This is a genomic window from Neisseria montereyensis (genome assembly GCF_024834045.1).
In the GTDB taxonomy this organism is placed as follows: Bacteria; Pseudomonadota; Gammaproteobacteria; order Burkholderiales; family Neisseriaceae; genus Neisseria; species Neisseria montereyensis.
Genome location: NZ_JANUXW010000010.1, coordinates 1 through 57,671, shown reverse-complemented (window position 1 = coordinate 57,671; position 57,671 = coordinate 1). Strand labels below are relative to the sequence as shown.

General features: G+C 43.4%; 52 protein-coding genes, 4 tRNA genes, 3 pseudogenes and 1 riboswitch (1 of these 60 running past the window's edge). Of the genes and pseudogenes, 36 read left to right on the top strand and 23 right to left on the bottom strand.

Annotation, left to right across the window (positions count from 1 at the left end; all coding sequences use genetic code 11):
* Positions 1-440, top strand: the end of a protein-coding gene (locus NXS09_RS09575; RefSeq protein ID WP_259292297.1) for an ArnT family glycosyltransferase. Its footprint begins 1,237 nt before the window's first position; the window shows 440 of its 1,677 coding nt (coding positions 1,238-1,677); the start codon falls outside the window, past its left edge; the stop codon is at positions 438-440.
* 153 nt (positions 441-593) lie between these two features.
* Complete coding sequence (locus NXS09_RS09570) at positions 594-1,934, top strand: NCS2 family permease (protein ID WP_259292296.1); 1,341 nt, start codon at positions 594-596, stop codon at positions 1,932-1,934.
* A gap of 77 nt (positions 1,935-2,011) precedes the next feature.
* Here the strand turns inward: NXS09_RS09570 and pheA are convergent, their stop codons facing one another.
* Both pheA and NXS09_RS09560 read right to left on the bottom strand, forming a co-directional pair.
* Positions 2,012-3,094 carry a prephenate dehydratase gene (gene pheA, locus NXS09_RS09565; RefSeq protein ID WP_259292295.1) on the bottom strand — a complete coding sequence of 361 codons (1,083 nt, stop codon included), beginning with the start codon at positions 3,092-3,094 and terminating at the stop codon, positions 2,012-2,014.
* 411 nt (positions 3,095-3,505) lie between these two features.
* Positions 3,506-4,735 carry a YihY family inner membrane protein gene (locus NXS09_RS09560; protein ID WP_434803020.1) on the bottom strand — a complete coding sequence of 410 codons (1,230 nt, stop codon included), beginning with the start codon at positions 4,733-4,735 and terminating at the stop codon, positions 3,506-3,508.
* A gap of 77 nt (positions 4,736-4,812) precedes the next feature.
* Here NXS09_RS09560 and wrbA point away from each other — a divergent pair, with 77 nt between their 5' ends.
* Positions 4,813-5,421: an NAD(P)H:quinone oxidoreductase gene (gene wrbA, locus NXS09_RS09555; protein ID WP_259292293.1), complete on the top strand. Its 609-nt coding sequence runs from the start codon at positions 4,813-4,815 to the stop codon at positions 5,419-5,421.
* A gap of 178 nt (positions 5,422-5,599) precedes the next feature.
* Here the strand turns inward: wrbA and NXS09_RS09550 are convergent, their stop codons facing one another.
* The 5 genes from NXS09_RS09550 to NXS09_RS09530 all read right to left on the bottom strand — a co-directional run bounded on the left by NXS09_RS09550 (position 5,600) and on the right by NXS09_RS09530 (position 13,001).
* Complete coding sequence (locus NXS09_RS09550) at positions 5,600-7,000, bottom strand: capsule polysaccharide biogenesis protein (protein WP_259292292.1); 1,401 nt, start codon at positions 6,998-7,000, stop codon at positions 5,600-5,602.
* 55 nt (positions 7,001-7,055) lie between these two features.
* Positions 7,056-9,122 (bottom strand): capsule polysaccharide biogenesis protein, encoded by a 2,067-nt coding sequence (locus tag NXS09_RS09545; RefSeq protein ID WP_259292291.1) that lies wholly within the window; start codon positions 9,120-9,122, stop codon positions 7,056-7,058.
* A 114-nt stretch (positions 9,123-9,236) separates the two neighbouring features.
* A complete protein-coding gene (locus NXS09_RS09540) occupies positions 9,237-10,370 on the bottom strand; it encodes a glycosyltransferase family 61 protein (protein ID WP_259292290.1) in 1,134 nt (377 codons plus the stop codon).
* Positions 10,371-10,372: 2 nt separating this feature from the next.
* A complete protein-coding gene (locus NXS09_RS09535) occupies positions 10,373-12,025 on the bottom strand; it encodes a capsular biosynthesis protein (protein ID WP_259292289.1) in 1,653 nt (550 codons plus the stop codon).
* Between the two features lie 13 nt (positions 12,026-12,038).
* Positions 12,039-13,001, bottom strand: a complete 963-nt coding sequence (locus tag NXS09_RS09530; RefSeq protein ID WP_259292288.1) for a glycosyltransferase family 4 protein — start codon at positions 12,999-13,001, stop codon at positions 12,039-12,041.
* Between the two features lie 260 nt (positions 13,002-13,261).
* Here NXS09_RS09530 and NXS09_RS09525 point away from each other — a divergent pair, with 260 nt between their 5' ends.
* From NXS09_RS09525 to NXS09_RS09510, 4 genes are all read left to right on the top strand, one after another.
* Positions 13,262-14,431, top strand: coding sequence for a polysaccharide biosynthesis/export family protein (locus NXS09_RS09525; protein WP_259292287.1), 1,170 nt, complete (start codon positions 13,262-13,264; stop codon positions 14,429-14,431).
* Between the two features lie 586 nt (positions 14,432-15,017).
* Positions 15,018-16,142 carry a capsule biosynthesis protein gene (locus tag NXS09_RS09520; RefSeq protein ID WP_259292303.1) on the top strand — a complete coding sequence of 375 codons (1,125 nt, stop codon included), beginning with the start codon at positions 15,018-15,020 and terminating at the stop codon, positions 16,140-16,142.
* Positions 16,142-16,939, top strand: coding sequence for an ABC transporter permease (locus NXS09_RS09515; protein ID WP_259292286.1), 798 nt, complete (start codon positions 16,142-16,144; stop codon positions 16,937-16,939). The genes NXS09_RS09520 and NXS09_RS09515 overlap by 1 nt, the downstream gene beginning before the upstream one ends.
* On the top strand, positions 16,936-17,586 hold the full coding sequence (locus NXS09_RS09510; protein ID WP_259292285.1) for an ABC transporter ATP-binding protein: 651 nt from the start codon (positions 16,936-16,938) through the stop codon (positions 17,584-17,586). The genes NXS09_RS09515 and NXS09_RS09510 overlap by 4 nt, the downstream gene beginning before the upstream one ends.
* Before the next feature lie 137 nt (positions 17,587-17,723).
* On the opposite strand, the gene NXS09_RS09505 is transcribed toward NXS09_RS09510, so the two are convergent.
* Complete coding sequence (locus NXS09_RS09505) at positions 17,724-17,912, bottom strand: zinc-finger domain-containing protein (protein WP_259292284.1); 189 nt, start codon at positions 17,910-17,912, stop codon at positions 17,724-17,726.
* Positions 17,913-18,191: 279 nt separating this feature from the next.
* Here NXS09_RS09505 and NXS09_RS09500 point away from each other — a divergent pair, with 279 nt between their 5' ends.
* Positions 18,192-18,686 (top strand): MJ0042-type zinc finger domain-containing protein, encoded by a 495-nt coding sequence (locus NXS09_RS09500; protein WP_259292283.1) that lies wholly within the window; start codon positions 18,192-18,194, stop codon positions 18,684-18,686.
* Between the two features lies 1 nt (position 18,687).
* The gene (gene argA, locus NXS09_RS09495) at positions 18,688-20,010 is read left to right on the top strand and encodes an amino-acid N-acetyltransferase (protein WP_259292282.1); all 1,323 of its coding nucleotides are present in this window, start codon (positions 18,688-18,690) and stop codon (positions 20,008-20,010) included.
* A 128-nt stretch (positions 20,011-20,138) separates the two neighbouring features.
* On the opposite strand, the pseudogene recQ reads toward argA, so the two are convergent.
* The 3 genes and pseudogenes from recQ to gltS all read right to left on the bottom strand — a co-directional run.
* A pseudogene (gene recQ, locus NXS09_RS09490) lies at positions 20,139-21,929 on the bottom strand (DNA helicase RecQ); the annotation flags it as partial.
* 165 nt (positions 21,930-22,094) lie between these two features.
* Positions 22,095-23,129, bottom strand: a complete 1,035-nt coding sequence (locus NXS09_RS09485) for a lysozyme inhibitor LprI family protein (RefSeq protein WP_259292281.1) — start codon at positions 23,127-23,129, stop codon at positions 22,095-22,097.
* A gap of 98 nt (positions 23,130-23,227) precedes the next feature.
* Positions 23,228-24,469, bottom strand: a complete 1,242-nt coding sequence (gene gltS / locus NXS09_RS09480; protein ID WP_259292280.1) for a sodium/glutamate symporter — start codon at positions 24,467-24,469, stop codon at positions 23,228-23,230.
* 315 nt (positions 24,470-24,784) lie between these two features.
* Between gltS and truA the strand changes: the two genes are divergently transcribed.
* On the top strand, positions 24,785-25,603 hold the full coding sequence (gene truA, locus NXS09_RS09475; protein WP_259292279.1) for a tRNA pseudouridine(38-40) synthase TruA: 819 nt from the start codon (positions 24,785-24,787) through the stop codon (positions 25,601-25,603).
* 66 nt (positions 25,604-25,669) lie between these two features.
* Here the strand turns inward: truA and NXS09_RS09470 are convergent, their stop codons facing one another.
* From NXS09_RS09470 to gcvT, 7 genes are all read right to left on the bottom strand, one after another.
* Positions 25,670-27,088 carry a sodium:proton antiporter gene (locus NXS09_RS09470; protein ID WP_259292278.1) on the bottom strand — a complete coding sequence of 473 codons (1,419 nt, stop codon included), beginning with the start codon at positions 27,086-27,088 and terminating at the stop codon, positions 25,670-25,672.
* A gap of 304 nt (positions 27,089-27,392) precedes the next feature.
* Positions 27,393-27,776: a glycine cleavage system protein GcvH gene (gcvH, locus tag NXS09_RS09465; RefSeq protein ID WP_259292302.1), complete on the bottom strand. Its 384-nt coding sequence runs from the start codon at positions 27,774-27,776 to the stop codon at positions 27,393-27,395.
* Positions 27,777-27,810: 34 nt separating this feature from the next.
* Entirely contained in the window at positions 27,811-27,936 is a 126-nt protein-coding gene (locus NXS09_RS09460; RefSeq protein WP_259292277.1) for a lipoprotein, read from the bottom strand.
* 35 nt (positions 27,937-27,971) lie between these two features.
* Positions 27,972-28,550 carry a DJ-1/PfpI family protein gene (locus NXS09_RS09455; protein ID WP_259292276.1) on the bottom strand — a complete coding sequence of 193 codons (579 nt, stop codon included), beginning with the start codon at positions 28,548-28,550 and terminating at the stop codon, positions 27,972-27,974.
* A gap of 115 nt (positions 28,551-28,665) precedes the next feature.
* Complete coding sequence (locus tag NXS09_RS09450) at positions 28,666-29,148, bottom strand: Ivy family c-type lysozyme inhibitor (RefSeq protein ID WP_259292275.1); 483 nt, start codon at positions 29,146-29,148, stop codon at positions 28,666-28,668.
* Between the two features lie 70 nt (positions 29,149-29,218).
* Positions 29,219-29,701 carry an Ivy family c-type lysozyme inhibitor gene (locus NXS09_RS09445; RefSeq protein ID WP_259292274.1) on the bottom strand — a complete coding sequence of 161 codons (483 nt, stop codon included), beginning with the start codon at positions 29,699-29,701 and terminating at the stop codon, positions 29,219-29,221.
* Between the two features lie 515 nt (positions 29,702-30,216).
* The gene (gcvT, locus tag NXS09_RS09440; protein WP_259292273.1) at positions 30,217-31,317 is read right to left on the bottom strand and encodes a glycine cleavage system aminomethyltransferase GcvT; all 1,101 of its coding nucleotides are present in this window, start codon (positions 31,315-31,317) and stop codon (positions 30,217-30,219) included.
* 146 nt (positions 31,318-31,463) lie between these two features.
* A riboswitch (glycine riboswitch) is annotated at positions 31,464-31,561 on the bottom strand.
* 449 nt (positions 31,562-32,010) lie between these two features.
* Here gcvT and NXS09_RS09435 point away from each other — a divergent pair.
* The 13 genes from NXS09_RS09435 to prfA all read left to right on the top strand — a co-directional run bounded on the left by NXS09_RS09435 (position 32,011) and on the right by prfA (position 42,324).
* The gene (locus NXS09_RS09435) at positions 32,011-32,493 is read left to right on the top strand and encodes an Lrp/AsnC family transcriptional regulator (protein WP_259292272.1); all 483 of its coding nucleotides are present in this window, start codon (positions 32,011-32,013) and stop codon (positions 32,491-32,493) included.
* 136 nt (positions 32,494-32,629) lie between these two features.
* Positions 32,630-33,232 (top strand): DUF1415 domain-containing protein, encoded by a 603-nt coding sequence (locus NXS09_RS09430; RefSeq protein ID WP_259292271.1) that lies wholly within the window; start codon positions 32,630-32,632, stop codon positions 33,230-33,232.
* A gap of 41 nt (positions 33,233-33,273) precedes the next feature.
* Positions 33,274-33,636 (top strand): YbaN family protein, encoded by a 363-nt coding sequence (locus NXS09_RS09425; RefSeq protein ID WP_259292270.1) that lies wholly within the window; start codon positions 33,274-33,276, stop codon positions 33,634-33,636.
* 295 nt (positions 33,637-33,931) lie between these two features.
* Positions 33,932-34,771, top strand: a complete 840-nt coding sequence (metF, locus tag NXS09_RS09420) for a methylenetetrahydrofolate reductase [NAD(P)H] (RefSeq protein ID WP_259292269.1) — start codon at positions 33,932-33,934, stop codon at positions 34,769-34,771.
* 350 nt (positions 34,772-35,121) lie between these two features.
* Positions 35,122-36,111: a phenylalanine--tRNA ligase subunit alpha gene (pheS, locus tag NXS09_RS09415; protein ID WP_259292268.1), complete on the top strand. Its 990-nt coding sequence runs from the start codon at positions 35,122-35,124 to the stop codon at positions 36,109-36,111.
* Positions 36,112-36,122: 11 nt separating this feature from the next.
* Positions 36,123-36,647, top strand: coding sequence for a hypothetical protein (locus NXS09_RS09410; RefSeq protein WP_259292267.1), 525 nt, complete (start codon positions 36,123-36,125; stop codon positions 36,645-36,647).
* Complete coding sequence (locus tag NXS09_RS09405; protein ID WP_259292266.1) at positions 36,631-37,092, top strand: hypothetical protein; 462 nt, start codon at positions 36,631-36,633, stop codon at positions 37,090-37,092. The genes NXS09_RS09410 and NXS09_RS09405 overlap by 17 nt, the downstream gene beginning before the upstream one ends.
* The gene (locus NXS09_RS09400) at positions 37,092-37,865 is read left to right on the top strand and encodes a hypothetical protein (protein ID WP_259292265.1); all 774 of its coding nucleotides are present in this window, start codon (positions 37,092-37,094) and stop codon (positions 37,863-37,865) included. Before NXS09_RS09405 ends, NXS09_RS09400 begins: the two co-directional genes overlap by 1 nt.
* A gap of 10 nt (positions 37,866-37,875) precedes the next feature.
* Positions 37,876-40,236 (top strand): phenylalanine--tRNA ligase subunit beta, encoded by a 2,361-nt coding sequence (pheT, locus tag NXS09_RS09395; RefSeq protein WP_259292264.1) that lies wholly within the window; start codon positions 37,876-37,878, stop codon positions 40,234-40,236.
* Positions 40,237-40,311: 75 nt separating this feature from the next.
* Positions 40,312-40,614 (top strand): integration host factor subunit alpha, encoded by a 303-nt coding sequence (locus NXS09_RS09390; RefSeq protein ID WP_054598949.1) that lies wholly within the window; start codon positions 40,312-40,314, stop codon positions 40,612-40,614.
* Positions 40,598-40,924, top strand: coding sequence for a hypothetical protein (locus NXS09_RS09385; RefSeq protein WP_151050212.1), 327 nt, complete (start codon positions 40,598-40,600; stop codon positions 40,922-40,924). Before NXS09_RS09390 ends, NXS09_RS09385 begins: the two co-directional genes overlap by 17 nt.
* Before the next feature lie 35 nt (positions 40,925-40,959).
* A tRNA-Pro gene (locus NXS09_RS09380) sits at positions 40,960-41,036 on the top strand.
* A 211-nt stretch (positions 41,037-41,247) separates the two neighbouring features.
* Positions 41,248-42,324, top strand: a complete 1,077-nt coding sequence (prfA, locus tag NXS09_RS09375; RefSeq protein WP_259292263.1) for a peptide chain release factor 1 — start codon at positions 41,248-41,250, stop codon at positions 42,322-42,324.
* A 257-nt stretch (positions 42,325-42,581) separates the two neighbouring features.
* On the opposite strand, the gene NXS09_RS09370 is transcribed toward prfA, so the two are convergent.
* The gene (locus NXS09_RS09370; protein WP_259292262.1) at positions 42,582-42,728 is read right to left on the bottom strand and encodes a hypothetical protein; all 147 of its coding nucleotides are present in this window, start codon (positions 42,726-42,728) and stop codon (positions 42,582-42,584) included.
* Positions 42,729-42,898: 170 nt separating this feature from the next.
* On the opposite strand from NXS09_RS09370, the gene NXS09_RS09365 reads away from it, so the two are divergent.
* A complete protein-coding gene (locus NXS09_RS09365) occupies positions 42,899-44,419 on the top strand; it encodes a DUF853 domain-containing protein (protein ID WP_259292261.1) in 1,521 nt (506 codons plus the stop codon).
* A 291-nt stretch (positions 44,420-44,710) separates the two neighbouring features.
* Here the strand turns inward: NXS09_RS09365 and NXS09_RS09360 are convergent, their stop codons facing one another.
* The 4 genes and pseudogenes from NXS09_RS09360 to NXS09_RS09350 all read right to left on the bottom strand — a co-directional run bounded on the left by NXS09_RS09360 (position 44,711) and on the right by NXS09_RS09350 (position 47,978).
* Positions 44,711-45,166 (bottom strand): DUF494 family protein, encoded by a 456-nt coding sequence (locus tag NXS09_RS09360; RefSeq protein ID WP_259292260.1) that lies wholly within the window; start codon positions 45,164-45,166, stop codon positions 44,711-44,713.
* Positions 45,167-45,181: 15 nt separating this feature from the next.
* Positions 45,182-45,358 (bottom strand): annotated as a pseudogene (locus NXS09_RS10855) (DprA-like winged helix domain-containing protein); the annotation flags it as partial.
* Between the two features lie 84 nt (positions 45,359-45,442).
* Positions 45,443-46,315 (bottom strand): annotated as a pseudogene (gene dprA / locus NXS09_RS09355) (DNA-processing protein DprA); the annotation flags it as partial.
* Between the two features lie 385 nt (positions 46,316-46,700).
* Positions 46,701-47,978 carry a LysM peptidoglycan-binding domain-containing protein gene (locus tag NXS09_RS09350; RefSeq protein ID WP_259292258.1) on the bottom strand — a complete coding sequence of 426 codons (1,278 nt, stop codon included), beginning with the start codon at positions 47,976-47,978 and terminating at the stop codon, positions 46,701-46,703.
* A gap of 169 nt (positions 47,979-48,147) precedes the next feature.
* Here NXS09_RS09350 and def point away from each other — a divergent pair, with 169 nt between their 5' ends.
* From def to NXS09_RS09290, 12 genes are all read left to right on the top strand, one after another.
* Positions 48,148-48,651: a peptide deformylase gene (gene def / locus NXS09_RS09345; RefSeq protein ID WP_259292257.1), complete on the top strand. Its 504-nt coding sequence runs from the start codon at positions 48,148-48,150 to the stop codon at positions 48,649-48,651.
* A gap of 23 nt (positions 48,652-48,674) precedes the next feature.
* Entirely contained in the window at positions 48,675-49,598 is a 924-nt protein-coding gene (fmt, locus tag NXS09_RS09340; protein ID WP_259292256.1) for a methionyl-tRNA formyltransferase, read from the top strand.
* Positions 49,595-50,854 (top strand): 16S rRNA (cytosine(967)-C(5))-methyltransferase RsmB, encoded by a 1,260-nt coding sequence (gene rsmB, locus NXS09_RS09335; RefSeq protein WP_259292255.1) that lies wholly within the window; start codon positions 49,595-49,597, stop codon positions 50,852-50,854. The genes fmt and rsmB overlap by 4 nt, the downstream gene beginning before the upstream one ends.
* On the top strand, positions 50,820-51,416 hold the full coding sequence (locus tag NXS09_RS09330; protein WP_259292254.1) for a DUF4390 domain-containing protein: 597 nt from the start codon (positions 50,820-50,822) through the stop codon (positions 51,414-51,416). The genes rsmB and NXS09_RS09330 overlap by 35 nt, the downstream gene beginning before the upstream one ends.
* Positions 51,417-51,419: 3 nt before the next feature.
* Positions 51,420-53,549, top strand: a complete 2,130-nt coding sequence (locus tag NXS09_RS09325) for a sensor histidine kinase (RefSeq protein ID WP_259292253.1) — start codon at positions 51,420-51,422, stop codon at positions 53,547-53,549.
* The gene (locus tag NXS09_RS09320) at positions 53,539-54,810 is read left to right on the top strand and encodes a sigma-54-dependent transcriptional regulator (protein WP_259292252.1); all 1,272 of its coding nucleotides are present in this window, start codon (positions 53,539-53,541) and stop codon (positions 54,808-54,810) included. The genes NXS09_RS09325 and NXS09_RS09320 overlap by 11 nt, the downstream gene beginning before the upstream one ends.
* 461 nt (positions 54,811-55,271) lie before the next feature.
* A complete protein-coding gene (locus NXS09_RS09315; RefSeq protein ID WP_434803019.1) occupies positions 55,272-56,675 on the top strand; it encodes an OmpP1/FadL family transporter in 1,404 nt (467 codons plus the stop codon).
* 190 nt (positions 56,676-56,865) lie between these two features.
* The gene (locus tag NXS09_RS09310; protein WP_151050237.1) at positions 56,866-57,117 is read left to right on the top strand and encodes a YfhL family 4Fe-4S dicluster ferredoxin; all 252 of its coding nucleotides are present in this window, start codon (positions 56,866-56,868) and stop codon (positions 57,115-57,117) included.
* A 98-nt stretch (positions 57,118-57,215) separates the two neighbouring features.
* Positions 57,216-57,299, top strand: a tRNA-Tyr gene (locus tag NXS09_RS09305).
* A gap of 46 nt (positions 57,300-57,345) precedes the next feature.
* Positions 57,346-57,419, top strand: a tRNA-Gly gene (locus tag NXS09_RS09300).
* An 8-nt stretch (positions 57,420-57,427) separates the two neighbouring features.
* Positions 57,428-57,502, top strand: a tRNA-Thr gene (locus NXS09_RS09295).
* Between the two features lie 43 nt (positions 57,503-57,545).
* Positions 57,546-57,671, top strand: a 126-nt coding sequence (locus tag NXS09_RS09290) for a GTP-binding protein (RefSeq protein ID WP_259292089.1), incomplete at its 3' end; no start/stop codon positions are given.

Here is a 57,671-nt window from a genome sequence, read left to right as displayed (position 1 = left end):
GGTTGTGGGCGATTACCCGCAAGCATATCCGCGGCAGACAGGCGGTGACCAACTGGGCGGCCGGGGTAACTTTAGTATGGGCGCTGATGATGACCTTGTTTCTGCCGTGGCTCGATGCAGCGAAGAGCCATGCGCCGGTGGTGAAAGAAATGGAAGCGGCGTTAAGCCCTGAGTTAAAAACCGCTTTAACGAATAAACAGGCGTGTATCAGTGTCGACCGCAATGCGAGAACCGCCCGCATTGCTTGGGCGCAATACGGCACGATAGATTTGGCAACGGGTAACGGCGAATGCCGATACCGTTTAGTGCAACAGCCCAAGGGCAGTGCCGTTCCGCAAGGATGGGATTTGATCTGGGAAGGTGCGCGCCCCCGCAATAAAGTAGAAGGTTTTGCTTTATTGGCCAAGCATGAAGCGGAAAATCATGCTCAGGCACAATAAAGTAGGTTTTGTAGTTTTATTTAGGCCGTCTGAATGGTTTCAGACGGCCTAAAAAATAGCCGGAACAGATTAAATATGAAGTTTCTTCGCCCGTTGGGCGCCTTCGCTATATAATACCCACTTGTTTACTTTTATTAATAACTTTTAACCATTATGAATACTTCACAAAACGGTTTATTGGAACGCCTGTTTAAGCTCAACGAACACGGCACCAATGTACGCACCGAGCTTCTGGCAGGGTTCACCACGTTTTTAACCATGTGTTATATCGTGATTATTAATCCGAGCATTCTATCAATCACCGGTATGGATTTCGGCGCGGTGTTTGTCGCCACCTGTATTTCTGCCGCCATCGGCTGTTTTATTATGGGAGCGCTGGCCAATTATCCGATTGCATTGGCGCCCGGTATGGGGTTGAATGTTTACTTCACCTTTTCGGTGGTAAGCGGCATGAAAGTGCCTTGGCAGGTGGCTTTGGCGGCGGTGTTTGTATCGGGCATTATTTTTCTGTTGTTCAGCTTTTTCAAAATCCGTGAAATGTTGGTCAACGCGCTGCCGATGAGCTTGAAAATGGCGATTGCGGCGGGTATCGGCTTGTTTTTAGCGCTGATTGCCTTGAAAAATGCCGGTCTGATTGTCGGCAGCCCGGATACCTTAGTGAAGATGGGTGAATTTTTTGTGCTTGAAGAGGGCGTTAAGCTGCCCAATTGGCCGGTTTTGTTGGCCTTATTGGGTTTCTTCCTGATTGTGGTATTGGATTATTTCCGCATTCGTGGCGCCATTATTATCAGTATTTTCGCCATTACCCTGCTTGCAATTGGCATGGGGTTAACCGAGTTTCAAGGCGTTATCGACCCGATTCCGAGCGTGGCACCGACCTTTATGCAAATGGATTTTAACGGCCTGTTTAACGGCAGCATGATTGCGGTGATTTTTGTTTTCTTCTTGGTGGACTTGTTTGACAGTACCGGTACTTTGGTCGGCGTATCGCATCGCGCAGGTTTATTGGTGGACGGCAAACTGCCGCGCCTGAAAAAAGCCCTGTTTGCCGATTCGACCGCGATTGTAGCCGGTGCCGTTTTGGGTACTTCTTCAACTACACCTTATATTGAGAGTGCTTCGGGTGTATCGGCTGGCGGGCGTACCGGATTAACGGCGGTAACGGTGGGTATTTTGATGCTGGCGTGTTTGTGGTTTTCGCCTTTGGCCAAAACCGTACCCGCTTTTGCGACCGCGCCGGCCTTGCTGTATATCGGCGTTCAGATGTTGCGCAGTGTGATTGAAATCGACTGGAAAGACATTACCGAAGCCGCGCCCGCTTTCCTAACTATTGTGTTTATGCCGTTTACTTATTCGGTTGCCGACGGTATCGCTATGGGCTTTATCAGCTATGCCGTTATCAAACTGCTATGCGGCCGTACCAAAGAAGTGCCGCCGATGGTATGGATTGTGGCGATTGCATGGATAAGCAAATTCTGGTTCTTAGGGGCTTGATATTTAGGTTTTGATAATGGTATAGGCCGTCTGAAAAGGGTTTCAGACGGCCTTTTATTTCACTAAAAAGTTGCGGTTTATAGCACGGCAGTAGGGTAGGAACCGATGACTTTCACAAAAGAAGCACGCTCGGCCAATTCGGCTAATGCTTCCTGTATTTTCGGTTCGTCTTTATGCCCTTCGATATCGATAAAAAATAGATAATCCCATAAACCCGAACGGCTGGGGCGGCTTTCGAATTTGGTCATCGAAATGCCTTTTTCGGTAAACGGCTTCAACAACATACTGACTGCGCCGGCTTTATTGGGTGTGGAAACCACCAGCGATGTTTTATCATGGGCAGACGGAGTGGTGGTTTGATGGCCGAGCACTAAAAAGCGGGTGGTATTGTTGGGTTCGTCTTCAATGCTGTCGGCAATTTTGGTGAGTTGGTAGATTTCGGCGGCAATTTGTCCGGCAATCGCGGCCACGGTGGGGTCGTTTGACTCTGCGGCCAAGCGGGCGGCTTCGGCATTGCTGGATACCGAAATCCGCATGGCACCGGGGAGGTTGCGGCTCAACCATTCATGGCATTGCGCCAGTGCTTGCGCGTGGGCATATACTTTGGTGATAGTGCGGGGTTCGGTATGGTTTTTACTTAATAAATGATGGTGGATGCGCAAAACCACTTCGCCGCAGGCATAAAGCGGGGTCACGGAAAGCAGATCAAGAGCGCGGCCGACGCTGCCTTCGGTTGAGTTTTCAACCGGTGTCACCACATAATCGGCCTGGCGTGCTTCAACCAAACGGAAACCCTCGTCAATGGTGGCGCAGGCTTGGGTGGCAGCAGCGTGGCCGAAATGTTTGATGGCGGCCTGTTGGGTAAACGTACCTTCCGGGCCTAAATAGCTGATGGTGAGCGGCCGTTCTACCGCCAAACATTCGCTCATGATTTCGCGAAACAGGCGGGCAACGGCTTCGTTTGGCAGCGGGCCGGGGTTTAATTCTTGAATACGGCGCAATACCGCCGCTTCGCGCTCAGGACGGTAAACCGTGCCGGTGCCTTTTAATTCGCCGATAGCGCGGGCATGGCCGGCACGTTTGTTTAATAGGCTGAGAATGGTGGCATCGATTTCATCAATTGCGTTGCGGTGTGGTAGTAATTTATCATCGGCAGACATGGCGTATGATTCCGTGTTGGCTGAATTATAGAAGCGGTTATTTTAACATTAATTTTTGTTTTCACCCCTGCCGAGCGCATATCGTGCCGCATTCGGGCATTTTTATATCAGATGCGTGTGTGTTGGCAGTAGATCGTGTTTGAATTGCTTAGAACTTTAATGCAGTGTGGCAAATACAATTTTAAAAACGCTATATCTAACCAGAATAAACATAGAAGGCCGTCTGAAAAGGGTTTCAGACGGCCTTTGGCAAGAGTAGGTCGGATACTTGTATCCGACAAAATAGTTGGCAAGATGGAAATATTTCATTCTTGTGGTAATGTGCCAGTGTCGGATTCGAGAATCCGACCTACATGGGTTTTTGCAAAGGTATCGGCTTTTTAGCGTTACCGAAATTGCAGGCAGGAAACATTATGTCGATACCGGCAGGTTGGATTGTTGGGGCGAATCGGGCAGTTTTTGTGTTTTGATATCAAATTCGGCCAAGCTCATGCCCAAAGTTTCCAAGCAGGGTTGCATAATATTGCCCACCACAACATTCACATGATCTTTATTCATGGCATTGGGCTTATAAACAAACAATTTAAATAAATCGGCCAATTCGATAGATTCGGCATTGGTTTTTAAAACCCAGCCTTGTTTGCCTAAATAAACATAGCCGTACCGCGCCAGTTTTTCCAATAGTTCGCCCAGTTCGTCGTAGCCCATATTGATGGTCGGGCGGATATCCTGTACTTTTAATGCCTTGCCTTCTACTTGGGCTTCATGGAGCATCAGTAAGATTTTTAATACATCGTCAAAACGCCCGCGGGCATCCAGATTGCGGCGGAACGCTTCACCCTGCCAGTATGACAGTGAAGACGTTAATACCGCGCCCGAAAGCACCAACATCCATAGCAGGTTTAACCACAATAGAAATAAAGGCACGGCCGCAAAAGCACCGTAGATTAGCGCATAGCCTTGGAATGTGCTGATATACCAAGCAAAGCCGTAGCGGGCGGCTTCAAGCAATACTGCGGTAATCGCTGCACCAATCAATGCATGCTTCGCAGGAACGAAGCGTTTGGGAATCAAACGATACAATAGCCACAATAGAATCGTGCTGAATAACAGCGACATCACCAACCGCACAATAGAAGACAAGAAAGAATATTCGGCACCGAAAAGATTATATTGCAGCATAGACGACCACAACGACGCCCCGATAGCCAATGCCAGCGGCCCCAAGGTTAACAAAGCCCAATACACTAAAAACTGCATCAGTAGAGGGCGTTGCGAATTCATTCGCCAAATGCGGTTAAAGGTTTGATCAATGGTTTGAATCAGCATTAGAGAAGTAACGCCCAGCATAATGACACCGATGGCCGTTAACTGGCTGGCTTTGTCTTTAAATTCGCCGATATATTCAAAAACCGTATCCGCACCTTGCGGCACAATGGTTCTGTTTACAAAGTGAATAAAAGAAGCGGAAAGACCGTCGAACATTGGGAATGCCGACACGACCGCCAAGGTTACCGTTAATACCGGCACCAGAGCCAACAGCGTGGTAAAAGTGAGGCTGGCAGCTACCTGCGGCACCCGTATTTCGTTAAACCGTTTCAACACAAACAACAGAAACCCGACCAACCGGGAATCACGCATGGCTTGCACCTTGGATAAATTCGGCATAATCTTCTCTACTTATTTTTAAACAACTCTGCATTGTAACGGAAATCATTATGAATCAAAAACCACTTAAAATACTTGTTGTCTATTATTCGCTACATGGCAGCACCCTTAACCTTGCCCGCCAAATTGTACGCGGTATCGAAAGCGTTGAGGGTTGCGAAGCCGTTTTGCGTACGGTGCCGAAAGTATCGGCCGTATGCGAAGCTGTTGAAAACGATATCCCAGAACAAGGCGCGCCTTACGTTAGCGCTGAAGACTTAAAAAATTGTGCCGGCTTGGCATTGGGCAGTCCCACCCGTTTCGGTAATATGGCCGCTCCGGTTAAATATTTCCTAGATGGAACCGCATCCGAATGGCTTGGCGGCGAATTAATCGGCAAACCTGCTACCGTGTTTACCAGCACATCCGGCCTACACAGCGGACAGGAATCAACCCTATTAACCATGATGCTGCCGCTGCTTCATCACGGTATGGTTATCAGTGGTGTGCCGTTTAGCGAAGCCGCTTTAATGCAAACGCAGGCAGGTGGCACGCCATACGGTGCATCGCATGTGGCTGGGCATGACGGTAAAATACCTTTAAGCCATGAAGAACAACAGATTGCATTTGCCCAAGGCAAACGGTTGGCAGAGTTGGCGCTTAAACTGGCTAAAGATTAGTAGTATTGTGCAGATACAGGGTTATCTGCTTTATTCAAGTATAAACCGATAAAATATGATGAAGAGGCCGTCTGAAAACTTTTCAGACGGCCTCTTGGTTACAAAGTGTCCCTGCATGTGTTTTTACATGTTTGATTCATTTGCTTATCCGCTTTGGTCTAGCATTGTATTCAATACTTTACTGGTGCTTGTGATTGCATAACGAATAGTAGGCCGAAACCGGCAGATGGTTTGAATTCTGAAAAGACTGGCCGGAACTAAGCGGGCTGTACACATCCGAACGGGTATGGGCAGACATATAGCTATGACCAGTTTCAATAGGGTGTATTGCAATATATCTGTTGTTTGCAATTTCGGGTAGATTAACTTTACTGTAAAAATTACCGTGGATTTGCGTCGTATTCAGGTGATACATCCGATAAGCATGAAATAGCTCGGGATTAGGCGGTGTCGGCTGTTTCCAAAACTGAGCCAAGCTATTTTGGCATGTTATGCCGGCAATATCATAACTGCAACGCCCGATTACTTTAACCGGCATATTGTGAATCAGTGCGGAAAGCCCGCTGGTGCTATTGAGGGTAACCATACCTATACCATGCCGCAACAGGGTGGGCAGGGAGGTATCATGAACATAAAAAATACGTTTTTTAAGCTTGGGGTGTTGCTTGATAAACTGTTGAATATCTTTACGGTAATCGGTAAACCCCCTATCCATCGGATGATGTTTGATAATCAGATTGGTGTCTTCGGGTGCATGAGTGGCAAAAGAGGCCAAAACATGCAATAGAAAATTCCGCACCGATGAAAAATCGCTGTGAACGCGCACTTGACTGTCATTAAACACCTGCAACGGTAAAATATAAAATTTGCCATAGCGTCCGTTTTTAACGGCGCGTGCAAATTGATAATCTTTTAATACATAAAGCAGCCGCTTAAGCCCTGAAAGTGCCCAAGAGCGGATATAAACAGGCATATCCATCATGCGGTGATGAATATAATGCGGATACAATTTGCTGCGGCGGTTGGCTGCCCAATAGTAGCGGATGGCGCATTTTGCCATCGGCACAAAGCCGCCTTTGATAACGGGCGGTTGCTGATATACGGTTTGGGGTAGGGATGATAATTGTGTTTGAAAAAAAGTAGCGCAACGGGGAAGGGGGGAAAAAGCATTCACACCGCTTTTTTCCAAGGTAATATAAAACGGGCGGAAATAACCTTCCTCGAATGCCCAGAAATCCAAGCCTTGAGCGGTTGCTATCTGTTTGGCTATCTGATGATAAGGCCGCGTATCGCCAAAGCATACAATCGTATCGATTTTATGCTCGGTAATAAAGGCAGCCAGCATATTGGGGAAAGCCTGATAAGTATCCCGATAGGCAAAAGTATTTGGTATATCTTCCGGATAGAAATACTCGTCACCATAATTAAAATTTAATTTAAAAACGGTTTTGGCATGTTCATCCGTTAGCCATTTTGAAAAATCTTTAAAAAAAGATCCGATAGGCCCCTGAAGAAGTAGTAGACGTTTACTTTGGAGTGCTAAAGCTTCCAAATTGCTTTTGGTATATATTTTTCCCATGTTTATTATTTGTTATTTTTTTAAAATATTTGTAATTATAACATTAATTAAACAATCAATTAGATTTTAGTGACGCAGAAAGCTGTTTTAATTTGCCTAATTGCTTAGATAAAAAGCTTTTTTCAATTAAATTATTGTTTTTATTTTGTTTTTTATATAGAGAAAGAATGCGGATAGCCATATCAACAGAAATAAAACGACGGGTTTCAGGGTGGATATAGCTTGGATAATAAATAAGGGTGCCGGCAATTAATTCCCATAAAGCCAGCTTGCGCGTTCTTCTCGAAACCGTTAAATCATCGTGGGTTAGCCCCCAGCCGGCATAGAAAGGCAGGCCGTAGCAGTAAACCGTTTTACCGCGCAGCAATGCTTCAAAACCTGCCAGAGATGTCATGGTGTGTACTTCGTCTACAGCTTCCAAACAGGTGAGAATATCGCAATCCGCCGCCACCTGATCCGCATATTTTGCCGCATCTTCAACTGCAACCGCACCGATACGGTTGCCGCTAACCACATCGGGATGGGGTTTATAAATAATATAAGCTTCGGGATGGCGTTCCCGAACTTTTTTCAATAAGGCCAAATTGGTATCAATTTTGGGCGAACCGAAACGAATAGAAGCATCGTCTTCCACTTGGCCGGGCACCAACAGGATTTGACGTTGGGTGTCCGGTATATCGAGCTTGCCCCCGCCTACATTATATTTACTGATTTTCGCCCGAGTAAGCATATCCGCAATATATGAGGCCGTCTGAAAATCTTGTTCGCTAAATACTTGGTTTTCTAAAATAGATTCCAAGCGGGAAGGGCGGGAAGCATCAAAATAAATACCGATATCATCGGTAACCAATGAAAGCGGCGCCACCAGATTAGAACCCAAACCGACCGAACGGATAAAGCCGTCTTCCATATAAACCGCAGGCAGACGGCGGTTTTCGGCAAATTTATTGATTTCATCATTGCCACGCCCCCATATTAAAAGCCGGGCATCTTGGGGAAGGGTTGTTTTTTCGAGCTTCTCAATGGAAGAAACAAATTTCAGACGGCATGAGGGCACATTAAAAAAAGGCTTGATAATCGCACGCTTCCACAAAGACATACCGACACAATAAAAACAACCGCGCAGCTTCTCATTCAGACGGCGGGCGGCAGTCAGATAATCCATCACATCGAATATCGTACCCGGCTCGTCCGTGTTGGGGTTGATATAGCGGCTGTATTGCAGATAAGCCGCCGCAAAAAGCTGCACAACCGAGCGGGAGCTGCGTCGATTTTGCTGAATCAGATCAGGTAACGCTTCATGGCGGTCGTCTGAAATGCCCCATCCTGCATACCAAGGCAGGCCAAAAGTAACCACATGTTTATCCAGCAATAATGCTTCAAACCCCATTTGAGAGGTCACGCAGTAAACCTTATCGGCTTTTTCCAAAAGAGAAATCGGATTGATATCTTGTGCCAATAAACGGATACGGTTATCCGATAAAGAAATATCGGTTAGATAGCCGCGTTTTTTACCACTCAAAACATCAGGATGCGTTTTTACCCAGATTTCCGCATCAGGGTTTTCAGATAAGGCCGTCTGAAACATTTCATAAAAAGTATGCTCGTTTGCACCGCCATATTTCACCGCCATATCGCCGAAAGTCTGATCAACCACCAAAACAATAGGTTTTTCAGACGGCCTGCCTCTTTTGAGGCCGTCTGAAAATTCCGGTGCATGGTTATATTTGGAAAGCTTGTTGTGAATAATAAAACTAATGGCTTTTCCGGCATCGGCAAGCATTTCGGGCGCCATCGAATCTGCGCTCAAAATCAGATGTTCCAAACGCGAGGGGCGGGTAGTGTCATAATAAATCCCCGCATCATCGACGACCAAAGAAAGCGGCAGATGGCCTTTTGCACCTAATCCGAGCGAACGGATAAAGCCGTCTTCCAAGGCAATATAAGGAAGAGAGTATTGCTTGGCATAAGCCTGTGCTTTACGGGTAGATGGGCGCAAGCCCCAACCGAAAACAGCATCTGCCTGAGCAATATTTTTCTGAAAATGATATTCGGGAAAAAAATTGCAGGCAGAAATTATTTTCCAAATGCCTTTAGAAAGAATAAGCGGCTTTGCTATCATTTTGAAAAGTTTTATTCGTAGCCATTAGGGTTAGGGATTTGTTAATAGTAGAAGAAAATAGATATAGATTTCCATTCAAAAATAGAAAGAAACAAATTTTTCTTATCTTAAAATTTATTTCTTTATTTTAGAAATCATAAAATCTAGAAACATTAAAAATTTACTTCTATTAATAAGAACATCGCCAAACCGATTATTTTTAGGATTAAAATCACTTTTCAGCGGTTTAATATAGTAAGCACCATATTGAGCATTGCGTAATTGAGCAGTCCTGAAATAGCTTACACGATTATAATCAGTATTCATTATTTCAATCAAAAGGGTTAAATCTTTAGAAAATACAGCATTTGCTATACCCATCCCATGAGGTCCAATTATAATTTCAGCATTAGAAAATAATTCTCTTTGTTGAGATTTAGAATAATTTCCCGGCTCTACTATTTCAAAGCCTCTTTCTTGTAAATCATCAAATAATATATTTTCATTGATAATTCTACGTTCTTTGGCATTTTTCCTTGATATATAAAATCTTTTAATATGTCCATTACACTTTTTCCCGTAATCTAATACGTCTGTATAATATTTTGTAGGAGTGTGTAAATGACCAAAACTACTGAAACAAGGCACTATTAATTTATCAAAAGATAGCCAAACATTATCCAAACTTATAATATTTTCTTTTGGTATGCCAAAATCATTAAATAAGTCTATTGCATCTTTAGGAAGTTCCGGGCAGATAAATTTTAAATCGTTTAAATCATAACCCAGTTTCTTGATGTTTATTAATGAGGGCAAACATTCTCGTAATAGATGATCTAAATTCTTGAATGAATAAAACCAAACGGATGTACCTTGAATATGTGTTTTACTAAATTGGTTTAAATCAGCATAAATAATATTGTCTTCACATTGAAAATAATTATTTTTAGAAAATTCTTTTTTTGCATCATTGCTTAAGAAGTTAAAAGCATAGTAATTTTGAAAAAATAATCCCCAATATCTAGGTAGATTAGGTGCTCTAGGAGAAATTACACAATTATCAATAATAGCTGTATAAATTTCAGGGCATCTGTATTCGGAAGTAAAAATATTGCTATATTCATCTAATTTAATATCATCTTCTTGTTGCTCAAATAATGGATTTATACTACTACTCATAATGATAGATGGTTCATGTAAATGAAATTTACAACCGTCAATAGGATTTTGAGCTAATTTTCTTAAATCCAAAGCATAATAACGTTTCATATTTACGATAGTTCCTTATAGGAGAATAAGTGACGTAATGGTCTTAAAATTGCAAACTTTGACTCTGAAAAAAATAAACGTGGATTCGTTTTAAGTTTTGTTAATTTTCTTTTATGAGTTTTATGATTTAAAACCAAATTAATATCAGTATTTTTAATTGTTGCTACAGCATAATTATTTTGAAGTGGAGCAGCACTTATTTGCGTTTTTTGATTTTTAGTATCATTAGTTTTAGTAAGGTCATTTGACTTTTTTAAATTAGCAGGTGAACTTATTTTTTTTACATTTGCTGATGTTACTAAAGGAATAGTATTAGGTAACGCAAAAATATTTCTCAAGTTTAATAAACCTGAGTTGTGGATAGATACAGTATGTTTTTGGAGTAAAACTGTTATAAACTTTTCAAAATCATTAAATTCAGTTAGAGTTAAAATAGGATTTATACTATTATTAAGCATATTTTCAATTAATTTGGGCAGATCATTAACATGATAGTCATGTGTAAATCCTTTGTTTCCATAAAAAGCATTTCCAAGTTGGATAGGTTTAAAACCCTCAAAGGCAGCTTCTAGCAAACCTTGCGAGTTTAATCCCATAATCCATTTTGATTGTGAGAAAAGTTTTTTTATTGAATAATGATCAACAACTTGTATAGATTCTTTTAAATCCTCAGGTAGTTCATTAATATAAGACTCAATTATTTTTTTTGTTAATGCTGTTTTAATATTATTTTTTTTCTCTTCCCATGGGTGGCTTTTGAAAACCACATTAAAGCCAGCACTTGCCAATTGATAAATTATTTTTTTATAAGTATCAATTGTTGATAAACCAAGATTTTTATATTCTAAAACAGAAAAGTCATTAATTACCTGTCCTACTATAGTCACAATTGGCTTTGTCATATCTTTAAAGCTAATATCAACAGAGTTAGTTGGTTGTTCAACATTTTTATTTTTAGATAAAATAAATTTATTTATAGCTTTGATTCTTTCTCTATCATATAAATTTTTATCTTCTAAAGCTTTTAAATGGCTCTTATAAATAGTGTTATGTTTAATATCACTATTATTTGCTATTGGTGAATAACGTTCTTCACAATAGTATTCATTACCCGTAAATAGGCTTTCCATAACCATAACTTTGGTTGCGGTATGCTTTAACAATTCAATAAGTGAGCGTTGATAAATCAAACTACCTGAAAAAATACAGCAGTGGCTGAATTTAGGTAAATCAGCTAATTTCTTTTTCCAAAAACTCACCCAATACCAAGCTGCTGCCATATTATGGAGTAGGTCTAATCTATTATTTTCAAAGAGTTTGTAAAATATTTTCTCAGTGCTATCAGGATAACTATTTTCATACCATATAGGTTGAACTGATACTAAAGATAATAATTCTGCTCTACAAATATAAAAAATATTTATTTCATTTACTTTGAAATTAAAAAGATCATTCTTTGTTAATTTAGATAAGAATTCTACTTTATCTTCTAAAATATCTATTTTATTATTGTATACACCATATAAGGCAATCCAATCTTTATGACTATCTTCGATATGCACTTTAATTTTTTGTTGTTCTATAAAGGTATGGAATGATGTAAAGTTTTTTTTATTAATATGTAAAGAGTCTGGAATTAGAATAGATAAAGACATGGGAAAGATTCCTTTAATTTATTATAGATTTGTAAACTTCTATGTTTTTATTAATGCAGCTTTCCCATGTAAAAATTTTTGGATTGGGCTTACTAGCATTTTGAATCAAAGAAACAAGTTGTTCAGGTTCATAAACACATATATTCATAATATTTTCTGCATCTTGATCGGGATCTAGGCTTAAAAATAAACCATTAATGCCTTCTTCTAATATGTCTTTAGGAATGCCTATACGGGATGAAAAAATAGGTGTGCCTGTTGCTAATGCTTCAGGAGCATTGGCAGGTCCTCCCTCGTGGCTACTGCACATTAATAAAATATCTATTTCTTCATAAAAACTTTGGAACATGCGATAAGGCAGTCGCTCATAAGCTATCGCTTCATAACCTAGATTTCTCATTTCAAGGCAGCTTAATGAGCGGTCTTGTCCCACAAAAACAAATCTGAAATATTCGGGATCAAGTCTTTTTGCAAGCTCAAGTAAATAGGCATCTCCTTTTACTCTTCTACCATATCGACGAGATGCAATACCTAGAGTAATTTTTTTAGACTCGCCCGCAGGGGTATTCAGCCATTGGCTTTTATTTTTAAGTTTTAAATAACTTGAATGATATCCGTGGGGGATGACCAATAATTTGCTTTCGGCTAAATTTTGTTCCACCAATATATTCTTTTGAGTTTGATTCAAACAAACAATAGCGGCGGCTTCCATGTATCTAGGAATAAATCTGAATTTTGCATGCCAAGGATCTGGATCATTGAGATCATGATGAACCGTACAGACTGAATTAGGTTTTAATTTGCTTTCAAGATGAGGCCGGTGGTAATGATAAATATCAGCATTTTCTATCGGAGAAATACTGACTATATGTTCGAAGTTCGTTGGGCTGTATTTTGAAAAATATTCAATAATGGAATTGAAAATACCACTCTGTGCATCATTAGACATAACATGGTTAATAATAATTTTACTCATATTATAATTACCTGATTTTTAGTTTTTACCACTATAACACATTTTGTTAGGTTATGTAAATTTATTTTATAATTTATTATGATGATAGGGTATTTTAATAATTAATATTATTTTATGTATGTTATTTGGAGTAGTAATGATAAAATTTGTGAAATATAATATTTGTTTTAATTTTGTATATAGTAAATTTGTAGATATTAATTTAATGTTGCTAACTAACTGATATTTAATTTGTTGGTGTAATGAGAGTTCAATTTGAAATGGATCTTAAATTTTTTAAAATTTTATTTTGGGTGATAGGGTTATCGTCTTGTGGTAATTTACCAACATCAGGCCCTAGCCAAAAACAGATTAACGGCCTGCAATCACAAAACACTCAAGAGCAACAAGTGCCTGATGTGGCTGTTGTTGATGTTGATGAGCGTGTGGTTTCTTCACTTTATGTTGCCGACTATAAGCAATCATTTGCCGATTTTGGCGTATCCGGATCGGGATTTGCCGATAGGGTTGGCGAGGGTGATATTTTGGAAATCACTTTGTGGGAAGCGCCGCCGGCGGTTTTGTTTGGCGGTTCGCTAACTTCATTGGGTTCGGGAGCGGCGCAGACGGTGAGCTTGCCGCCGCAGGCTGTAAATTCTCAAGGCATGATTTCCATGCCTTTTTTAGGTAATGTTTCGGTGAGTGGTAAAACACCGGCTGAAATCCGCCAGTATATTATCGGCCGTCTGAAAAAGATGGCGAATCAGCCGCAGGCTATGGTGCGGGTGGTACAAAATAATTCCAGTAATGTAACGGTGATTGGCAGTGGTAAAAGCCTCCGTATGCCGCTAACTGGGCATCATGAGCGGGTATTGGATGCCGTAGCCGCTGTCGGTGGCGCTGATGGCAATATTCAGGATATATCGGTGCAGTTGGCACGAGGCGATATGGTTCGGACGGTAGCACTGGAAAAGATTACGGCGGATTCGTCGCAAAATGTGGTATTGCGTTCCGGCGATGTACTAACTTTGTTGAGCAATCCGTTTAGTTTTACGGCTTTAGGCGCATTAGGGCGAAATAGGCAGGTGGGTTTTTCGGCCAAAGGAATGAATTTAGGTGAAGCACTTGGTACAGTGGGCGGCTTACAAGACAGGCGTTCTAATGCAGGGGGGGTGTTTGTGTTCCGCTATCAGCCTGTTTCGGCACTGCCTGATAATGAGCAGGGAAGGTGGTTGAACAAGGGATACAGTTTGGCAATGGATGTACCGACGGTATACCGTATGGATCTTTCTGATGCCAATTCTTTATTTTGGCTACAACGGTTTCCGGTAAAAAACAAAGATATTGTTTATGTGGCGAATGCGCCATTGGCTGAGGTACAAAAATTCCTACAATTTGTGTTTTCTCCGGTTGTGAGCGGAGTAAACAGTATTAATAATTTGGGTGAATAATCGGGAAAGTGTGATGTCTGAACAAAATTTAGATAGGGAAAAAACGCAGTCTGAACAGGCAGTGAAAGAACAAGAAGCCGCAAAAGCCAAACAGGCTGCGGAACAGGCGGCAAAAGAACAAGAAGCGGTCAAAGCCAAACAGGCTGCGGAACAGGCGGCAAAAGAGCAAGAAGCGGCCAAGGCCAAACAGGCTGCGGAACAGGCGGCAAAAGAGCAAGAAGCGGCCAAGGCCAAACAGGCTGCGGAACAGGCGGCAAAAGAACAAGAAGCGGTCAAAGCCAAACAGGCTGCGGAACAGGCGGCAAAAGAGCAAGAAGCGGCCAAGGCCAAACAGGCTGCAGAAAAAGCGGCGAAAGAACAAGAAGCCGCCAAAGCGAAACAGGCTGAGGAGCAGGCGGCCAAGGAGCAAGAAGCGGTCAAAGCCAAACAGGCTGCGGAACAGGCGGCAAAAGAGCAAGAAGCGGCCAAGGCCAAACAGGCTGCGGAACAGGCGGCAAAAGAACAAGAAGCCGCAAAAGCCAAACAGGCTGAAGAACAGGCAGCGAAAGAACAGGAAGCGGTTAAGACCAAACAGGCTTCGGAGCAGGTGGCGAAAGAACAGGAAAAAAAACGTAAGCCTTTTATACGGCGCTTTAGTAAGCTTTTTTGGATAACGGTGATTATTCCGACCGTGTGTTCTACAGTCTATTTTTCCGTATGGGCAGCTGATCGTTATGTATCCGAATCCAGTTTTGTGGTGCGTTCGCAAAGCAATCAGACTTCGGTAACGGGGTTGGGGGCTTTATTACAAAGTGCGGGCTTGAGCCGTGCACAAGACGATACCTATACCGTGCGTGAATATATGGGTTCGCGTACTGCTTTGTCTGAATTGGATAAAACTATTCCCGTCCGTTCTTATTATGAAACCAAAGGTGATATTTTCAGCCGTTTTAACGGGTTTGGCTGGTACGATAGTGAGGAAGCGTTTTACCAATATTATAAAGATAAGGTGAAAATTTCTTTTGAACCTATATCGGGTATTTCCGTGTTAGGGGTGGAATCTTTTAATGCCGGTGAATCGCAGGCAATTAATAGTGCGCTGTTGCGGGCTGGCGAAGATTTGATTAATAAACTGAATGAGCGGGCAAGAAAAGACAGTCTGACTCAGGCGGAGCAGAATGTTTTGGTTGCCGAAGAGAGGGTGAAGCAGGCGGCGGAAGATATGGCGGTATACCGTACCCAAAACGGTATTTTCGATTTAAAAGCTCAATCGGAAGCCAAAATGGGCTTGGTATCCAAATTGCAAGACGAGCTGATTGTGATTCAAACCCAATTAGATCAGGTGCGGGCAATTGCACCGGAAAACCCGCAAATATCAGGCTTGCAGGCGCGAGAGAGAAGTTTAAAGCGTGAAATCAAGCAACAGATGCAGATGATTTCAGGCAGTTCGGATAAGTCTATTACCGCCCAAGCTGCATCTTATCAGCGTTTATTCCTTGAAAATGAATTAGCAGAAAAACAACTAGCTGCGGCTATTGTGTCTTTGGAAAGTGCTAAAGTCGAAGCAGATCGTAAGCAGCTGTATTTAGAAGTGATCTCATATCCGAGTAAGCCTGATTCGGCACTAAAGCCACAAAGATTTTATAACATTATTGCCACTTTGGTTATCGGCTTAATGTTGTATGGCATTATCACTTTACTGACTGCGAGTGTGAGAGAGCATAAAAACTGATGAAAACCTTATATGAAACCTCATTAAAAGAGTCTTTGGCCATTCAGAAAAGGGTGATCGGTGCACTGCTGATGCGAGAGATTATTACCCGCTACGGGCGCAATAATCTGGGTTTTCTGTGGCTGTTTGTCGAACCTTTGATGCTGACTTTGCTAATTGTTTTTTTATGGAAGTTTTTGCGTGCCGATAGTGTTTCTTCTTTGAATATTGTTGCCTTTGTGTTAACGGGGTATCCAATGGCAATGATGTGGCGAAATACGTCGAATCGTACTATTGGAGCGATTTCCGCTAATATTAGTTTGTTGTATCACCGTAATGTGCGTGTGTTGGATACGATTATTAGCCGTACATTATTAGAAGTGGCTGGGGCAACAATTGCCCAGGTCGTAATTATGGCGGGGTTGATTGCCATTCGTTGGATTAATGTGCCGAATGATATTTTTTATATGCTCTTGGCTTGGTTGCTAATGGCATTGTTTGCATTTGGTTTAGGTTTGATTATTTGTTCAATTGCGTTTAAATTCGATTCATTCGGCAAAATCTGGGGTACGTTGAGTTTTATTTTAATGCCACTTTCCGGGGCTTTCTTTTTTGTATCTTCCTTACCTGTACAGGCACAAAAATATCTATTATGGGTTCCGATGATTCACGGTACGGAAATGTTCCGGCACGGCTATTTCGGCAGTTCGGCAGGCACTATGGAAAATCCGTGGTATTTGTTGCTGTGTGATTTGGTTTTATTGTTTGTCGGGTTGACTATGGTGGCCGGATTCAGTAAAGGGGTGGAAGCACAATGATTTCGGTAGAGCATGTTTCCAAGCGGTATAAAACACGCTTTGGCTGGCGTACCGTATTGCAAGACATTCATTTTCAGCTGCAAAAAGGGGAAAAAGTCGGCATTTTGGGTAGAAATGGGGCGGGTAAGTCAACATTAATCCGCCTGATTAGCGGAGTGGAGCCGCCAAGCGAAGGTGAAATCAAACGCACAATGAGTATTTCTTGGCCGCTGGCGTTTAGCGGTGCTTTCCAAGGCAGCCTCACTGGTATGGATAATTTGCGTTTTATCTGCCGTATTTATAATGTGGATGCCGATTATGTGAAGGCGTTTACCGAAGAGTTTTCAGAGCTGGGGCAGTATTTATACGAACCGGTAAAAAATTATTCTTCGGGTATGAAGGCGCGGCTGGCGTTTGCTTTGTCTTTGGCGGTCGAGTTTGATTGTTATTTGATTGATGAGGTGATTGCGGTGGGGGATTCGCGGTTTTCGGAAAAATGCCGTTATGAGCTATTTGAAAAACGCCAAGACCGCTCGATTATTTTGGTATCGCATAGCCCGAGCGCGATGAAGCAATATTGCGATAATGCTATGGTGTTGGAAGCGGGTAGTCTTTATCAGTTTGAAAACATGGAAGAAGCCTATCGGTATTATAATAATCAGGCTTAAATATAACAGCCTGTAGTGTCGGACAGATAAAACGTTTCAGACGGCCTGGAAAAGAAATATTTTTCATCAACCCATGGATAATATTGCCGATAGCTTATAAAAAAGCAGCATCAATATGCTGCCGTATCCGTTTCATCTTAGTGATGTTTTTTAACTTCGCCTTCCAATTTGTAGGTAGTGCCGCAGTAGGGGCATTCGATCATGCCGTTAGATTCAATCGGCAGAAACACGCGCGGATGGCCGTTCCAAGATTCATTGGTGGGGCCGGAGCAGTATAAGGGCAGGTCGTCGGGCGTAATCACTACGGTAGGTTGGGGTTTGTTCATATTTTGTCCTTTATTTTATTATCACTTGAAGTAAAGCGGATACACATTAGCCAAATGTTTAGGTAATAGCTTATATGGTACGTCATGCCCGCATAATTTTAAAGTATGGCGGGAAATTTTCATCACTGTTTTGAGTATTTTGTTGCTGATTGATAACCGTCCTTGTAGATTGGTTATCCGGTTAGATACGGTATCGGGCCGCTTGCCGTATCTGGCTTCACAGGCGGTTTGAAAACACTTAGAATACTTTTTTCATAAATCACTTTTATTATAAATATTATGCCTGTTTGCACCTGCCCACATTGTAAGACCCGGCTTTGGGTTAACAATACACAATTTAATGTTGCCCAAGGCTTCGTGGTATGTAGCAAATGCGACGGCCTTTTTCAGGCCAGAGGCCACATTACGGCTATGCCGGACGAACCGGAACCTACCGACTTACCCAATGCTTTGACCGACACTAAGTTGATACATGCGCTCGGCCCTAAGGTACGCGCTAAAAAAGTGTTGTCGAAAAATGAAATTGCCGAGTTATTGGATAATATGCATTCCGGTGACGAAGCCAAGTTGGCTGAATTTTCACTATCCGAACAAGAGCATGAAGTAGATGCAGCCTTCGCCAACGTATCTGCCGAATCTTCACCTGAATCAGTTGTTCCTCCGGCACCGGTTGCCGCGCCGCCTGCCAAAGAGAGCGTTAATTGGACACTGGCAACGCTGATTGCGCTAACGGTATTGATTATGCAACTTTTTTACATAATCTTATTAAATTAATATGGCTAATGTTGTCGATTTTATCCGTGATTTTCGGGAAGCCGCGCCTTATATTCAATATTTGCGCGGTAAAACGTTGGTTGTCGGCGTGGCCGATAGCCTGCTTTCCGGTGAAACACTCCGAACTCTGGCTGCCGATCTGAATCTGATTGCCGGCTTGGGGATACGTTTGGTGGTCGTTCATGGTTCGCGTACGCAAATTAATGCTTTAGATACCGTTGCCGGCCGTTTGCCGGAATATCATAATGGCCGCCGTATTACCGACGATGATGCTTTAATTCATGTGAAGCAGGCCTGCGGCATGATTCGCAGCGATATCGAAGCAGCCTTGCTGACCGGGATTGTCCATACGCCTTTCCGTAGCCGCCCGTTGAGTATCGCCGGCGGCAATTTTGTTTCCGCCCGTCCGCTCGGTGTGATAGATGGAATTGACATGTGCCACACCGGTATTGTGCGCAAAGTCGATGCCGAAAGTATTTGTAGCCGTCTGAATGACGGAGCATTGGTGTTGATCAGCCCGATTGGCCATTCACTCAGCGGCAAAACATTCAATTTAAGTATGGGCGATATTGCCGAAGCCGCCGCCATTGCGCTACAAGCAGAAAAGCTGATTTATCTGATTGAAGAAGAAGGCATTATGGATGCGGATGGTGGAGTGTTGAGTAATCTTTCGGCACAAGAAGCCCGCACCCTGCTCGATAATCAAACGGTTTCCCCCGATCAACGAAGATTGCTGAAATCGGCGGTGAATGCGGTGGAAAGCGGTATTGAGCGCACTCAGATTCTCAGCGGCCGTAAAAACGGTGGCCTGATTGCGGAATTGTTCACCCGTCATGGGGTGGGTACTTCTATTGCGCTGGATGCGTTTATGAATATCCGTGAAGCGCAAATCGGTGATATTCCGGAAATTACCAATCTGATACGCCCGCTTGAAGAACAGGGTGTGCTATTGCGCCGCAGTCGGGAATATTTGGAAAACCATATCAGTGAATTTTCGGTATTGGAACACGATAATCAGATTTACGGTTGTGTCGCCCTGAAAACCTTTCCCAATAGCGATGCGGGGGAATTGGCCTGTTTGGTGGTATTGCCCGAAGCACGGGATAGCGGCTACGGCGAGCGCCTGCTCGAACACTTGATTCATCAGGCGCGCCAACGCCATATCCGCCGCCTGTTTGCTTTATCCACGCATACGGGGGAATGGTTTATCGAACGTGGTTTTCAGACGGCCTCCCCTGAGGAATTGCCTGAAAGCAGGCTGAATGAATATTGGGAAAGCAAACGCCGTTCCAAAGTATTTGTTTATCCGATTGCCTCTGAATAACGGCTGAAATAGCCAATCTATCTAAAAAAATAAACCGTATCGGTATGGATTGCCGCTGCGGTTTGTTTTTGCTTGAGAAAGAAGTTTTTTGTTTTCAGACGGCCTGATAACCGTGTTTAAACATCTTCTGCAAACTCGGCACAAATTTCTAAGACTTCGTCACCGAATTGCTGGATTTTAGCTTCGCCCATACCGTAAATATGGTGTAAGTCGGCATGGTTGTGCGGCATATTTTCTACAATCGCCCTGAGTGTGCGGTCGCCGAAAATCACATAAGCGGGCACGTTATTATCGTCGGCACGTTGTTTGCGCCAGCGCCGCAAGGCCTGCCAGATGCGCTCTTCGCGTTCGGTGCGCAGCCATTCTTCTTTGGGTTTTTGGGTGGCGGCTTTGTCGCGTTTGAGTGGCCGCAGCCAAACTTGGGCATCACCTTTGAGCACTTTTTTAGCCGCTTCGGTGAGTTGTAGCGATTGGTGCAGCAGCGGATTAACGGTCAGATAGCCGAGGCTGATACATTGGCGGACAATCCCGCGCCATTCTTTGTCGGTAAAATTATCGCCGATACCGAAAGTGGATAAACGGTGGTGACCGTTGCGGATAATCCAATCGTCGTTTTTGCCTTTGAGTACATTAATCACATAGCCGGTGGCAAATTGTTGGCCGACGCGGTAAACGCAGCTTAAAAGTTTTTGTACCGGAATGGTGCCGTCAAAACGGGTAGGGGGGTGCAGGCAGTTGTCGCAATGGCCGCAGGGTTCGCTGTCTTCACCGAAATGTTTGAGCAGCAACACGCGGCGGCATTCGGCGGTTTCGCAAACGGCCAGCATGGCATCGAGTTTTTGCAGCTCAACCTGTTTTTGCGCTTCGTCGCTATTGCCGGTTTGAATGCGCTCGCGTAGTAATACCCAATCGTTCAGGCCGTAACATAGCCAACTGGCGGCGGGTAGGCCGTCGCGTCCGGCCCGGCCGGATTCCTGATAAAAATGTTCGACGCTTTGCGGCATATCAAGGTGGGCGACAAAACGCACATCGGGCTTGTCGATACCCATGCCGAACGCCACGGTGGCGACAACAATTACGCCGTCTTCACGGGTGAAACGTTGCTGATTGGCTTCACGAATGTCCATACTTAGGCCGGCATGATAGGGAATGGCATCCAAACCGTGTTCGCATAAAAAGCGGGCGGTATCTTCTACTTTTTTACGGCTTAGGCAATAAACGATGCCGCTTTGTCCGGCCATCTGTTTCATAATGAAATCAAGTAGCTGCTTTTTACCGTTGTTTTTTTCAATCACTTGGTAATAGATATTGGGGCGGTCGAAACCGGCCACAAATTCGGCAGCATCTTCCAAGCGTAAATGGTGCTTGATATCGGCGCGGGTGGCGGCATCGGCGGTAGCGGTGAGCGCGATGCGGGGCACATTCGGATAGCGGTCGGCAAGAATGCCGAGCTGTTGGTATTCCGGGCGGAAATCGTGCCCCCACTGGCTCACGCAATGGGCTTCGTCGATGGCAAACAGGCTTAAAGTATGTTGGTCGAGAAAACGCAGGAAGCGTTCGGTAACCAAACGTTCCGGCGCGACATAAAGCAGTTTCAGACGGCCTGTTTGAATATCGTCGGCAATTTGTCTGGCTTCGTCCGGCGTGGTACTGCTATGTACGCATGCGGCGGGCACGCCGGCGGCATGGAGCGCGGCAACCTGATCGTTCATTAAGGCAATCAGTGGCGATACGACGATGGCCACACCTTCGCGCATTAGGGCGGGAATCTGATAGCAGAGTGATTTGCCGCCGCCGGTCGGCATCAATACCAATAGGCTGTTACCGCCTGCCAGTGTTTCCACAATTTCGGCTTGGCTGCCGCGAAACTCGGGATAGCCGAAAACATCATGCAGAATCTGGTGGGCGGATGGGGGCATCGGATGGCGTCCGTATCGGGGAAAATGGGAAAGGTGTATTTTAGCGTTTTTTCGGTATGTCTGCCGATGTGTGGATGATAAAAGTAGGATGGGGCGGATAATATATAAGATGAGCCGTCTGAAACTTTTCAGACGGCCTAGCTTCTTAACAAACGGCGTGATAAATCAGTTAATGGTATAGCCGCGTAAATATTGGCTGCGTTCGCGGGTCATGCGGGTATCACACTGGAGGCGTAAATATTCTGCCTGTAAGCCGCTGTCGGCTTGGGCGGCGGCTTGGCGGCAATTATTGTCTTTGCTTTGAATCCAGTTGCGTTGCTCGGTGAGCAGTTCCTTTTGAACATTTTGATCAATGCTACGCCATACCCGGTTGATTTCGTTGTTGGCCGCCTGATTATTGCTTTGTGCCTGTTCCAATTCGTTGGCGGAAAACGTAATTTCATTGCGTTGAGGTTCGGGGCTTAATATTTCGGGGGCGGAAACGGCATTGGCGGTTTCATCGCCGAATATACTGCTGGCGGCATTGTTTTCTAAAATATCTTCGGGATCGGCGGGCGGCGGATCATCATAAGCTTCTTTATCCATATTGAGCGCGTCTTCCCGTTTCACGGCCTTGCCGTCGATAAGAAGGATGCTTTTCACGCCATAAGGCAGTAAGGCGGAGCTAATGTTTTGCGCCATCACGGTTACGGTATTGTCTTCATAATCCACAGCAGCGGTATCTGTGGAAATTTCGGGCGTATAGCTGATTTTTTGCGTGAATGCACCTTGATTGTAGTTCAGATTGCTGCCTCGAATGCGCTCCTGTACCAATTGGCCGATGGTTTTGTCGCTGCCGTAAATCAACGGACTGTTGGTTTCGGCCGCGGCAAGAATATTATTTGGAATTTTGATGGTTAAATCGGCACTGCAAATCGGGCTGCCGTTTTGGGTGTCTTGGGCGGCGTTATCCAGTGAGATTTCCAATTGGGTGGCGGCGGCAATTATTTTGTCGGCATCGATAAACTGGCGGCTGTCGTTGCGGGCAAAGGATTCGGCTTCCTGTTTGATGATTTCCTGAATATTGGTGCGGATATTTTGGGCAACGGCCGGATTGGTACAAGCCAGTTCGGGTGTGGTTTGTTGGGGTGTGTCTTCACTACAGGCCGCCAGTGAGAGTGAGGCGGCTACAATAGATAAAGTGAGTAGTTTTTTATACATCGTCGTCCTTATGGGGAGGAATGGTTTTCAGACGGCATCATAACAAAAGCACCGGCAACAGTTAATATATTGCCGGTGCTTTTTATTTTGCTTGCATTTTATTGGATGAAATTTACAAAAACGGAGAGGATGGTCGCATTAACGATGTCAACGAAAAACGCGCCGACCATCGGTACAATTAAGAAGGCTTTATGCGAAGGGCCGAAGCGTTCGGTGACCGATTGCATATTGGCAATAGCCGTAGGTGTCGCACCCATACCAAAGCCGCAATGACCGCCGGCGAGTACGGCAGCGTCGTAATCGCGACCCATCAATACATAAGTCACAAAGGTTGCATAAAGCACCATCACTACAACTTGTGCGATAAGAATAATGGTAACAGGGCCTGCCAAACCGGCAAGATCCCACAATTTCAGGCTCAATAGTGCTATCGCCAAAAATATCGACAGCGAAGCATTGCCGAATACATCGATAGCACGATCGAACATATTGAATTTGAATACGAATGTTAGAATATTGCGCAGAATTACGCCGCCACCCAATGCCCATACGAATTTAGGCAGATTGAATAAATATTCTTCGTCGATACCGTCCATGATTTCGGCAAAGGCCAAACATGCGGCAAACATGGCGATGGTTTCAACGGCTGAGTGAGCGGTAATCAGGCGGGTTTGTTCGGGATGCTCGAATACGTCGCCTGCACTTTTTTCCGGACTGTCATCACTATAACCGGCCGCTTGTGCTTTTATTGCTTCTGCGTCTAAAGGCTTGAGCCCCATTCTGTTAATCAAACGACGGGCAACGGGGCCGCCAATCAAACCGCCGGCAACCAAGCCGAAGGTGGCGCTGGCGATGCCTAAACCGGTGGCGCCGGTCAAACCGTATTCCTGTTCGAAAATCGGCCCCCATGCACCGGCCGTGCCATGACCGCCGGTAAGGGTGACCGAACCGGTTATCAGGCCGATTAAGGGGTTTTCACCCAAGGCAGTCGCAATACCTACGCCGACAGCATCTTGGATAAAGATAAAGAAGCTGACAATGGCGGTAAATAAAACCAACGGCACCCCACCGGCTTTTAACCGTGAAAAGTCGGCACTCAAGCCAATAGAGATAAAGAAAATCAACATAAAGGTATCTTGCAACGGCTTTTCAAATGTAAAGACCACCCCGTAAGCCGCATGCAGGGCATACAGTATAACGGCGGCAACCAATCCGCCGGCTACCGGCTCGGGGATGTTGAAGTTCTGCAAGAACTTGATTTTATTCACCAGCAGCTTGCCTACCAATAAGACTATTGCTGCGGCAATCAGGGTGTAATAACTGTTAAAGACCCATTCCATAATTTCTTCTTTCTAAGGATAAAGCAGTAAAAATAAAAAACAGCGGCTAAATGCCGTTAGGTGGTTGGATATTAGAGAAATGGTTAAAGTTTGTCAAAACGTGGCTTTATCATGGGGAGAGAATGTATTTTAATCGTATGTTTTTATAAATAAAGGTTATTTTATGTGCATATTGTTGTGGTGTCATATAGGGGATGAGTGGCGGGCTCGTGGTTTCAGACGGCCTTTTATCTGTTTTAGTTGTTTAGCGATATAATTGCCTATTTACGTCGGCAGATGATGGCCGATTGGTTATGATTGAATGATTGGGGTTTTATGCTTTCCGATATATCTGCCGATAACGACTCACCGCAGCAACGTTGGGCATTGATATTGTCTTACGACGGCAGCGGTTTTCACGGTTGGCAGAAGCAGGCAGATGCTGTTACCGTGCAGGCAACGCTGGAATCCGCCTTAACACAAATAGCAGGCGAGCCGATTCATACCATTGTGGCAGGGCGAACCGATGCGGGTGTACATGCGACGGCGCAAGTGGTTCATTTCGATACTACGGTAAAACGTCCGGCGCAGGCGTGGATAAGGGGCGTGAATGCATTTTTACCACCGGAAGTGGCAGTATGGCATGCCCAAACGGTTGCGCCGCGTTTTCATGCCCGTTTTGATGCTTATGGCCGCCGCTACCGTTATGTATTGACTTCATCGGCGGTTCGTCATCCCTTGTTGGCAGGCAAAGCGGGTTGGGTGCATTACGGCTTGGATATGGAAAAAATGCGGCAGGCGGCGGCTTTGTTAATCGGGCGGCACGATTTCTCAAGTTTCAGAGCTTCCGAATGTCAGGCTAAATCACCGGTTAAAACAATTTACAGTGCCGAATTAAACGGAACGCCTGAGCTTATGACGCTTGATCTTCACGGCAACGCCTTTCTTCATCATATGGTACGCAATATTATGGGCGCGCTGGTGTATGTGGGCAGCGACCGTTTAAGCGTAGAAGGATTTGCCGAACTGATGGCCGCACGCAACCGGCAATATGCACCGCCGACACTCATGCCGGATGGTCTGTATCTAACCGGTGTGGATTATCCGCCGGAGTGGGGGGTGGCAACGCCGCCTGTTCCGTCATGGTTGTGGTGAGGTTAATATTTAAAAGGCCGTCTGAAATATTTTCAGACGGCCTTTTTATTGAGGATGCATATTAGATCAGAATAACTGCCAAATAAAGAAAATAAAGGTATGAATGATGAATAACGGCACCAAAATACCAAATGACCAAGCCATATAACCGAAGAAGCTCGGCATCGGTACTTTACGTTGTTCGGCAATGGCTTTCACCATAAAGTTCGGCGCATTACCGATATAGCTTAAAGCACCCATAAACACCGAACCCATAGACACGGCCAGTAAGGTGTGGAACAAATGGCCGGTCATGAGCGCTTGGGCATCGCCGCCTGCCATATTGAAGAATACCAAATAAGTCGGGGCATTATCTAAGAAGGCGGATAGGATACCGGTCATCCAGAAATACATGGCATTAATCGGCTCACCGGCACCGTCGTGTACTAATGCGATCAGAGCTGAGAAAGCACCGGCTTCGCCTGCCTGTAAAATCGCAATAACGGGGCTGATGGTAATGAAAATACCTAAAAACAGTTTGCCCACTTCCAGAATCGGATCCCAGTTGAATTCATTACCGGCACGAACCTGTTTGGGCGTAATGGCTAAAGAAATCAAAGCAAAAACCAAAAGTAGGATATCGCGCAGTAAGTTGGGCAGCAGATAGTGTGTGCCTAAAATTTCAATGCCCGGATGATCGGGTTTCCATAAACCGGACATTAATACTGATGCGATGACACCGGCCAAGAGTAAGAAATTCCATTTGCCGAAAATCTTCAGGGGGCTATCGTGAGAAGGGTCGTCTTCAATAATTTCGTCTTCTTTTGAGAAGAAATGGCGGTCGATAAAGTAAAACACGGTTAGCAAAATGGCAGCGCTGAGTAATACCGGTACCATCATATGCTGCACCGTCCAACCGAAGTCAACACCTTTTAAGAAGCCCAAGAATAATGGCGGATCGCCTAACGGGGTAAGGCCGCCGCCGATATTGGCCACTAAGAAAATAAAGAAAACAACCACATGTACTTTATGCTTGCGGTTATCGTTGGCTTTCAGAATCGGGCGGATAAGCAGCATGGCGGCACCGGTTGTCCCCATGATAGAGGCTAAAAAGGTACCGATGGCCAAGATAATGGTATTCATACGGGGGCTGCCGTGCAGGTTGCCCCATACCAGAATCCCGCCTGAAATCGTATAGAGCGCAAACAGCAGTATGATAAACGGAATGTATTCTGCAATCAGGGCATGGGCAACGGTATGAACGGCTTCACCAAAGCCAAAAAACATCACAAACGGAATCAAAAACAATAATGTCCAAATAGCCGTAATTTTGCCGAAGTGGTGGTGCCAAGTGTGTGCAAACAGCAGCGGGCCGGTGGCAATAGAAAGCAGGATTAAAACAAACGGGATGCCCCATAAAAGGCTTAAAGTGGCACCGTCTAACGAGGCTGCCATGGCCGGAACCGGCGCAAGCAGCAGAGGGAGTAGGGCGGCAGAGAGTCGCATTGTGGTTCCTTATGGTGAAGGGTCGTTGAAATATACGGCAAACGACATTGCCGTGCACGGCCGAAACCTAACGCTTCGTAGAACTAAAAACCGATAAATTGTAAATGAAAGGCGGCGATGTGTCAGCATTTATGGCATGCGGAGTAAGTAAATGAGCAATTTCACTGCTTGGTAACGATACCTTAGCTGCGTTGAAAAGTTATTTATCATTATATATTTATGATCGCGGTTAAACGAATAGAGAATAGCAAAGAGGCCGTCTAAAAACTTTCAGACGGCCTCTTAAATATAATGGGATAACCGATTAGCCGATTTCGGCGGCGTATTGTTCCGCTGTCAGCAAACCATCCAAATCGGCAGCGTTGGCCGGTTTGATTTTGAAAAACCAGCCTGCTTCATAAGGCTCGCTGTTGGCGGTTTCCGGCGCATCAACCAATGCTTCGTTAATCGCAACCACTTCACCGGCAATCGGTGCATATACGTCGGAAGCGGCTTTAACCGACTCTACAACACCGGCTTGATCTTCGGCGGCTAAAGTGGCACCGACTTCCGGTAATTCGATAAATACAATATCACCCAACAATTCTTGTGCATGATGAGTAATGCCGACGGTTACCGTGCCGTCCGATTCGGGGCGCAGCCATTCGTGGCTGGATACGTATTTCAGTTCTGAAGGGATGTTGCTCATGGTTTGTTCTCCATTGGTTAAAGGTAAAGCTGCCTTATTGTTCGCACTGCTTGGTGGTTTCATTGTAATGCCCGCCCTGGTCCAAACAGGTGTCTTTGGCATCACAACCGGCTAGTGCCAGTGCGAAGAATAAGGCAAAAATAAATGTAATACGGTTCATCTAAAATGGTTTTTCTCTCAATACTAATAAAAACGTCAGATACGGATTTCCGCACCCAACAATTTCACAAACTGAGCCAGCCATGCAGGATGGGCGGGCCAAGCGGGAGCGGTTACCAAATGGCCGTCGGTAATGGCATCGGTTACAGCAATATCGGCGTATTCGCCACCAACGGCACGCACTTCGGGCGAGCAGGCCGGGTAAGCAGAGCAACGTTTGCCGCGCAATACGTCGGCAGCGGCAAGCAATTGTGCGCCATGGCATACGGCGGCAATTGGTTTTTTCGCCGCGTCAAATTCGCGGATGATTTCCAACACACGCGGATTTAAGCGCAGATATTCGGGCGCACGTCCGCCCGGAATCACCAAACCTACATAATCGTCCGTTTGTACTGCTGAAAAATCATAGTTTAGTGCAAAATTATGACCACGTTTTTCGCTATAGGTTTGTTCGCCTTCAAAATCATGTATTGCCGTGGCGACTTTATCCCCCGATTTTTTATCCGGACAAACAGCATGGACTTCGTAACCCAACCCTAATAAAAATTGAAACGGCACCATCGTTTCATAATCTTCGCCATAATCGCCGGCTAATAGTAAGATTTTTTTACTCATGATGATTCTCCTCAATAGGATGGATTTGGTTGATATTTTTCAGATTTCAGACGGCCTCTTTTATTGAGAACAGGCCGTCTGAGAACGATAAAACATAATAATAAATCACAATGGATTAGCGGCCATAATCTTGTTTCCATACATTAAAATAGCGGCGCTCCAGTGCGGTGGGTGTGCCGTACATTTTTTCCATTTTGCGGCCGTTGGATACATTGCCTTTAGGCAACGCATAAAGTTGTAATGCCATCACTTTCTTTTTGTTTATTAAAACCAAAATATCATAATCGCCGCCACATAAATGTGGTCGGCACGCTTCTATTTTGTAATAAGTTTCATTGCCGATTTTAACGGTTTCAGCAGGTGAAGTTGTACCACCGCTTTTCAACCAAGAAAAATTAAAGTCTTTTTTATTCGGTACTTTATTCCAAACCGTATTTCTCCATAAGTTCGCATACGGTTGCTTTTCGATTAACTCAAACAAATAAACCGGCTTTTCTGCTGCTGCCTGCTTTTTTACAGCAGGTGAATTGTTGGGTGCCGCATAAAGCGGACAGGCTAAGGCAAGGCATAAACTAGCGGTAATCCATTCTTTTTTCATAATGCTTATCCTTGAATGAATAACAAGCCGTCTGAAAACGGCTGGGCATGATAAATAGTACTAATAGTCATTAATGACCAAAATTCTTTTTCCATGCATCAAAATAACGTTGCTCAAGCGTTGTCGGGCTGCCATACATTTTTTCTAATTTTTGTCCGTTGGTTACATTGCCTTTAGATTGTGTGTAAAGCTGCAAAGCCATGACTTTTTTATTATTCATTAAAACCAAAACTTCATCATCACCGGCACAAGAGTGCGGCTTACAGCCTTCTATTTTGTGATAGGTTTCATAGCCGATTTTAGCCGTGGTGGCGGGTGTGGTTGTACCACCGTCTTTCAGCCAAGAAAATTTGGGGTCTTTTTGATCCGGCACTTTATCCCAGACTGTGGTTTTCCATAAATTGGCATAGGGCTGTTTTTTGAGTAAATCAGATAAATAAACGGATTCTTCAGTTGTTGCCTGCCTTTTGGCAGCAGAGGCAGTTTGGGTGGCAGCGTAAAGAGAAGTAGATAAGACTAAGCAAAAACTGAAGATAATCCATTCTTTTTTCATGATATTTCTCCTTGATTGAGTATATGGTTAGAAAATTTTATATATTGGGGCATATTATCATTTTTTACTTTAGTCGATATCGGACTCTAGAGGGTAAGACCTTCAGACGGCCCGATAAGTTTTAAAAGCCGTCTGAAATATTCCGATTACAAAGATAGAGATAATAACAATAGTTTTAAATTGTGTAATCATTTATTTCTCCTGATAGGAACTATATTGTTTATCTAAACCTTGTAGGATTCAGTTGCTATTTGCTAAGCATTGTTTGGTCAATTCTTTATTTTGATTTTTATTTAAATTGGCATTGTTAGGTCTTATATTTTTTGAAAGTATATATTAATAAGATTAATCTAAAAATAGATGAATAAGTAATAATTAATATAAAAAATTTCATCTTAATTAATAAAATTTAAATAATTATTAATTTGTATATAATTGTAGTAATTTTAAATATTGTTGATTTAAAACAGCTTCATAGTCATTATCACTATGAAGCCGTCTGAATACACCTAATATCAATCAAACTGCTTTTTACCATTACGCACAAATGGCAGTTTCAATACACGAACGTCCACTTCTTTGCCGCGCATAAGCACTTTAGCCGTGTCGCCATTAAAAGCTTTAGGCACACGGGCAATAGCGATGGATTGTTTTAAGCTGGGTGAGAAAACACCGCTGGTGGTGATGCCTTTGCCTTGGTCGGTAATCACTTCCATATGGTCGCGTAGCACACCGCCTTTGGCAAGCAATAGGCCGACTTGTTTTACGTCTACGCCTTTTTCTTTAAGGGCGACTAGAGGGGCTTTGCCGACAAAATCGCGGGTCTCGTCTTTTAAATCAACTGTCCAACCCATGCCGGCTTGCAGCGGGCTGGTGTCGTCGTCCATATCGTTGCCGTAGAGGTTCATGCCGGCTTCCATGCGTAGGGTGTCGCGTGCGCCTAAACCGCAAGGTTGTACGCCGACTGCTTGCAGGGCTTTGAAGAAGGCAGTGGCTTCGGTAGCGGGCAGCATTACTTCTACACCGTCTTCACCGGTATAACCTGTGCGGGCGACAAACCAATCATTGCCGAGATCAGCACCTTGGAATACGGCCAGATTATTTACAGTTTCCGCCCATTCGGGTTTCACTTGCAGCAGTTTGGTAATGGCATTGGGGCCTTGCACGGCCAGCATGGCTAAATCATAACGTGGGTTGAGGCTGATACCGAATTCGGCCCCGATTTTGGCAAATTGGGCAGAATCTTTTTCACGGGTTGCGCCGTTGGATACGATGCGGTATTGGGTTTCGGCTTCATTGGTGCGGTAAACGATTAAGTCGTCCATCACGCCGCCGTTGTCGTTGAGCATGGCAGAGTAGAGGGCTTTGCCGACAAAACCGAGTTTATTGACATCATTGGCCAACAATTTGCGGAAAAAGGCTTTGGCTTGATCACCGCTCACATCGGTAATCAGCATGTGGGATACATCGAACATACCGGCATCGGTGCGTACGGCTTCGTGTTCTTGGATTTGTGAGCCGTAGTTAACGGGCAAATGCCAACCGGCAAAATCGACAAGTTTGCCGCCGGCTTCTTGATGGGCTTGATAAAAAGGGGTGGTTTTCAGGGTGGTCATGTTTCAAGTTTCTCCATAGATAAAAGGCGGCGTTGTTTATCCGCTGCCCTATCTGTCCTTGAACCTGAGATTTTCGATATGCCGAAAAATATATCGGCTATCTTCTCCCCTTCGGTGGGCGCCGCCGCGCCGCTCTCCAGATGTGTTTGATTCGTGCAGTCCTTTTACCTGAGCGATTTAAGGGTCTCTGCGCCTTCGGTGGCCTTTGCCATATAGGTGGCGGGCTCTCTCCTGCACGTTTTCGGAATTATGGCGGTAATTGAGTGTTCGGGCAAGCATCATTGATATGAGGGGAATTAATAATTATTTAATGACAATTAAATTTATTAGTTATCACAATACAACAGATGCTTGTGAATATTGTATTTTTATTGAAATGAAAAGAGCGTTGGCAGGCTTAGGTTGATACCGGGATATTTTTCAGACGGCTTATTCACTGATATATAAGGGATTTATATAAATTATTATATATAAACAATGAGTTAATGTTTATATATTATCTATATATCTGTTAATATCTGTTATCTGTTTTTTATTGTAAAAACAATATATGGCTGCAAACGGGTTATATTTTTATAGATTGTCTTAATAGAATATGTTTTTTAAGCCATTGTGCGTTAAGTTAAATTATTTTATATTAAGGTATGATTGAGGCAGATGCTGTTCATATCAATAAGAAAAAGGTAAAAAAGTATGGCACAAATCACTTTAGATAAAACCGATTTAAAAATTTTACAGGTATTACAAGAAAACGGCCGTCTGACCAATGTCGAGCTTTCCGAGCGCGTAGCATTGTCGCCGTCTCCCTGTTTGCGCCGTTTAAAGCAGTTGGAAGATGCGGGTATTATTCGACAATATGCGGCTTTATTGGCGCCGGTTTCCGTCCATCTTGGCTTGCAGGCGTTTATTCGGGTTTCTATTGATAAAGCCGTAGAAGCGCGTAATGATTTTTCAGAAGCGGTACAAGGCTGGCCGGAAGTGTTGAGTTGTTTTGCGCTCACGGGTGAAACCGATTATCTGCTGCATGCATTTTTTACCGATATGAATGCTTTTTCGCATTTTGTGTTGGATACCCTGCTATCCCATCCGGGTGTGCAAGATGCAAAATCCAGCTTTGTTTTAAAAGAAATTAAAAATACCACGGCGTTACCGCTCGGGCATTTACAGCAAGATTAAATTTGGTAAGGCATCTATGAAACAGGCCGTCTGAAACGGTTTCAGACGGCCTGTTTGCTTATGGCCTGTGAACAGTTGGTTTCATTGTCGTTAAAAAACTTTATAATACCTGCCTTTCCATGCTTATGGCGACGTTATGATGCTTTCTAAAATACCCGATGATGAAACGATTGTCGGCCAAACAAAAGAATGGCTTGAAAAAGCCGTAATCGGTTTGAACTTATGCCCGTTTGCCAAAGCCCCTTATGTGAAAGGCTTGGTGCGCATAGAGGTGAGCCATGCCAAACATCTGGATGGTTTTTTAGAAGATTTGGATAGGGAATTGCAATTATTGGGCAATACGCCGCCCACGGAAATAGAAACGAGCTTATTGATCCATCCGACTTTATTCGGGGATTTTTTCTTATTTAACGATATGTTGGCGCTGGCCGACCAAGCCATACAAGATAATAACTTAGAAGGCGTGATTCAGATTGCACCGTTTCATCCCGATTTTCAGTTTGAAGGAACGGATGCAGACGATATTACCAACTATACCAACCGCTCGCCTTATCCGACTTTGCACTTGATTCGTGAAGACAGCATCAGCAAGGCCGTGGAAGCTTTCCCGGATGCGGAAGCAGTGTTCGGCAGAAATATGGCACTTTTAACCGAAATGGGAAAAGAAGGTTGGGATAAGCTAGGTGTGCCGGTTTGCCCTATGCATAATGCCACGCATTCCGAAAAAGGCAAATCTTAAAAAATAATGATTATTTAAATTTCAATAATAAAAGGGAAAACATGATACTTCGTTCGATATTTTGGCTGTTCGGTGCGATGGCCCTCTTGTTGGGCATTATCGGTATTTTTTTACCGGTATTACCGACCACGCCGTTCGTTATTCTGGCTGCCGCCTGTTGGGCGCGGGCATCGCCGCGTTTCCACCGTTGGCTACACCAACACCGTTTTTTTGGCCCGATGGTGCAAAACTGGGAAGAGCGCCGCGCGGTTTCCCGCAAGGCGAAATATTTTGCTTTTTCCATGATGGCCCTTTCCTGCGCTTGGATGTTTTATCGATTTCCTGAAAGATGGTGGGTGGCCGCCATCACATCCGTATGCTGTTTTAGTGTAGCCGTATGGATGTGGCGCTTACCAGATGCTTAACCCGTATTAAAGCCGTTTTTGTGGGTAGTGTTTTCTTTTTTCAGACGGCCTTATCGTATTTGAAAATGAATAAATTTCTTTAAAAAAATCAAAATATAAAAATAATATTCATACAAAAAAGAATATTTTTCACATCCGAATCCTTAGGATTGTTTGGTATTCCCTTTGTTTGCGTGCATAATCCTAGAATAGATAACCTATTGGCCAGATAATTGTTTTTAAGAATAAAAAGAAATGATTGTTTTCTGCCGATAAAGGTTTTTTTACATCTAACAATGATAAAAAAGGCGGCATCATGACTTCAACACGCAAACAACTCAGTTTTGAATTTTTCCCGACACGAACCCCTGAAGGCCGAGCCAAGCAGGTGATTACCCGCAAACAGTTGCGCCAATTTTCCCCTGAATTCTTTTCTTGCACGTCAGGTGCGGGCGGCTCGACTAAAGAGGGAACCATGCAGACGATTAAAGATATTTTATCCGAAGGTGTGGCCGCCGCGCCCCATCTGCCTTGTGTCGGCATGCAGCCGCAAGAAATCATTGATTTGCTCAACGAATATAAAGCGCTTGGCGTACGCCATATTGTTGCCTTGCGCGGCGATATTCCATCCGGCATGGGGGGCGGTTTGAGTGGTTTGCGTTATGCCAACGAATTGGTTTCTTTAATTAAAGAAGAATTTAACAACGATTTCTATGTGGAGGTGGCAGCTTATCCCGAATATCACCCGCAGGCACGCAGTGCCGAAGACGACTTGAATAATTTTGTCCGCAAAGCCAAAGCCGGTGCCGATTCGGCCATTACCCAATATTTTTATAATCCTGATTCTTATTTCCGCTTTGTAGACGATGTGCGCGGTCGCGGTGTGGATATCCCGATTATTCCCGGCATTATGCCGATTGCCAGCTTTTCCAAACTGGCACGCTTTTCCGATACTTGTGGTGCCGAAATCCCCCGTTGGTTGCGTTTGAAACTGCAATCTTATGCAGACGATACCGCATCTATTAAAGCCTTGGCATTGGATGTGGTAACCGAAATGTGCGAACGGCTTCTGCGCGAAGGGGCGCCCAGCCTGCATTTCTACACATTAAACCAAGCAGGGTTGGTGTCTACCATTTGCCAACGGCTTGGCTATTAAATATTTAAAAACAGCGATAAAGTTGAAATAAGGCCGCCTGAAAAAAGTTTCAGACGGCCTCAATGAATATGAATAAGCATGATATTACCTTTTGATAAAGAGCGGGATAAATTAAATATCCGCCCGTATCGATGCCCGACCCGTATCGGTTTTTGTGATAAATCAGGCGGAAATGCGTTTTATTGTATTTAGCCCGCTGTTTATTCGGTATAATTTACGCTACAATAAACGGCTTTCAAAGTTGGAACGGAAAGTCGGCAAAAGGCTGTCTGGGTCTGATTCAGACGGCCTTATTATTTGCAGCACGCCCGAACCTAACCCTACACCCCAATAAACGAATCAAATATATTATGGAAAATGTAAACCGTATCGTTGCGGAAGGTATTGCCGCTATCGAAGCAGCAGCCGATTTTCAAGCACTGGAACTCGTGAAAGCCCGTTATATGGGCAAAAGCGGCGAACTCAACGCCCTGCTCAAACAGCTCGGCCAAATGCCGCCTGAAGAGCGCAAAACCGCCGGTGCCTATATTAACGAATCCAAAAACCGTTTTCAGACGGCCTATAATGAAAAGCGCGATGCCCTCAACGCTGCTAAACTACAAGCCCGCCTTGCTGCCGAAGCATTGGATGTTACCCTGCCCGGACGCGGCCAGACTTCAGGCGGCCTGCACCCCGTTACCCTCACGTTGCAGCGCGTAGTCGAACTCTTTCACGGCATGGGTTTTGAAGTGGCCGACGGCCCCGAAATCGAAGACGATTTTCACAATTTCCAAGCCCTCAATATTCCGAAAAACCATCCCGCCCGCGCCATGCAGGATACCTTTTATGTAGAAAACGGCGATGTTTTGCGTACCCACACCTCGCCGATTCAAATCCGCTATATGCTGGATAAAAAAAATCCGCCTATCCGCATTATCGCCCCCGGTCGGGTTTACCGCGTCGATTCCGATGCAACCCACTCGCCGATGTTCCATCAGGCCGAAGGTTTATGGGTGGAAGAGGGTGTGACCTTTGCCGATCTTAAAGCCGTGTTTACCGAATTTATCCGCCGCTTCTTCGAGCGCGATGATTTGCAAGTCCGCTTCCGCCCCTCGTTTTTCCCATTTACCGAACCCTCTGCCGAAATCGACATTATGGGCGATAACGGCAAATGGCTGGAAGTCGGCGGCTGCGGCATGGTACATCCCAATGTATTGACCAATGTGAATATAGACCCCGAAAAATATACCGGCTTCGCTTTCGGTATCGGCCTAGACCGCTTCGCCATGTTGCGCTACGGCGTAAATGACTTACGGCTGTTTTTTGATAACGATTTAGCGTTTTTGAAGCAGTTTAGTTAGAGGAAAAAAGTATGAAAGTAAATCAACTACAAGAGTTAATTACCAATTCTGTTCAGGGAGCTATTGATCATTATAAGCTTACAGCTAATGATCAGAATCCTGATTGGGCTGGTTTTAAGAGTGAAGTAACCAATAAAATTTTTAGAGATATACAGCAAAATGTGGAATATGAGGCTTTAAAAAACAAACTGGATATTTTGTTTACATATGAGCAGAGGTATCTAACTTTGATTAAAGACTTTAAAGAAGAAATTAAATTTGCGAATACGCTACAAGAAGATTTGCGTAAGGAGCGTGCAAAATTCTTTTCAGAAACCTTACATGAAGTGTCATCTACATTGACAAATGCTCAAATAGAGAGCTCGGTTGCTTCTAAATGGATACAAGATTTAGTGTTAACTTATACAACAAGTCTTGACTTAAGTAGTAATCTGATTGATGAAAATACTTTGGATACTATTGGGAAAATTCGTGAGATGGCTCAAGCAGGTAATGCTAGTATTGGGTTAACAGAGCATAATGAACAACCTAAATAATGATTTAATTTCTTTATTAAATATTCTTCATTCTGCACGTATGCAATTAGTGTCGCGTACGTGTAGTGAAAATTTTGATTTATTTGGAAGTTTCTTTAGATTTGAGAACAATTCAGAATTAATTGATTTATTAATAGAGTGTGAATTTATTTTATGGATTAATAAACATATTGAAATAGCTTCTGAACAGAATTTCATAAAAAATCATATATTTATTGATGCTTTATTAAAATTAATGCAGAAGAAGATAATAGGTATTGAATTAAATCCTCAATTGTCAGGACTCTATTTATCTATACTTAAAGAAAAACAGCTTTTATTGCAATCATTAATTGATATAGGTATAAAAGATGAAATCAATTACCAGCGATTAAAGTATTCTTTGGATAAAGATAAGGCTTTATTTGAAAGAGAATACAAGAGGTTATTAAATGAGGGGCAGTAATGGGTTTTCTTAGTGGATTAGTCGATACAATTGGGAATGCGATGGGTTCTGTTATTGATACTGTGTGTGATTTAGTATCGGAACCTATGCGCATCAGGGAACATAATCGATACGAAGAAGCTAAAGATAGTGATTATCGTCGACAGGTAGATTATTTACAGGCTCAGGCTGATTTTGAGGCTGATCAGGTTAATCTGAGTATTAAAAAAGAAGCAGAGATTAAAAGAATTAATGCTGAGATTGAAGAGTGGCGTAAAGATAAATTATTAGAACGTTTGAAATTAACTACTGAGGCGATTATGCATTATCAAGAAGAGTTAACTAAATTAAATACTCAATCTATTCATGCAATAGGCATGATGCAAATTGATTTAAAATCAAAAGCCCAAGATATGGTATATCAAAAAGTACAGCGATATCGTAAGTTACAAGATGATGCCTTAAATCAAACCATGTTGGAATTTGAAAAAATTGAAAAACAGTTTTCAAATAATATGACAGCCCAAGAAATATTATATAAAGCTGCAGATAGAAAGTTAGGAAATATTATTGATACAGCAAGTGCTTTTTTGAATGAGTTAAATTCCGATATTATTAATTTAAATCAAAGTATTTATAACTTAACCAATAAGAGTCAGGTTTTTATTGAAAACCATTTAAAAAGTATATATTTGGAACAGATAGATTTAGACTGTAATAATATTGATCATGAAAGTTTAAATAAAGTTGATGTTTTACAACTTCAAAATTTAGACAATAAAAACAAATCTTAGAGACTAATTTATGCAATTTTCTTATTCTTGGCTAAAAACTCAAGCCAATCCTAATCTTTCTGCCGATGAGTTCACTCATTTGCTGACTATGTCCGGTTTGGAAGTGGAAGAAGCCGACTCAGCGGCGCCGGCATTTTCCGGTGTGGTGGTGGCCGAAGTGAAATCGGTGGAAAAACACCCTGATGCCGACCGTTTGAATATTACCCAAGTGGATGCGGGCACAGGCGAGCTGATTCAGATTGTTTGCGGTGCGCCGAATGTGCGTGCGGGAATTAAAGTGCCGTGTGCCTTGCCGGGTGCGGTCTTGCCGGGCAATTTTAAAATCAAGCCGACAAAAATGCGCGGGCAGGTTTCCAACGGTATGTTGTGTTCTGCCAAAGAATTGGGCTTGCCTGAAGATGTAGACGGTTTGCTGGTGTTGCCCGAAGATGCGCCGGTCGGCCAAAATATCCGTGAATATCTGGATTTGGACGACACGTTATTCACTTTGAAAATCACGCCGAACCGTACCGACTGCCTGAGCATTAAAGGCTTGGCACGCGAAGTGGCAGCGTTAACGCAATGCGAGAATCGGCCTGCTGCCATTCAGACGGCCGCTGTCGAAAGCAAGAAAACCCAACCGGTTCGTATTGATGCGCCCGAAGATTGCGGCCGTTTTTTAAGCCGTGTCATCGAAGGGGTGAATGCGCAAGCGCCTACGCCTGCTTGGATAAAACAGCGTTTGATTCGCAGCGGTGTGCGCAGTATTTCCGCATTGGTGGATATCGGCAACTATGTGATGCTTGAGCTCGGTCAGCCGATGCACGTTTTCGATGCCGATAAATTGAGCGGCAGCCTGATTGTGCGCAGAGCGAAAGAAGGTGAAACGCTGGCGTGTTTGAATGATAAAACGGTGACTCTGGCGGATAACACTTTGGTGGTTGCCGATGAGCGGCAGGCTTTGAGCATGGCCGGTTTGATGGGTGGCGAATATAGTGCGGTAACAGACGACACCCAAAATATTGTGCTTGAATCGGCTTGGTTTGCACCAGCGGCGATTGCCGGAAAATCGCGCCAATATGGTTTCGGTTCGGATTCTTCGTTCCGTTTCGAGCGCGGCGTGGATTTTGAATTGCAACGTGATGCGATTGAGCGTGTGAGCGAGTTGGTTTTGGCTGTTTGCGGCGGGCAGGCTGGTGAGATTGTGGAAGCCGTCGGCAATCTGCCTGAGCGTAATAAGGTATCGGTACGTACGCAGCGCGTTGAAAAATTATTGGGTGTGGCGATTGATGAGGCGCGTATCCAAACGATTTTAGCCGCACTCGGATTGCAGCCGCAAAAGATTTCAGACGGCCTGCAAGTCACTTCGCCGAGCTTCCGTTTTGATATTGAAATCGAAGCGGATTTGATTGAAGAAATCGCCCGTGTGTACGGCTATGAGAATATTCCCGATGATTATACCGACGGCTGTCTGTCTATGATGGCGCTGCCGGAAAACCGCCGTTCCCGTTTTGCGGTGTATAACCACATGGCGGCGCGCGGTTATCAGGAAGTGGTGAGTTATGCGTTTGTGAATGAGCAATGGGAACATGACTTCGCCAATAATGACAACCCTATCCGTTTGCAAAACCCGTTGGCGGTACAATACAGCGTGATGCGTTCTACCTTAATCGGCGGTTTGGTGGAAATTTTGCAAAACAATCTCAACCGCAAACAAAACCGCGTGCGTTTGTTTGAAATTGCCCGTGTGTTCAATAAAGATTCAGACGGCCGTTTCGTTCAAAAAGAGCGTTTGGGCGGTTTGGTTTATGGTTCTGCCTTGCCGGAACAATGGGGCGAGAAAACGCGTGCTGCTGATTTTTATGATGTAAAAGGCGATTTGGAAGATATTTTAGCGGGTCGCGAAGTATCGTTTGTAAAAGCCGAGCATCCGGCACTACACCCCGGCCGCACTGCTGAAATTATTGCTGATGGCCGTGTGATTGGCTTTATCGGTGAGTTGCATCCGCAATGGTTGCAAAAATATGACTTGCCGCAAGCGGCTTTGGTGTTTGAAGTGGATATGGATGCGGTGTCGGCTCGTGAAAAAACGGTTTATTCCCCGGTTTCCAAATTCCAACCGGTGCGCCGCGATTTGGCATTTGTGATGCCCGAGCAGACTACGCACGATGAACTGATTCATGCGCTGAAAACAGTTAAAACTTCATTATTGCGCGATATCACCGTATTCGACGTTTATCGCGGAACCGGCTTGCCCGAAGGCATGAAGAGCATGGCGGTGAAAGTGATTTTGCAGGATATGGAAGCCACGTTAACCGATGAGGCTGTCGAGCAAGTAGTTGAAAAACTGGTGAAAGCCGCTGAAAGTGCGGGCGCGCAACTGCGACAATAAAAAATATGATATTCTCTTGAATCCTAATAAAAAATTAGTGATAATCCATATCTGTTAAAAAATGAAGGTAATAACATGACATTAACGAAAGCAGAACTGGCGGATATTTTGGTAGAAAAAGTAAGCAGTGTCACCAAAAATGATGCTAAAGAAATCGTCGAACTCTTTTTTGAAGAAATCCGTGCTACTTTGGCGCGCGGTGAAGAAATTAAAATTTCCGGTTTCGGCAATTTCCAATTGAGGGACAAACCACAACGCCCCGGACGTAATCCGAAAACCGGCGAAGAAGTACCCATTACCGCACGTCGGGTAGTGACTTTCCATGCAAGCCAAAAGCTTAAAGGCATGGTGGAGCATTACTATGACAAACAACGCTAATATTGCTTTAACGGTTCCTGCCAAACGCTATTTCACACTACATGAAATGTGCGAATTGCTTCAAATCAGCCCCGCGCAGTTCGCTCAATGGCAACATGAAAACGGTGTGGTGGTCGGCTATGGCGGAAACCACTATAGCCGTTCGGATGTTGTGAAACTGTTAAAGCTGAAAGACACTTTCGCACCATTTGTCGATCCGTTTAATCACAATGCTTTGGATGCGTCCGGACAGCCTGCGATTCAGGCTGAAGAAATGCGGGCTGAATTAGAGAAAATGTTGGGCGGCATCGAAAAAGTGCTTGCCAGTTGAATGATGTGATTCTATAATCGCGTTCTCTTTCGTGTCGGAGTGTGGCGCAGTCTGGTAGCGCACTTGCATGGGGTGCAAGGGGTCGAAGGTTCGAATCCTTTCACTCCGACCAACAATATTAAAAAGTCAGCTACACATTAGCTGGCTTTTTTTCTTTGTGAAACCACTGTTCCCGCTTGGCTTGGGGGGAAACAGCCAATCATAATCATTTGATATTGGGCATTTATAAAAGTAGTAGGTTTAAATTTATCAAGTGCATCATTCAATATCAGCTTATGGCCGTCTGAAAATAAGATTCAGACGGCCTCAAATGAGAAATAATCATGAAACCGTCTATTTTAGAAAAACTGCAACAATTGGCAGAACGTTTGGAAGAGGTAACGCATTTACTCGGGCAGCCGGAAGCCACTGAAGATATGGATAATTACCGCAAACTCACCCGCGAGCATGCAGAAATTACACCGGTGGTGGAAGCGTTCCAGCAATATCAGCGGGCACAAAGCGATTTATCCGATGCACAGGAAATGCTTGCCGATCCGGAAATGAAAGAATTTGCGGCAGAAGAAATAGAGGCTGCCGAAGCGCGTATCGAAGCGTTGGAAACAGAGTTGCAAAAATTATTGCTGCCTAAAGATGCCGATGACGATAAAAATATTTTTATCGAGGTGCGCGCGGGTACGGGCGGTGATGAAGCAGCTTTGTTTGCCGGCGATTTATTGCGAATGTATAGCCGCTATGCCGAGCGTAATAACTGGCAGGTTGAAGTGATTTCGTCTAATGAAAGTGATTTGGGCGGATTTAAAGAAGTGATTGTGCGCATTATCGGCTTGGGTGCATACAGTAAACTCAAATTCGAATCGGGCGGGCATCGTGTTCAAAGGGTGCCGGCTACGGAAAGTCAGGGCCGTATCCATACTTCGGCTTGTACGGTTGCAGTGATGCCTGAAGCGGATGAATTGGAAGAAATTCAGTTGAATCCGGCCGATTTGCGCATTGATACGTTTCGTGCATCGGGTGCGGGCGGTCAGCATATTAATAAAACCGATTCTGCCGTGAGGATTACCCACTTGCCAACCGGAATGGTGGTCGAATGCCAAGACGGGCGTTCGCAACACAGTAATAAAGCGCAGGCCATGAAAGTGTTGGCGGCAAGGCTGAACGATGCGCAAAAACGTGAGGCGCAAGCCAAAGAAGCGGCCGAACGTAAAAGTTTAATCGGTAGCGGCGACCGTAGCGAACGTATCCGGACTTATAATTATCCTCAAGGCCGTGTCACCGATCACCGTATTAATTTAACCTTACATAAACTGGATTTTATTATGGATGGTGATTTGGATGAGTTAACCTCGGCATTGATAGCCGAGCATCAGGCGGAATTGTTGGCGAAAATGGGGGAATAAATCTATTATCGAATCGGATTAAATTATTTTGTGATAGATTTTATATGGAAAAGCCGTCTGAAATATTTCAGACGGCTTTTTTAATAGTATGATAGTCATGCATTGAATATATTTTATGCTGTTAAGTTTTATGTTTAACGGGTATTTATATTTTATGAGTTGTTTTTCTTATCGTTAATTTACATTTTGCGCAAAAATATCCCAGTCGTTATCTTTTTTTAACAATATTTGTGTTTTGTGCAGAAAGATACTTGCTGTTATTGTATATATTTGTTAATATTCGTTTCGTAATGAAGGCAGGCAGTTTCAGCCGGTTTACATTCCTTTTCATCGATTTTTTTTATAGTGCCGCCTAATGCATATTTCAGGCGGCCTTTTTTTATAATTTTAAAATTATTTGTCATATATTACTTGCTTGCAATAAGTGATAAGTTAAGAAAGATGATGGGGCCGACTATTTTTTCTATTTTGCGTGTTTCAGACGGCCTGCATGATTTGTGTACGGATGGTTTGCTCCATATTTCATTTCATAAGACAATAACGACAAATCCATCTTCAATATAAAGGAAAATTTATGACCACCTTCCCAATCGCCCGTATTGGTGAAAAAACGCTTGAGATTCAAGGAAAGATGGCTAACCGGCATGGATTGGTTGCCGGTGCGACCGGTACGGGTAAAACCGTTACCTTACGCCGTATGGCAGAAGCCTTTAGTCAGCAGGGCATACCGGTATTTCTAGCCGATGTGAAAGGTGATTTATCCGGTATGGTCAATGCGGGTAATAATAGTGGCAAAGTAGGCGAACGCATGACCGATTTTGGCTTGGGTAGCGATTGGCTACAAGGTTTTCCCGTACGCTTTTGGGATGTTTTCGGTGAAACCGGTATTCCTATTCGGGTAACTATATCTGAAATGGGACCGATGTTGCTGGCCCGGTTGATGAATTTGAATGATACTCAGGAAGGCTTGCTCAATTTAGTGTTCCGCGTGGCAGATGATCATGGTTGGCATTTGATTGATTTGAAAGATCTACGCGGATTACTCAAACATGTTGCCGATAATGCTTCGGAATATCGAAGCAAATATGGCAATGTATCTTCTGCCAGTGTCGGGGCGGTACAACGGCAATTACTGACGCTGGAAAATCAGGGTGCGGAAAAATTATTTGGTGAGCCTGAATTAAACTTGGAAGATTGGATGCAGACGGAAGACGGTAAAGGCGTGATTAATATCCTGAATGCCGAAAAATTGATGCGTTCGCCAAGGATGTACAGTGCATTTCTATTGTGGATGTTGGCCGAGCTGTTTGAAAATTTACCTGAAGTGGGCGATTTGGATAAGCCTAAATTCGTGATGTTCTTTGATGAAGCGCATTTATTATTCGATAATGCGCCGGCAGTGCTGGTGGAACAAATCGAACAAGTGGTTCGGCTGATACGCTCTAAAGGTGTGGGGGTATATTTTGTTACCCAAAATCCTTTGGATTTACCGGATACGATTTTGGGACAATTAGGCAACCGCGTCCAGCATGCCTTGCGTGCATTTACACCCCGTGATCAAAAGGCGGTGAAAGCCGCAGCGGAAACATTCCGTAGTAATCCTGATATTAATGTTGCGGAGGCCATTGCTGAATTAGGAATAGGTGAGGCATTGGTTTCTTTTCTGGATGAAAAAGGTATGCCCGAACCGGTGGAGCGTGCATTGATACTGCCGCCCCAATCGGCATTAACACCGTTGACGGCATCTGATCGTAATAGCCGCTTCCAAAACGATATGCTTTTTAGCCATTATAAAGACAGCATAGATAATTATTCGGCTTATGAAGCACTGGTTGAATTAGAACAAAAAGCGGCAGTACAACAAACTGAAGTTGCTGAGAAAAAAACGGCCAAACCCGCTAGGCAAAACGATGACTCATCACAAGGTGGCGGTTTAATCAGTGGTTTTTTAGGCGGGTTATTCGGTAGTCGCAAAAAGTCCCGCCAGGGTGCTGCTTATAATTTGGCCGATAGCGTGGGCAATCAGATTAATAAGCAGGTTACCCGTACGATTTCAAGAAGTGTGATGGGTGTAATTAAAAACATGTTGAAATAAAAACGGAGTCATTTTCTTATATGGTTAAAGCCGTCTGAACGATTCAGACGGCTTTTTTGGTAGTGATTGCAATGATTACGAATGAAGCTAAGTAATGATTTTCTATGTTTATGTTATTTGAGAATAATATAACATAGAATAACTGCATTGCATATTAAAAACCGTTTGGGCAGTAGGGCGGTTAGATTAGCCAGATGGTTTGTTGTTTACTCAGTTTGATAAAAATAGCTTTTTAAGCATATTGATAATATTCAATTGAATAGCTAAGTAAACAATTGCGCTGCCGGAAAGCTAGTGCATAACCGCCTTGCCGTGCAAAGCCATCATGAGTTCGGCACCGATAAGTGCCGGTAGCTCTGATTTGTGAGCCCATAAAACCAAAAGTGTTAAGACTTTTGCCATGTCGACGGTAATTTCTTCGGGCGGCAGATGTTGTAGGGCATGAACAACAAATTCACGCTGTTCGCCGTTAATCGCTTCCGCATCATCCAATAAATATAATAGGCTGATGACATCTTGGGGCAGGCTTTTCAGCTCCTCTTCGCAATATACACGGATGGCGTCCTTATGGTATTGGGTTTCGGACACTTCCGGGCAGTTTGCCAATACCTCAAGCAACATTAAGGCTTGGTTAATTTCAATATCGTTGAAGCCGATATCTTCTAAAATTTGCCCCAAATCTGAAGGAGGCGGGCAGGCGTCTAAGTCGTAAAAGTGTTTGATTAAAAAGGCAATTACATCGGCCATGATATTTCCTTGTTGTTATTTGATTCTCTGGTAACGTCCACCGGGCAGAGAAGCAACAATATTGTCGAGTTCAAGTTCGAGCAGTTGTGCATATATATCTGCCGTGGGCATATTGAGTGTCTGTGCCAAATTATCTGGATGGATAGGACCATAGCCTAACGCTGTTAAAATCGGATTTTCAGACGGCTTAATTTCCGTCGTATTATCAGATGCCTGCTCCGAAACCGGCTCGCTGTGTCGAACAATGTGTTTGACGGGGGCAGGTTCGGAAAGTGAAGGACACTCGGATAAAATATCATCCAAGCACTCCACCAGCTTGGCACCTTCTTTAATCAATTTATGACAGCCTTTACTATGGGGGTTGTCGATGGAACCGGGTACGGCCATGACTTCCCGCCCCATTTCTCCGGCCAGCCTGGCTGTAATCAGCGAACCTGATTCAGGTGCCGCCTCAACAACCAGTACGGCTTTCGATAATGCAGCAATAATGCGGTTACGGCGGGGAAAATTACCGGCCAAAGGGCGGGTGCCCAATGGGAATTCACTGATAATTAACCCTTTTTCGGCAATTTGATAGGCAAGATCTTGGTTAGACTGCGGATAAATACGGTCTATACCTGTACCCCATACGGCGATGGTGCCGCCGTTTTCTGACAATGCACCTTGATGCGCTGCCGTATCAATGCCTGAAGCCATACCGGACACTACGGGAATATCATGCTTGCTTATGGCTTTGCTAAAGTCGTGTGCAATCCGCAATGCCTGTGGTGTGGCATGACGGCTGCCGACAATGGCAATAGCAGGCTGTTGCAGTAATTCGACACGGCCGCGTAGAAACAATAATGGCGGCGGTGTGATTCCTTCTGTCAACATGGTAGGAAAGTCATTGTCACACAACAACATCAGCCGGCATTGCTCTTGGTTTTCCCAATTAAAAGCGGCTTCAGCTGCTGTGATGGCCTGACTGTTTTTCCCTTTCCATGCTTCAACGGCCTGCTTATGGCGAACGAGTTTGCTGACTGCTTCTGCAGGTGCGGCCAGGGCGGCTTGTGCGGAACCATAATATTGAATGAGGGCCAAAAAGCTTTCCGGTCCGATATATGGTGTTAATGCAAGTTGTGCCCAGGCAAACCGTTCTGAATGATTCATGGCAAGCCCCGTAATGTGTTTATTTATTTTTAATAAACTAAGTTATATTTTTTTATGTTTCGCATTTTATCTTTTTTGTAATTATTTGTTAATAATTTGATGTGTAAATTAACAAATTATTTTATCGAATACTCAATAATGAATAGTAGGGGAGATGAAGATATATTGAAGTATAAGGTGCAAAAAAAGGATAAATAGAGGAAATTAGTAAATAATATATTTTCTTTCAATGGGTTAATTTTTTATGTTCGGATTTTTCTGATAAAGCATAATTAAATAATAATGTTGTCAGGTGTGTTCGGTATCGGGTTTGTATTGTCTCTAAAATACCAATAAAAAAACACACGGCCGAATTTATGCCGTGTGTTGGTGATATAACGATTAATTAAGGGTTGATATTACTTTTCATGTTATATTCATTATACTCGGTATCATGAGATTCTTGTGACATATTGACTACATGACGCATATCATCTGCCATATTATCCAAATCTTGTCCGGGTTCTGAGGCTGTGTCGCCAATATTGATATTGGTCAGGCTTTCCAAGATGATGGCGGAAGCCAGATTTTGACCTGTACGGTAGACCATTGCTAGTCCGGCTTCTTCAGCGGGAATTGAGACATATTTCACCACACTACGATTGCCCCGGATACCATTTTCCAGATCCACTCTAACTTGACGGTCGCGTTTGTAAAGGCTTAATACCGTACCCTTATCCAAACCGTCGGCTTCACCTTTGTTTAGGGTAATGGTTTGGAATTGCCCTGCTTCGCTAATACCGTCAAAAATAGAAACAACTGTGGCATTAATGTGGCGGCTTGGTGCATGCGGCATGATTTGGAAACCATCACGCTCATCGGTCATTTTCAATAAGAAGTCACCTTTGCGTACTTCGGATACGGCTTCTTCGACAACCATCGGCTGAGCGGTTTCCGTAGGTACTTTTAACAGAGGGTGCAGACGGGTATAGTATTGGTTTTCTTTCAGATATTTGGCATCTTCTTCGCTGCGGGCATCCAGTGCGCTGTTGGTATAAGGTAAGGTACTGACAATGCCGCTGAATACGACTTCTTGTCCGAGATATTTATGGGTTTGCGGATCTACAATATCTTTGCGGACACGGTAAACCAAATAGCGGCCGGGTTCGGTAATACCGTAGGCGTAAACACGGTCTCCTTTGCTATACAGAATGCTGTTATCCGGGCCATCTATCAGGCGCGGAGCATCTTGGGTTTGCATTTGCGGGATGACTTGGGGATGTTGCATAAACATACGGTAGAAGTCGACATTGACGGTTTGAATGCCGTAGCCGGAAGAAACTTCGCGTACCCGCGGTGCCAGTTTAATTACAGGAATGCCGTCTTCATTGGAAGCACGGTTTTCAAAATCCAGTCTTGGTTGTCCGTTAATATAGCGTAAAACCAACACTTGACCCGGATAAATCATATGCGGATTACGAATAGTTTGGCGATTTGCGCCCCATAGGCGGCTCCATTGCCACGGACTATATAAAAATTTGCCCGAAATACCCCATAAAGTATCCCCTTGTTTGACAACATAACGCTGAGGCGCGTTTGGGCGGAGTTTTAGCTCGGCGGCAACGGATTGGCCGGAAATAGCCAAACCCAAGGCGCAAAGCAAGGTTATAATACGTTTGTGCATGACTGCTCCCCTTGAAATTGAATCGGTTATCTTTAAATTAAAAGATATAGATTAATTTAAATAATGAGTTTAATGACTCTCTATACTGAATTTAGGTTAATATTTTACCATTGAATATTGCGAATATCATAGCGTTATACACACATATTTTTACATTTGAGATTAAATTATGGCATTACTTAACATTCTTAAGTATCCCGACGAGCGTTTACATACTGTAGCCAAACCAGTGGCTGAAATCGACGACCGTATTAAAACGCTGACAAAGGATATGTTGGAAACAATGTACGAAGCCCGAGGTATCGGTTTGGCAGCCACGCAGGTGGATGTGCATGAACGGGTGGTTGTGATGGACTTATCGGAAGAGCAAAATGAGCCACGGGTGTTTATTAATCCGATTATCACGCACAAAAATGGTGAAACCACTTATGAAGAAGGTTGTTTGTCTGTGCCGGGTATTTATGACACGGTTACCCGTGCCGAGCAGGTAACGGTTGAAGCGTTTAACGAGGAAGGTGAAAAATTCACCTTGGAAGCCGACGGATTGCTAGCGATTTGTATTCAACATGAATTGGATCACCTTGCCGGCAAAGTATTTGTCGAGTATCTGTCTGCTTTGAAGCAGAATCGCATTAAAACCAAATTAAAAAAACGTGCTAAGCACAATTTATAAATTTCAGACGGCCTATTTCAAATATGAGAGTTATTTTTGCAGGTACTCCTGATTTTTCTGCGGCAGCTTTAAAGGCTATTGCTGCCGCAGGTTTTGATATCCCTTTAGTGTTGACGCAACCGGACCGCCCCAAAGGGCGGGGAATGAAACTTCAGCCGTCTGCGGTTAAGCAAGCGGCTATTGAGCTTGGATTAACCGTTGCTCAACCATCTAGTTTAAAGAGCGAAGATGCTCAGGAAATGTTGCGACAGCAGAAAGCCGATGTAATGGTCGTTGCTGCATATGGATTGATTTTGCCTAAAAGTGTTTTGACTATTCCGACACATGGTTGCTTGAATATTCATGCTTCACTGTTACCTCGCTGGCGTGGTGCGGCACCGATACAGCGGGCAGTGGAAGCAGGGGATACTGAAACAGGTGTGTGTATCATGCAAATGGATGAGGGGTTGGATACCGGCGATGTGGTTAGTGAGCATCGTTATGCCATTCAGCAGCATGATACGGCAGGCGATGTACATGATGCTTTAATGTTACTGGGAGCGCAGGCAATTGTTGCTGATTTGCAACGTTTGCAACAAGAAGGCCGTCTGAAAAGCACGCCTCAACCTGAAAACGGTGTAACGTATGCACATAAATTAGCTAAAGAAGAAGCCAGAATCAATTGGCATGAACCTGCCGAAGTAGTGGAACGTAAAATCCGTGCTTTTAATCCGGTGCCGTCTGCGTGGACGGAGTATCAGGGCAAACCTTTAAAAATCTGGCGGGCCGAAGTGGCAGATTATAGCGGCGTTGCCGGCGAAGTTTTGCATTGTGGTTCAGACGGCCTGATTGTGGCTTGTGGAGAGCAGGCTTTGAGAATTACCGAACTCCAACCCGCAGGTAGTAAACGTATGTTGATTGCTGCATTTGCAGCAGGTAAACATATTGAAGTAGGGGCGCAATTATGAGTATGGCGCTGGTTCAAAAACTGGCGGCAGAAAGTGTGGTAGGAGTCCGTTCGGGACAAAACCTGCAAGATGTATTGGCGGCCATCCGCCAGCGTTATCCTGATTTAAGTCCCCAAGAAAATGGCGGTTTGCAGGATATTGCTTATGGTACGCAACGATATCGTGGCAGTTTGCATTTTATGCTAAGTAAAATGTTGAAAAAACCGATTACAGATTTAAAGTTGGAAAGCTTATTGCTGGTAGCATTGTATCAATTGGCTTATACGCGCAATGCATCTCATGCGGTTGTCAATGAAGCGGTGGAAGGTATTGCTGCCATTGGTAAGGGGCAATACCGATCTTTTGCTAATGCAGTGTTACGACGGTTTCTAAGAGAGCAGGATCAGCTTACTGCCCTATGCAAGAAAAATGATATGGCCAAATATAATTTGCCGGAATGGTGGATTCATTATTTGCAAAACCATTATCCCAAGCATTGGCATAATATCGTTGCAGTTTGGCAACAGTTGCCGCCGATGACTTTGCGTGTTAACCGGCGTCGGCTTAATGCCGAGCAATATATTGAATTACTCCGACAAGCCGATATTGATGGCAAGGCTTTAGATGACTATGCAGTCATGTTGTCGGATGCAGTACCTGTTCATCGGTTGCCTGGTTTTTCAGAAGGTGTAGTGTCCGTTCAAGATTTTGGTGCACAACAAGCAGCTTATTTATTGAAGCCTAAAAACGGCGAAAGAATTTTAGATGCGTGTGCTGCGCCCGGTGGTAAAACAGGGCATATTTTAGAATATGCAGATTGTGATGTGACTGCCTTGGATATTGATAAAGGTCGTCTGAAACGGGTAGCCGATAATTTGCAACGCTTGGGATTTCAGACGGCCACCTTACAATGCGCCGATGCAAAAGATATACAAGCTTGGTATGACGGACAGGCATTTGATGCTATATTGGCCGATGTACCTTGTACCGCATCCGGTGTGGTTCGGCGTAATCCTGATATTAAGTGGTTGCGACGTCCGGGGGATGCCATGAAAACTGCCCGTCAACAAGAAGCACTTCTCGACGTACTCTGGCAGACTTTGACGAAAAACGGCAGAATGCTTTTGGCAACTTGTTCGGTATTTGTTGAGGAAAATGAACAGCAACTGCAAAAATTTTTAAACCGCCATGCCGATGCCGTTTGTTCGGAATCGCATGTGCTTCTTCCGAATAAACAGCAAGATGGCTTTTATTATGCGCTTATTCAAAAGCAGTAGCAGATTACTGTTTTTGCTCACTTTGATGATGTTGTCTTTTCAGGCGACAGCAGAAGGGATAAGTGCGACCCGATTGCAGGCAGCATTGACAACCTCCGGACAAATGTCAGTGAGTAGCCGTTTCCAAACTATCTTACCTGATCAATTAAAACAGGTTTTAAATCAAGGTGTACCACTTAATTTTACTTTAAGTTATCAGCTTTCTGCGCCGACTGTCGCAGCATATCGTTTTAAATTCGGGCAATTGGTGAGTGGTGATACTACGATTCATTACAAACTTTCTTATCATCCTTTAACCAATCGTTATCGGGTAGCCGTTGGTACTTTTTCTACAGAATATAACAGTTTGGAAACGGCCTTGCGTGCCATTGGTGCAGTGGCAAATTGGCGGGTATTGAGTAGTGGGGCGCTTGATGGTGTTTCAGCTAAAGAAGCTAAAGCGGAAATTCGTTTGGTTCTTAGCACTTCACAATTACCTAAACCTTTCCAAATCAATGCATTGACTTCTAAAAATTGGCAGCTTGATTCGGGTTGGCAATCTTTGAGTATTTCGCAGGAATAAGCAATGCGCTATTTTCTTTTAACGGCAGGGCTGCTTTCCTTTGCATCACTTTATGTTTTGACCCTGGCAACTAAAAACGACAGTATTCTAAGTGATTATTTCTGGTGGATTATTGTATCCAGTGTAGTGCTGATTGTTGTTTTGCTGGCAGTATTGGTGCGCTACGTTTTATTGTTGATGCGTGATTTACGGAATGGTATTTTTGGATCGCAAATTGCCCGTAGGTTGGCAGGCATGTTTACATTGGTAGCCGTGTTGCCGGGATTGTTTCTTTTTGGTGTGTCTTCCCAATTTATTTCTAACAGCATTAATTCCTGGTTCGGTAATGATACGCATGAGGCGCTTGAACGTGGATTAAATCTGAGTAAGTCGGCACTGAATCTGGCTTTGGATAATACGATACGTGATGCCTCAGTATTGCAGGTGGATCTAATCAGCACATTTTCTAACAGAGCAGATTTAGCGAAACAATTAGCCGCCTTTCCCGATGCGGATAAATTTGATCAGTTGGCAATATATGATTTAAATACTGGTAATGCCGATGTTGTCCGTAATCCTAATAAACTACCAATTCCGGTTTTGGATAAGACTTCCCGTGATTTACTGGAAGAAACCGGTTCCGCTGGAAGCATAGAGAATCATAGTAACATTTTATATGCGAGAGGATGGCTGCCGCTGGTGGCTGTCGACGGTCATGATTATGCATTATTTTTTCGGCAGATTATTCCTGAAAATGTTGCCCAAGATGCAACGTTGATTGAAGCCGCACGTGCAAAATATGCTGAGTTAACGTATGCAAAACAAGGGCTGCAAACCTTTTTTCTCGTTACTTTATTAGTTGCAACGTTGCTGGCCATTATGTTGGCATTAGTTATGGCGCTTTATTTTGCCCGCCGTTTCGTCGAACCGGTTTTGTCGTTGGCGGAGGGAGCAAGGGCGGTTGCGAAAGGCGATTTTTCTCAAAAACGGCCTATTTACCGAAATGATGAATTTGGCAGACTAACGCATTTGTTTAACCATATGACAGAGCAACTTAGTATTGCTAAGGATGCAGACGAGCGTAATCGTTTACAGCAGGAGGCTGCACGCCACTATTTAGAGTGTGTGTTAGCCAGTCTTACAACAGGAGTTGTGACTGTTGATGATACGGGCCGTCTGAAAACATATAATGAAAGTGCGGAACATATTTTAGGTGTATCATTAAAAGAGTTAAAAGGGAGTAGTTGGTATAATTGGGCAGGCCTGGCACCGCAACAGGCGGTTTTAGCAGAAACATTTGCTTCAATAGTGGATACTGCGCCGTTAGATAAACCTGTCCAATTGAGTTATGCTGCACCGGATGAGGCCCGTATTTTATTGGCTAAGGCAACGATTTTACCTGATGACAATGATAATGGGATTGTTATGGTGTTTGATGATATTACCGCTTTAGTCCGTGCTCAAAAAGAAGCGGCATGGGGCGAAGTGGCAAAAAGACTGGCACACGAAATACGTAACCCATTAACACCGATTCAACTTTCTGCAGAAAGGTTGGCATGGAAATTGCATGATAAGTTGGATGGAACAGATGCACAGATTCTTACCCGCTCTACAGATACTATTGTCAAACAGGTTGCCGCCTTGAAAGAAATGGTCGAGGCATTTAGAAACTATGCTCGCGCACCCTCTCTTAAATTCGAACCACTGAATTTAAACCAACTCATTGAAGAAGTTTTACTTTTATATGAAGGTAGTGCATGTACATTTAAGGCTGATTTGAGTAATATACCTTTAATTATTAAAGCCGATACAACGGCTATACGCCAAGTATTGCATAATATTTTTAAAAATGCGGCGGAAGCTGCGGAAAATAGCTTATCCCCAATGGTTCATGTCCAAACTGGCCTTGATGATAACAATCAGGTTATGTTGATTGTGTCGAATAATGGTAAAAGCTTTAGTAAAGAAATGCTGCATCATGCTTTTGATCCATATGTTACCGATAAACCGACAGGTACAGGTTTGGGGTTGCCCGTGGTAAAAAAAATTATTGAAGAACATGGCGGCCGTATCAGCTTGAGTAACCTTACAGAAGAAGGTGGTGCGTGCGTCAATATAATCTTACCCAGATTGGTAGAAACTTATGCGCAGTAGCGATATTTTAATTGTTGATGATGAAATCGGCATTCGAGATCTTTTATCTGAAATTCTTCAGGATGAGGGGTATACGGTAACATTGGCTGAAAATGCCGAAGAAGCCCGTCAACTCAGACATCAAATACGTCCGGCTATGGTATTGCTAGATATTTGGATGCCAGATTGCGATGGGATTACGCTTTTAAAAGAGTGGGCAAAAAATGGGCAGCTCAATATGCCTGTTGTTATGATGAGTGGCCATGCAAGTATTGATACAGCAGTGGAAGCAACGAAAATAGGTGCATTGGATTTTCTTGAAAAACCTATTGCTTTGCAAAAGTTGCTTACTACTGTCGATCGAGCATTGAAATACGGAGAAATGCAGGCGGCTTCAGGGGTGTTATTGGATAAATTAGGAAACAGTCCTTCTATTCAAGAGCTGAATCGTGTGTTGGATACGGCTATTAAAAAGAATAAGTCTGCTTTGCTTTATGGTGAGCCTGGTTCGCCTTTTGAGTTGGTGGCACGTTATTTCCATAAAAGCGGTACCCCATGGGTTGAACCCAATAAAACGGAGCATATTGTTGATATTCCAAATGAATTGCTTCAAAAGGCTTCCGGCGGTATCCTATATTTGGGTGATATTGCCCAATATAGTAAAAGCTTGCAGCAGGGAATTGCATTTTTATTGTCAAAGGCAGAGCGGAGTAATGTGCGCATTATTTTTGCCAATAGTCGTTTTAAGGGGGATGCTTTAGAAAATCAGATAGATACAAAATTGCAAGATATCTTGCCTTCTTGTGTAGTAGAAATTCCTCCTTTACGCAATCAGTCGGAAGATATTGTTTTTTTTGTTGAACAAATTCTAAGTGAATTGGCAGAAACCCAAAAAATCCCTTTGGTAAAGTTTAGCCCCGGAGCCTTAGGTTTGTTGAAGCAATATGATTGGCCAGGTAATCTTGAGCAACTGCGTGGGGTGGTAAAAAACTTAGCTTTGGCATCTAAAGAAAATTTTGTAGATGAGCCAGAGGTTAGTGCTGCTTTAGGTGATATGACACGATTGCCGGTATCAGAAATGGTAGGCGGTTTTAACTTTAATATGCCTTTACGCGAACTTCGTGAAGAGCTTGAGCGGCGTTATTTTGAATATCATATTGTTCAGGAGAATCACAATATGAGTCGTGTTGCTCAAAAAGTAGGTTTGGAGCGAACACATTTGTATCGCAAATTAAAACAATTAGGTATTAATTTTTCCCGCAGGGGAAGTGATAAAAAATAATTAGAGTCATAGTTTTATTTAGTTTAATATGTTAAAACTTGGGCTGCCTGAAATATTATTTCAGGCAGCCCAAGTTTGTAATGAGGTAGTCAATTTATTTTTTATTGGACTATCTTTCGTATTAATTACGCTTTAGGCATATTTAATTTAATATTTAGATGGGATGTAAAATGATTTTTTACATAAATGCAACATACTGTAAATAAATTTTTATATTTCCATGTGAAACATTACATTTAACAAAACTTCATTATAAAATTGAGCTCCTGCACTAAAATCTTAGTAGATACCCTATAAAGTGTCTAACTTCTGAAATTTTTTATTGTAGGCACTTGGTTGTAATCTTTAAAAGAAAGTATGTATAGGGTGGTAGGTTTGTATTATTTATACAATGCTCTGGATGCATTTGTGATAAATGAAATCCACTATCTAGTTTAAAACGGTTTAAAAAGTAGAATTTTATGAAGAAATACGCACTACATTATTTTCCATTATCTATTATAGCTGTCTTGGTAATGTCAAGCGCCCAAGCTTCAGGGTACCACTTTGGTACACAGTCTGTTTCTGCACAAAGTACAGCCAATTCCTCTGCTGCAGAAGCGAGTGATGCATCTACACTATTTTATAATCCTGCGGGATTGACAAAGTTGGATGGAAATGAAGTTTCCGCATCCATTAATTTAGTAGCGCCGAATGTTAAATATCATGACGCAAGTGCGATTTATAATGGTGGGACAGAGGTTTCAAGAAGTGCTAGGGATGGGAAAATTACAGATGATATTGTTTTTGCTCCTCATTTATATGGTGCCTATAAAGTTAATAAAGATTTAACGGCAGGGTTGGGTGTTTATGTACCATTTGGTTCAGAAACAGAATATGATAGAGATTCTGTTTTGAGATACAATTTAAATAAAACTGAGTTGAAAACCATAGCGATTGAGCCTGTATTGGCATATAAGATAAATGAAAAACACTCTGTTGCTGTTGGTGCAATCGCACAATATAGTTCTGCAGGGTTAAGAAAATATGCGGATTGGGGGGCATCTGTTCGTCCTAACGTCGATACTAGCGGCTTAGGGGTTTTCGATGGACATGCCGAAGTTAAAGGTAAAGATTGGGGGTTTGGTTACCATTTGGCATGGATGTGGGATATTAATGAGAACACAAGGATAGGTGTTAACTATCGCTCACATGTTAAACATAATTTAAAAGGTAATGCTGATTGGGCCGCTGATGGGTTAGTGGCTAAGCAAATTTATGCTCAAACTATTGGACAGACTATTGGGAATGGTGGAACAGGGTATGTGCCACATGAAAAAGCCAGTCTGAAAATTACTACGCCGGAGTCTTTGTCGATCCATGGGTTGCATCGTATTTCATCTAAATGGAATGTTTTTGGTGATGTAACATGGACACGTCACTCACGCTTTAACAGAGCGGAATTGAAATTTGAAAATGCCAAACGTACACTTAGTGGGCAGGAGTCTAATCAAACAGTGATTTTGCCTAATTGGCGCAATACTTATAAAGTGGCACTTGGTGCATCATATCAAGTGAATGATCCGCTTCAAGTGAGATTTGGTGTTGCTTATGATCAGTCACCAGTGCGTAAAGCACAAGAAAGATTGGTAACTATGCCGGATAGTAATCGAATTTGGTATTCAATCGGTGCTAAATATGATTTAGATAAAAAACATATATTCAATATTGCATATAGCCATATACATATACAAGATGCAAATGCAGTTGTACAAGCGAAAACTTCTAATACGAATGTAAATACGGTGGACAGCAATGTTTCGTCTTTTGCACATTATAAGAGCAGTGCTAATATTTTAGGATTTCAATACAATTATAAATTCTAAACTAGTATAGGATATGAGTGTTTTAGATATATTAAATTTTTGATTGTACTTTAAATGCTGTTATACAGCCGTCTGGGAAGTCAGACGGCTTTGTTTTTGAATTTACAGGCAATAATAGAAAAAATTAATTTGAAGGCTGTTGTGTTATAATCGAAAATCGGTTTTGAAATTAAGATTTGTGAGGAAAGAAATGTCTCTCTTTATTACGGATGAGTGCATTAACTGTGATGTTTGCGAGCCTGAGTGTCCTAATGACGCAATTTCGCAGGGGGAAGAGATTTATGAAATAAACCCTAGCCTTTGTACTCAGTGTGTCGGACATTATGATGAACCGCAATGTCAGCAGGTATGTCCTGTGGATTGCATTCTGATTGATGAAGAGAATCCTGAAACTGAAGAGGAGTTGCAGGCTAAGTATGAACGAATTATTTTTGAAAAATAAAGTTATTTAAAATTAATCTCATAGTTATAAAAAAAAATAAGATAGTTAAATTGTCTTGACTAAGAAAAATAAATCTATATAATCACGTTTCTCTTTATGGAGGGATTCCCGAGCGGTCAAAGGGGGCAGACTGTAAATCTGTTGCGAAAGCTTCGAAGGTTCGAATCCTTCTCCCTCCACCATAATCCAATCTTTAAATATATTGGAGCAGAGAAGAAATTAAAGTAAGCGGGTGTAGCTCAATGGTAGAGCAGAAGCCTTCCAAGCTTACGGTGAGGGTTCGATTCCCTTCACCCGCTCCAAATAATTCGCCCATGTAGCTCAGGGGTAGAGCACTCCCTTGGTAAGGGAGAGGTCGGCAGTTCAATTCTGCCCATGGGCACCATCAGTTAATTGCAAACAAAAAGCTTTAGGAATAGGAAATTGCCATGGCTAAAGAAAAATTCGAGCGGAGCAAACCGCACGTAAACGTTGGCACCATTGGTCACGTTGACCATGGTAAAACTACATTGACTGCTGCATTGACCACTATTTTGTCTGAAAAATTCGGCGGT

Coding starts and splice junctions, on each gene's coding strand:
- wrbA (WP_259292293.1), top strand. CDS start 4,813: ATGAATCAAAAACCACTTAAAATACTTGTTGTCTATTATTCGCTACAT.
- prfA (WP_259292263.1), top strand. CDS start 41,248: ATGAAACCGTCTATTTTAGAAAAACTGCAACAATTGGCAGAACGTTTG.
- NXS09_RS09410 (WP_259292267.1), top strand. CDS start 36,123: ATGAAAGTAAATCAACTACAAGAGTTAATTACCAATTCTGTTCAGGGA.
- NXS09_RS09540 (WP_259292290.1), bottom strand. CDS start 10,370: ATGAAACGTTATTATGCTTTGGATTTAAGAAAATTAGCTCAAAATCCT.
- NXS09_RS09365 (WP_259292261.1), top strand. CDS start 42,899: ATGACCACCTTCCCAATCGCCCGTATTGGTGAAAAAACGCTTGAGATT.
- NXS09_RS09435 (WP_259292272.1), top strand. CDS start 32,011: ATGGCACAAATCACTTTAGATAAAACCGATTTAAAAATTTTACAGGTA.
- NXS09_RS09445 (WP_259292274.1), bottom strand. CDS start 29,701: ATGAAAAAAGAATGGATTATCTTCAGTTTTTGCTTAGTCTTATCTACT.
- NXS09_RS09535 (WP_259292289.1), bottom strand. CDS start 12,025: ATGTCTTTATCTATTCTAATTCCAGACTCTTTACATATTAATAAAAAA.
- NXS09_RS09505 (WP_259292284.1), bottom strand. CDS start 17,912: ATGAACAAACCCCAACCTACCGTAGTGATTACGCCCGACGACCTGCCC.
- NXS09_RS09425 (WP_259292270.1), top strand. CDS start 33,274: ATGATACTTCGTTCGATATTTTGGCTGTTCGGTGCGATGGCCCTCTTG.
- NXS09_RS09510 (WP_259292285.1), top strand. CDS start 16,936: ATGATTTCGGTAGAGCATGTTTCCAAGCGGTATAAAACACGCTTTGGC.
- argA (WP_259292282.1), top strand. CDS start 18,688: ATGGCTAATGTTGTCGATTTTATCCGTGATTTTCGGGAAGCCGCGCCT.
- NXS09_RS09570 (WP_259292296.1), top strand. CDS start 594: ATGAATACTTCACAAAACGGTTTATTGGAACGCCTGTTTAAGCTCAAC.
- NXS09_RS09325 (WP_259292253.1), top strand. CDS start 51,420: ATGCGCTATTTTCTTTTAACGGCAGGGCTGCTTTCCTTTGCATCACTT.
- NXS09_RS09455 (WP_259292276.1), bottom strand. CDS start 28,550: ATGAGTAAAAAAATCTTACTATTAGCCGGCGATTATGGCGAAGATTAT.
- NXS09_RS09315 (WP_434803019.1), top strand. CDS start 55,272: ATGAAGAAATACGCACTACATTATTTTCCATTATCTATTATAGCTGTC.
- NXS09_RS09320 (WP_259292252.1), top strand. CDS start 53,539: ATGCGCAGTAGCGATATTTTAATTGTTGATGATGAAATCGGCATTCGA.
- NXS09_RS09470 (WP_259292278.1), bottom strand. CDS start 27,088: ATGCGACTCTCTGCCGCCCTACTCCCTCTGCTGCTTGCGCCGGTTCCG.
- def (WP_259292257.1), top strand. CDS start 48,148: ATGGCATTACTTAACATTCTTAAGTATCCCGACGAGCGTTTACATACT.
- gcvT (WP_259292273.1), bottom strand. CDS start 31,317: ATGACCACCCTGAAAACCACCCCTTTTTATCAAGCCCATCAAGAAGCC.
- NXS09_RS09450 (WP_259292275.1), bottom strand. CDS start 29,148: ATGAAAAAAGAATGGATTACCGCTAGTTTATGCCTTGCCTTAGCCTGT.
- pheS (WP_259292268.1), top strand. CDS start 35,122: ATGGAAAATGTAAACCGTATCGTTGCGGAAGGTATTGCCGCTATCGAA.
- NXS09_RS09560 (WP_434803020.1), bottom strand. CDS start 4,735: ATGCGTGATTCCCGGTTGGTCGGGTTTCTGTTGTTTGTGTTGAAACGG.
- pheA (WP_259292295.1), bottom strand. CDS start 3,094: ATGTCTGCCGATGATAAATTACTACCACACCGCAACGCAATTGATGAA.
- pheT (WP_259292264.1), top strand. CDS start 37,876: ATGCAATTTTCTTATTCTTGGCTAAAAACTCAAGCCAATCCTAATCTT.
- NXS09_RS09385 (WP_151050212.1), top strand. CDS start 40,598: ATGACAAACAACGCTAATATTGCTTTAACGGTTCCTGCCAAACGCTAT.
- NXS09_RS09350 (WP_259292258.1), bottom strand. CDS start 47,978: ATGCACAAACGTATTATAACCTTGCTTTGCGCCTTGGGTTTGGCTATT.
- NXS09_RS09405 (WP_259292266.1), top strand. CDS start 36,631: ATGAACAACCTAAATAATGATTTAATTTCTTTATTAAATATTCTTCAT.
- NXS09_RS09400 (WP_259292265.1), top strand. CDS start 37,092: ATGGGTTTTCTTAGTGGATTAGTCGATACAATTGGGAATGCGATGGGT.
- NXS09_RS09525 (WP_259292287.1), top strand. CDS start 13,262: ATGGATCTTAAATTTTTTAAAATTTTATTTTGGGTGATAGGGTTATCG.
- NXS09_RS09310 (WP_151050237.1), top strand. CDS start 56,866: ATGTCTCTCTTTATTACGGATGAGTGCATTAACTGTGATGTTTGCGAG.
- NXS09_RS09370 (WP_259292262.1), bottom strand. CDS start 42,728: ATGACAAATAATTTTAAAATTATAAAAAAAGGCCGCCTGAAATATGCA.
- NXS09_RS09460 (WP_259292277.1), bottom strand. CDS start 27,936: ATGAACCGTATTACATTTATTTTTGCCTTATTCTTCGCACTGGCACTA.
- NXS09_RS09500 (WP_259292283.1), top strand. CDS start 18,192: ATGCCTGTTTGCACCTGCCCACATTGTAAGACCCGGCTTTGGGTTAAC.
- metF (WP_259292269.1), top strand. CDS start 33,932: ATGACTTCAACACGCAAACAACTCAGTTTTGAATTTTTCCCGACACGA.
- NXS09_RS09550 (WP_259292292.1), bottom strand. CDS start 7,000: ATGGGAAAAATATATACCAAAAGCAATTTGGAAGCTTTAGCACTCCAA.
- fmt (WP_259292256.1), top strand. CDS start 48,675: ATGAGAGTTATTTTTGCAGGTACTCCTGATTTTTCTGCGGCAGCTTTA.
- NXS09_RS09515 (WP_259292286.1), top strand. CDS start 16,142: ATGAAAACCTTATATGAAACCTCATTAAAAGAGTCTTTGGCCATTCAG.
- truA (WP_259292279.1), top strand. CDS start 24,785: ATGCTTTCCGATATATCTGCCGATAACGACTCACCGCAGCAACGTTGG.
- NXS09_RS09360 (WP_259292260.1), bottom strand. CDS start 45,166: ATGGCCGATGTAATTGCCTTTTTAATCAAACACTTTTACGACTTAGAC.
- NXS09_RS09545 (WP_259292291.1), bottom strand. CDS start 9,122: ATGATAGCAAAGCCGCTTATTCTTTCTAAAGGCATTTGGAAAATAATT.
- rsmB (WP_259292255.1), top strand. CDS start 49,595: ATGAGTATGGCGCTGGTTCAAAAACTGGCGGCAGAAAGTGTGGTAGGA.
- NXS09_RS09390 (WP_054598949.1), top strand. CDS start 40,312: ATGACATTAACGAAAGCAGAACTGGCGGATATTTTGGTAGAAAAAGTA.
- NXS09_RS09530 (WP_259292288.1), bottom strand. CDS start 13,001: ATGAGTAAAATTATTATTAACCATGTTATGTCTAATGATGCACAGAGT.
- gcvH (WP_259292302.1), bottom strand. CDS start 27,776: ATGAGCAACATCCCTTCAGAACTGAAATACGTATCCAGCCACGAATGG.
- NXS09_RS09330 (WP_259292254.1), top strand. CDS start 50,820: ATGGCTTTTATTATGCGCTTATTCAAAAGCAGTAGCAGATTACTGTTT.
- NXS09_RS09485 (WP_259292281.1), bottom strand. CDS start 23,129: ATGTATAAAAAACTACTCACTTTATCTATTGTAGCCGCCTCACTCTCA.
- gltS (WP_259292280.1), bottom strand. CDS start 24,469: ATGGAATGGGTCTTTAACAGTTATTACACCCTGATTGCCGCAGCAATA.
- NXS09_RS09430 (WP_259292271.1), top strand. CDS start 32,630: ATGATGCTTTCTAAAATACCCGATGATGAAACGATTGTCGGCCAAACA.